The 56,387-nt window shown below is 67.2% G+C and carries 51 protein-coding genes (2 of these 51 running past the window's edge); 27 read left to right on the top strand and 24 right to left on the bottom strand.

What is annotated here, in order from left to right:
* On the top strand, positions 1 to 63 hold the final stretch of the coding sequence (locus tag NNJEOMEG_RS16320) for a chromate transporter (protein ID WP_173086366.1). Its footprint begins 1,041 nt before the window's first position; only the last 63 of its 1,104 coding nucleotides appear in the window; its start codon lies off the left edge, out of view; its stop codon occupies positions 61 to 63.
* A gap of 88 nt (positions 64 to 151) precedes the next feature.
* On the opposite strand, the gene metK is transcribed toward NNJEOMEG_RS16320, so the two are convergent.
* From metK to NNJEOMEG_RS16290, 6 genes are all read right to left on the bottom strand, one after another.
* Positions 152 to 1,324, bottom strand: a complete 1,173-nt coding sequence (gene metK, locus NNJEOMEG_RS16315) for a methionine adenosyltransferase (RefSeq protein WP_173086364.1) — start codon at positions 1,322 to 1,324, stop codon at positions 152 to 154.
* Positions 1,325 to 1,464: 140 nt separating this feature from the next.
* Positions 1,465 to 2,328 (bottom strand): pantoate--beta-alanine ligase, encoded by an 864-nt coding sequence (gene panC / locus NNJEOMEG_RS16310; RefSeq protein ID WP_173086362.1) that lies wholly within the window; start codon positions 2,326 to 2,328, stop codon positions 1,465 to 1,467.
* A gap of 98 nt (positions 2,329 to 2,426) precedes the next feature.
* Complete coding sequence (locus NNJEOMEG_RS16305) at positions 2,427 to 3,257, bottom strand: ABC transporter ATP-binding protein (protein ID WP_173086360.1); 831 nt, start codon at positions 3,255 to 3,257, stop codon at positions 2,427 to 2,429.
* Positions 3,254 to 4,093 carry an ABC transporter permease gene (locus NNJEOMEG_RS16300; RefSeq protein ID WP_173086358.1) on the bottom strand — a complete coding sequence of 280 codons (840 nt, stop codon included), beginning with the start codon at positions 4,091 to 4,093 and terminating at the stop codon, positions 3,254 to 3,256. The genes NNJEOMEG_RS16305 and NNJEOMEG_RS16300 overlap by 4 nt, the downstream gene beginning before the upstream one ends.
* A gap of 12 nt (positions 4,094 to 4,105) precedes the next feature.
* Positions 4,106 to 5,071: an ABC transporter substrate-binding protein gene (locus tag NNJEOMEG_RS16295; RefSeq protein ID WP_217270591.1), complete on the bottom strand. Its 966-nt coding sequence runs from the start codon at positions 5,069 to 5,071 to the stop codon at positions 4,106 to 4,108.
* A gap of 233 nt (positions 5,072 to 5,304) precedes the next feature.
* Positions 5,305 to 6,858, bottom strand: coding sequence for a sensor domain-containing diguanylate cyclase (locus NNJEOMEG_RS16290; protein ID WP_173086356.1), 1,554 nt, complete (start codon positions 6,856 to 6,858; stop codon positions 5,305 to 5,307).
* Positions 6,859 to 7,102: 244 nt separating this feature from the next.
* Between NNJEOMEG_RS16290 and NNJEOMEG_RS16285 the strand changes: the two genes are divergently transcribed.
* From NNJEOMEG_RS16285 to NNJEOMEG_RS16260, 6 genes are all read left to right on the top strand, one after another.
* A complete protein-coding gene (locus tag NNJEOMEG_RS16285; protein WP_173086354.1) occupies positions 7,103 to 8,125 on the top strand; it encodes a sensor domain-containing diguanylate cyclase in 1,023 nt (340 codons plus the stop codon).
* Positions 8,126 to 8,138: 13 nt separating this feature from the next.
* Entirely contained in the window at positions 8,139 to 9,230 is a 1,092-nt protein-coding gene (locus NNJEOMEG_RS16280; RefSeq protein ID WP_173086352.1) for a glycerol dehydrogenase, read from the top strand.
* Between the two features lie 244 nt (positions 9,231 to 9,474).
* Positions 9,475 to 10,884, top strand: a complete 1,410-nt coding sequence (gene guaD / locus NNJEOMEG_RS16275) for a guanine deaminase (RefSeq protein ID WP_173086350.1) — start codon at positions 9,475 to 9,477, stop codon at positions 10,882 to 10,884.
* 20 nt (positions 10,885 to 10,904) lie between these two features.
* Positions 10,905 to 11,531 (top strand): putative antibiotic biosynthesis monooxygenase, encoded by a 627-nt coding sequence (locus NNJEOMEG_RS16270; protein WP_173086348.1) that lies wholly within the window; start codon positions 10,905 to 10,907, stop codon positions 11,529 to 11,531.
* Between the two features lie 96 nt (positions 11,532 to 11,627).
* Positions 11,628 to 12,482 carry a response regulator gene (locus NNJEOMEG_RS21040; protein ID WP_173086346.1) on the top strand — a complete coding sequence of 285 codons (855 nt, stop codon included), beginning with the start codon at positions 11,628 to 11,630 and terminating at the stop codon, positions 12,480 to 12,482.
* A gap of 375 nt (positions 12,483 to 12,857) precedes the next feature.
* The gene (locus NNJEOMEG_RS16260) at positions 12,858 to 13,193 is read left to right on the top strand and encodes a hypothetical protein (protein WP_173086344.1); all 336 of its coding nucleotides are present in this window, start codon (positions 12,858 to 12,860) and stop codon (positions 13,191 to 13,193) included.
* A 290-nt stretch (positions 13,194 to 13,483) separates the two neighbouring features.
* Here the strand turns inward: NNJEOMEG_RS16260 and NNJEOMEG_RS16255 are convergent, their stop codons facing one another.
* Positions 13,484 to 13,732, bottom strand: a complete 249-nt coding sequence (locus tag NNJEOMEG_RS16255) for a hypothetical protein (protein WP_173086342.1) — start codon at positions 13,730 to 13,732, stop codon at positions 13,484 to 13,486.
* Between the two features lie 701 nt (positions 13,733 to 14,433).
* Between NNJEOMEG_RS16255 and NNJEOMEG_RS16250 the strand changes: the two genes are divergently transcribed.
* Together NNJEOMEG_RS16250 and NNJEOMEG_RS16245 are read left to right on the top strand one after the other, a co-directional pair.
* The gene (locus NNJEOMEG_RS16250; RefSeq protein ID WP_173086340.1) at positions 14,434 to 17,121 is read left to right on the top strand and encodes a cation-transporting P-type ATPase; all 2,688 of its coding nucleotides are present in this window, start codon (positions 14,434 to 14,436) and stop codon (positions 17,119 to 17,121) included.
* Between the two features lie 158 nt (positions 17,122 to 17,279).
* Positions 17,280 to 18,704 carry a ferredoxin reductase family protein gene (locus NNJEOMEG_RS16245; protein ID WP_173086338.1) on the top strand — a complete coding sequence of 475 codons (1,425 nt, stop codon included), beginning with the start codon at positions 17,280 to 17,282 and terminating at the stop codon, positions 18,702 to 18,704.
* A gap of 206 nt (positions 18,705 to 18,910) precedes the next feature.
* Here NNJEOMEG_RS16245 and NNJEOMEG_RS16240 read toward each other — a convergent pair whose 3' ends face one another.
* The 7 genes from NNJEOMEG_RS16240 to NNJEOMEG_RS16210 all read right to left on the bottom strand — a co-directional run bounded on the left by NNJEOMEG_RS16240 (position 18,911) and on the right by NNJEOMEG_RS16210 (position 26,667).
* Entirely contained in the window at positions 18,911 to 20,662 is a 1,752-nt protein-coding gene (locus NNJEOMEG_RS16240) for a M99 family carboxypeptidase catalytic domain-containing protein (protein ID WP_173086336.1), read from the bottom strand.
* A complete protein-coding gene (locus NNJEOMEG_RS16235) occupies positions 20,646 to 21,461 on the bottom strand; it encodes a hypothetical protein (protein WP_173086334.1) in 816 nt (271 codons plus the stop codon). The genes NNJEOMEG_RS16240 and NNJEOMEG_RS16235 overlap by 17 nt, the downstream gene beginning before the upstream one ends.
* A gap of 1 nt (position 21,462) precedes the next feature.
* On the bottom strand, positions 21,463 to 22,785 hold the full coding sequence (locus NNJEOMEG_RS16230) for a L,D-transpeptidase family protein (protein WP_173086332.1): 1,323 nt from the start codon (positions 22,783 to 22,785) through the stop codon (positions 21,463 to 21,465).
* 89 nt (positions 22,786 to 22,874) lie between these two features.
* Complete coding sequence (gene pyrE / locus NNJEOMEG_RS16225) at positions 22,875 to 23,426, bottom strand: orotate phosphoribosyltransferase (RefSeq protein WP_173086330.1); 552 nt, start codon at positions 23,424 to 23,426, stop codon at positions 22,875 to 22,877.
* Positions 23,423 to 24,721 (bottom strand): adenylosuccinate lyase, encoded by a 1,299-nt coding sequence (purB, locus tag NNJEOMEG_RS16220; protein WP_173086328.1) that lies wholly within the window; start codon positions 24,719 to 24,721, stop codon positions 23,423 to 23,425. Before purB ends, pyrE begins: the two co-directional genes overlap by 4 nt.
* Positions 24,722 to 24,794: 73 nt before the next feature.
* The gene (locus tag NNJEOMEG_RS16215) at positions 24,795 to 25,082 is read right to left on the bottom strand and encodes an FmdB family zinc ribbon protein (RefSeq protein ID WP_173086325.1); all 288 of its coding nucleotides are present in this window, start codon (positions 25,080 to 25,082) and stop codon (positions 24,795 to 24,797) included.
* Between the two features lie 421 nt (positions 25,083 to 25,503).
* Entirely contained in the window at positions 25,504 to 26,667 is a 1,164-nt protein-coding gene (locus NNJEOMEG_RS16210; protein ID WP_173086323.1) for a homocysteine biosynthesis protein, read from the bottom strand.
* Between the two features lie 148 nt (positions 26,668 to 26,815).
* On the opposite strand from NNJEOMEG_RS16210, the gene NNJEOMEG_RS16205 reads away from it, so the two are divergent.
* The 4 genes from NNJEOMEG_RS16205 to gyrA all read left to right on the top strand — a co-directional run bounded on the left by NNJEOMEG_RS16205 (position 26,816) and on the right by gyrA (position 34,958).
* Positions 26,816 to 28,126, top strand: a complete 1,311-nt coding sequence (locus NNJEOMEG_RS16205) for a helix-turn-helix domain-containing protein (RefSeq protein WP_173086321.1) — start codon at positions 26,816 to 26,818, stop codon at positions 28,124 to 28,126.
* A gap of 566 nt (positions 28,127 to 28,692) precedes the next feature.
* On the top strand, positions 28,693 to 29,850 hold the full coding sequence (gene dnaN / locus NNJEOMEG_RS16200) for a DNA polymerase III subunit beta (protein WP_173086319.1): 1,158 nt from the start codon (positions 28,693 to 28,695) through the stop codon (positions 29,848 to 29,850).
* The gene (gene gyrB / locus NNJEOMEG_RS16195; RefSeq protein ID WP_173086317.1) at positions 29,847 to 32,291 is read left to right on the top strand and encodes a DNA topoisomerase (ATP-hydrolyzing) subunit B; all 2,445 of its coding nucleotides are present in this window, start codon (positions 29,847 to 29,849) and stop codon (positions 32,289 to 32,291) included. The genes dnaN and gyrB overlap by 4 nt, the downstream gene beginning before the upstream one ends.
* 225 nt (positions 32,292 to 32,516) lie before the next feature.
* The gene (gyrA, locus tag NNJEOMEG_RS16190; protein WP_173086315.1) at positions 32,517 to 34,958 is read left to right on the top strand and encodes a DNA gyrase subunit A; all 2,442 of its coding nucleotides are present in this window, start codon (positions 32,517 to 32,519) and stop codon (positions 34,956 to 34,958) included.
* Positions 34,959 to 35,041: 83 nt separating this feature from the next.
* On the opposite strand, the gene NNJEOMEG_RS16185 is transcribed toward gyrA, so the two are convergent.
* Complete coding sequence (locus NNJEOMEG_RS16185) at positions 35,042 to 35,356, bottom strand: SemiSWEET family sugar transporter (protein WP_173086313.1); 315 nt, start codon at positions 35,354 to 35,356, stop codon at positions 35,042 to 35,044.
* A gap of 51 nt (positions 35,357 to 35,407) precedes the next feature.
* Here NNJEOMEG_RS16185 and coaBC point away from each other — a divergent pair, with 51 nt between their 5' ends.
* From coaBC to NNJEOMEG_RS16165, 4 genes are all read left to right on the top strand, one after another.
* Positions 35,408 to 36,631: a bifunctional phosphopantothenoylcysteine decarboxylase/phosphopantothenate--cysteine ligase CoaBC gene (gene coaBC / locus NNJEOMEG_RS16180; RefSeq protein ID WP_371865509.1), complete on the top strand. Its 1,224-nt coding sequence runs from the start codon at positions 35,408 to 35,410 to the stop codon at positions 36,629 to 36,631.
* 735 nt (positions 36,632 to 37,366) lie between these two features.
* A complete protein-coding gene (locus NNJEOMEG_RS16175; protein ID WP_173086309.1) occupies positions 37,367 to 38,374 on the top strand; it encodes an NAD-dependent epimerase in 1,008 nt (335 codons plus the stop codon).
* A gap of 79 nt (positions 38,375 to 38,453) precedes the next feature.
* Complete coding sequence (locus NNJEOMEG_RS16170; RefSeq protein ID WP_173086307.1) at positions 38,454 to 38,744, top strand: GAK system XXXCH domain-containing protein; 291 nt, start codon at positions 38,454 to 38,456, stop codon at positions 38,742 to 38,744.
* A gap of 39 nt (positions 38,745 to 38,783) precedes the next feature.
* The gene (locus NNJEOMEG_RS16165; RefSeq protein ID WP_173086305.1) at positions 38,784 to 39,551 is read left to right on the top strand and encodes a ParA family protein; all 768 of its coding nucleotides are present in this window, start codon (positions 38,784 to 38,786) and stop codon (positions 39,549 to 39,551) included.
* Between the two features lie 465 nt (positions 39,552 to 40,016).
* Here the strand turns inward: NNJEOMEG_RS16165 and NNJEOMEG_RS16160 are convergent, their stop codons facing one another.
* Positions 40,017 to 40,436: a hypothetical protein gene (locus NNJEOMEG_RS16160; protein ID WP_173086303.1), complete on the bottom strand. Its 420-nt coding sequence runs from the start codon at positions 40,434 to 40,436 to the stop codon at positions 40,017 to 40,019.
* A 107-nt stretch (positions 40,437 to 40,543) separates the two neighbouring features.
* Between NNJEOMEG_RS16160 and NNJEOMEG_RS16155 the strand changes: the two genes are divergently transcribed.
* The 10 genes from NNJEOMEG_RS16155 to NNJEOMEG_RS16110 are packed head-to-tail and all read left to right on the top strand — an operon-like array spanning position 40,544 to position 46,852.
* Positions 40,544 to 41,449 (top strand): ParB/RepB/Spo0J family partition protein, encoded by a 906-nt coding sequence (locus tag NNJEOMEG_RS16155; protein WP_173086301.1) that lies wholly within the window; start codon positions 40,544 to 40,546, stop codon positions 41,447 to 41,449.
* Complete coding sequence (locus tag NNJEOMEG_RS16150) at positions 41,436 to 42,473, top strand: bifunctional heptose 7-phosphate kinase/heptose 1-phosphate adenyltransferase (RefSeq protein WP_173086299.1); 1,038 nt, start codon at positions 41,436 to 41,438, stop codon at positions 42,471 to 42,473. Before NNJEOMEG_RS16155 ends, NNJEOMEG_RS16150 begins: the two co-directional genes overlap by 14 nt.
* Positions 42,474 to 42,486: 13 nt before the next feature.
* Positions 42,487 to 42,804 (top strand): STAS domain-containing protein, encoded by a 318-nt coding sequence (locus NNJEOMEG_RS16145; protein WP_173086297.1) that lies wholly within the window; start codon positions 42,487 to 42,489, stop codon positions 42,802 to 42,804.
* 6 nt (positions 42,805 to 42,810) lie between these two features.
* Positions 42,811 to 43,560, top strand: a complete 750-nt coding sequence (locus NNJEOMEG_RS16140) for an MlaE family ABC transporter permease (protein ID WP_173086295.1) — start codon at positions 42,811 to 42,813, stop codon at positions 43,558 to 43,560.
* Between the two features lies 1 nt (position 43,561).
* On the top strand, positions 43,562 to 44,356 hold the full coding sequence (locus NNJEOMEG_RS16135; RefSeq protein ID WP_173086293.1) for an ABC transporter ATP-binding protein: 795 nt from the start codon (positions 43,562 to 43,564) through the stop codon (positions 44,354 to 44,356).
* A 26-nt stretch (positions 44,357 to 44,382) separates the two neighbouring features.
* Positions 44,383 to 45,294: an MlaD family protein gene (locus tag NNJEOMEG_RS16130; RefSeq protein ID WP_173086291.1), complete on the top strand. Its 912-nt coding sequence runs from the start codon at positions 44,383 to 44,385 to the stop codon at positions 45,292 to 45,294.
* Between the two features lie 14 nt (positions 45,295 to 45,308).
* A complete protein-coding gene (locus NNJEOMEG_RS16125; RefSeq protein WP_173086289.1) occupies positions 45,309 to 45,884 on the top strand; it encodes an ABC-type transport auxiliary lipoprotein family protein in 576 nt (191 codons plus the stop codon).
* Positions 45,881 to 46,273 (top strand): DnaJ family domain-containing protein, encoded by a 393-nt coding sequence (locus NNJEOMEG_RS16120; RefSeq protein ID WP_173086287.1) that lies wholly within the window; start codon positions 45,881 to 45,883, stop codon positions 46,271 to 46,273. The genes NNJEOMEG_RS16125 and NNJEOMEG_RS16120 overlap by 4 nt, the downstream gene beginning before the upstream one ends.
* Positions 46,270 to 46,488 carry a hypothetical protein gene (locus NNJEOMEG_RS16115; protein WP_173086285.1) on the top strand — a complete coding sequence of 73 codons (219 nt, stop codon included), beginning with the start codon at positions 46,270 to 46,272 and terminating at the stop codon, positions 46,486 to 46,488. The genes NNJEOMEG_RS16120 and NNJEOMEG_RS16115 overlap by 4 nt, the downstream gene beginning before the upstream one ends.
* Before the next feature lie 4 nt (positions 46,489 to 46,492).
* Positions 46,493 to 46,852 carry a lysozyme inhibitor LprI family protein gene (locus NNJEOMEG_RS16110; protein ID WP_173086283.1) on the top strand — a complete coding sequence of 120 codons (360 nt, stop codon included), beginning with the start codon at positions 46,493 to 46,495 and terminating at the stop codon, positions 46,850 to 46,852.
* 38 nt (positions 46,853 to 46,890) lie between these two features.
* Here the strand turns inward: NNJEOMEG_RS16110 and NNJEOMEG_RS16105 are convergent, their stop codons facing one another.
* The 8 genes from NNJEOMEG_RS16105 to NNJEOMEG_RS16070 all read right to left on the bottom strand — a co-directional run.
* Entirely contained in the window at positions 46,891 to 48,192 is a 1,302-nt protein-coding gene (locus tag NNJEOMEG_RS16105; RefSeq protein WP_173086281.1) for a transcription antitermination factor NusB, read from the bottom strand.
* A 377-nt stretch (positions 48,193 to 48,569) separates the two neighbouring features.
* Complete coding sequence (locus NNJEOMEG_RS16100; protein WP_173086279.1) at positions 48,570 to 49,388, bottom strand: DUF116 domain-containing protein; 819 nt, start codon at positions 49,386 to 49,388, stop codon at positions 48,570 to 48,572.
* Between the two features lie 73 nt (positions 49,389 to 49,461).
* Positions 49,462 to 50,472, bottom strand: a complete 1,011-nt coding sequence (fmt, locus tag NNJEOMEG_RS16095; protein ID WP_235957007.1) for a methionyl-tRNA formyltransferase — start codon at positions 50,470 to 50,472, stop codon at positions 49,462 to 49,464.
* On the bottom strand, positions 50,445 to 50,957 hold the full coding sequence (gene def, locus NNJEOMEG_RS16090) for a peptide deformylase (protein WP_173086277.1): 513 nt from the start codon (positions 50,955 to 50,957) through the stop codon (positions 50,445 to 50,447). The genes fmt and def overlap by 28 nt, the downstream gene beginning before the upstream one ends.
* 4 nt (positions 50,958 to 50,961) lie before the next feature.
* Entirely contained in the window at positions 50,962 to 52,788 is a 1,827-nt protein-coding gene (gene aspS, locus NNJEOMEG_RS16085; protein WP_173086275.1) for an aspartate--tRNA ligase, read from the bottom strand.
* A 27-nt stretch (positions 52,789 to 52,815) separates the two neighbouring features.
* On the bottom strand, positions 52,816 to 54,060 hold the full coding sequence (hisS, locus tag NNJEOMEG_RS16080) for a histidine--tRNA ligase (RefSeq protein ID WP_173086273.1): 1,245 nt from the start codon (positions 54,058 to 54,060) through the stop codon (positions 52,816 to 52,818).
* 82 nt (positions 54,061 to 54,142) lie between these two features.
* Positions 54,143 to 54,859, bottom strand: a complete 717-nt coding sequence (locus NNJEOMEG_RS16075) for a class I SAM-dependent methyltransferase (RefSeq protein ID WP_173086271.1) — start codon at positions 54,857 to 54,859, stop codon at positions 54,143 to 54,145.
* A gap of 6 nt (positions 54,860 to 54,865) precedes the next feature.
* A protein-coding gene (locus NNJEOMEG_RS16070) for a glutamine--tRNA ligase/YqeY domain fusion protein (RefSeq protein WP_173086269.1) crosses the window boundary here: on the bottom strand, positions 54,866 to 56,387 show its 3' portion. It continues 170 nt past the right edge of the window; 1,522 of the gene's 1,692 nt are visible here — the last part of the coding sequence; its start codon lies off the right edge, out of view; its stop codon occupies positions 54,866 to 54,868.

Raw genomic sequence — 56,387 nt, 5'->3', positions numbered from 1 at the left:
GGCGCGGGGCGCGTGTGGGTGGCGCTGGCGGCGGCCCTGGCGGGGGTGGCGCTTTACGGATGAGCCCGCCGCGAGGTTCCTGGCCGGGCACGAAAAAGGGCCGGAAGGACGCACGTCCTCCCGGCCCCGGAATGGCTTCCGCCTGGCGGGACTAGATCTTCATGGCGGTCTTGAGGTCCGCCACGGCGTCGGTCTTTTCCCAGGTGAACTCGGGCAGCTCGCGGCCGAAGTGGCCGTAGCAGGAGCTCTTCAGGTAGATGGGGCGCTTGAGGTCCAGGCGCTTGGTGATGAAGTAGGGGCGCATGTCGAAGACTTCGCGCACGGCCTTGGTGAGGGCCTCGTCGGAGAACTCGCTGTTGCCGCCGGAGCTGACCAGCACGGAGACGGGCTCGGCCACGCCGATGGCGTAGGCGATCTGCACTTCGCAGCGGTGGGCCAGGCCGGCGGCCACCACGTTCTTGGCCACGTAGCGGGCGAAGTAGGCCGCAGAGCGGTCCACCTTGGAGGGGTCCTTGCCGGAGAAGGCGCCGCCGCCGTGGTGACCCATGCCGCCGTAGGTGTCCTGGATGATCTTGCGTCCGGTGAGGCCGCAGTCGCCCAGGGGGCCGCCGATCACGAAACGTCCGGTGGGGTTGATGTAGATCTTGGTGCCCTTGTCCACCAGGTTCTCGGGCAGGGCCTTGAGGATCACCTCGTGCTTGATGGCGTCCACCAGGTCTTCGTAGCTGACGTTCTCGTCGTGCTGGGAAGAGACGACGATGTTGTCGATGCGCACGGGCTTGCCGTCCTGGTATTCCACGCAGACCTGGGTCTTGCCGTCGGGGCGCAGGAAGTCGAGGATCTTCTCCTTGCGCACGTAGGCCAGACGGCGCGAGAGCTTGTGGGCGTAGTAGATGGGGGCGGGCATGAGGGTGTCGGTCTCGTTGACGGCGAAGCCGAACATCATGCCCTGGTCGCCGGCGCCCTGCTCCTCGGGCTTGGTGCGGTCGACGCCCTGGGCGATGTCCGCGGACTGCTTGTCGATGGAGGAGATGACGGCGCAGGTCTCCCAGTCGAAGCCCATCTGGGAGCTGTTGTAGCCCACGTTCTTCACGGTCTCGCGCACGATGCCCGCGAAATCGGCGAAGGCGGAGGTGGTGATCTCGCCCGCGATGAACGCGACGCCGGTGGTCACCAGGGTTTCGCAGGCCACGCGGGCCTCGGGGTCCTGGCTGAAGATGGTGTCGAGAACGGCGTCGGAGATCTGGTCCGCGACCTTGTCCGGATGGCCTTCGGTCACGGATTCGGAAGTGAAAAGATACTTGCCCTTGGAAGCGGCGACCATGAATGTTCCTCCCGCGGAAGATGATTCGCCGGTTTCGGCGATGGAAAAGGCGAAGGATGGCGGCCGGTGAAGGCCGCTAGGCCATGTGTCACAAGACCGGAAGGGTTGTCAAATGTCTGGAGCGATTTTCTTGTGGTCGCTCACGATTGGTCCTCTTCTCCGGCGAGCAGGGCGTTGTCGATGAGCCGCGCGCCAGGGAACTTTACGGCCACGGCCAGCAGCGCCGGGCCGGAGGCGTCGCCCACGGGCTGGATGGTCTCCGGGTGGACGCACTCCACGTAGTCGGTGCGGGCCAGGGGCATGGCGGAGCGGTAGTAGTCCTCCACGGCCCCGACCACCTTGCGCGGCGAGCGCTCCCCGGCCGCGACCATCTCGTGCGCCAGGAGCAGGCCCTTGCGCACGTGGGGGGCCTGGGCGCGCTCCTCGGGCGGGAGCAGGGCGTTGCGCGAGCTCATGGCCAGGCCGTCGGGTTCGCGGAAGATGGGGCGTCCCTCGATGGCCACGGGCAGGTCCAGGTCGGCCGCGAGGCGGCGGATCACGGCCAGCTGCTGCCAGTCCTTGCGGCCGAACACGGCCACGTCGGGCAGGGCCTGCACCAGGAGCTTGGTCACCACGGTGGCCACGCCGTCGAAGTGCCCGGGGCGCGAGCGGCCGCAGAGCCCGGAGGTGAGACCGGCCACGCTCACGGTGGTGGCGAAGCCCTGGGGATACATGTCGCGGGCCTGGGGCATGTAGAGGAGGTCCACCCCGGCCTGGCGGGCCTTGGCGGCGTCGCCCTCGGGGTCGCGCGGGTAGCGGTCGAGGTCTTCCCCGGGGCCGAACTGGGTGGGGTTGACGAAGATGGTGGCGGCCACCTTGGCGGCGTTTGCCCTGGCCCAGGTGAAGAGCGAGAGGTGCCCGGCGTGGAGGTAGCCCATGGTGGGGGCCAGGGCCAGGGTGTGCCCCTGGGCGCGCCAGGCGCGGCAGACGGACGAAAATTCCTTGGGCGACGTGACGATCTGCATGGAAGGCCTCGCAGGGTAGGCGTGGGATGAGGGCGCAACGGGCGACGCCACCCAGGGCTAGCACGTCCGGCGGCCCCCGCCAAGGCCCGGCCTGGCCGCTAGTCCGGGCCGTCCCCCGCCGCGCGCTCGGCCTGTTCGTGGCGCATCTGCTCTTCCATCACCAGCCCGGAGAGCTCCCGGGCCAGCTCCGCGAAGCGCGGCGAGGCCGGGTCGCGCGGATAGGGCATCTCCACGGGGACCACGCGCTTGATGGTTCCCGGCCGGTAGGTCATCACCACCACGCGGTTGGCCAGCACGATGGACTCCTCGATGCTGTGGGTGACGAAGAGCACCGTCTTGCCGCACTCCATCCAGATGCGCAGGAGTTCGTCCTGGAGGTTGCGCCGGGTGAGGGCGTCCAGCGCGCCGAAGGGCTCGTCCATGAGGAGCATGGGCGAATCCAGGGCCAGCACGCGGGCGATGGCCACGCGCTGGCGCATGCCGCCCGAGAGGTGCTTGGGGAAGCGGTCGCGGAAGTCCTGGAGTTGGAACTTGCGCAGCAGGGCGTCCACGCGGGCCTCGATCTCCGTCCGGGGCAGCCCCTTGATCTTCAGGCCGAAGGCCACGTTCTGGGCCACCGTCATCCAGGGGAAGATGGCGTACTCCTGGAAGACCATGGCCCGGTCCGGTCCTGGGCGAACGACGGGTACGCCGTTGGCGGTGATGGCGCCGTCGTAGGGCAGGGCGAACCCCGCGATGGCGTTGAGCAGCGTGGACTTGCCGCAGCCCGATGGACCCAGGATGCACAGGAACTCGCCGTGGCGCACGTCCAGGTCGATGCCCGTGAGGGCCAGCACCTCGCCGTCCCTGCCGGGAAAGCGCTTGCCCACGCCGCGCAGGACCACGTCGAGCGGCGCGCCGGGGGCCGTGTTCGTCACCAGGGCGCTCATCGGCCCCCGGCCCCCCTGTGCCAGCGCAGGAGATGGGCGTTGAGGCGGTCCATGCACGTGTCGATGGCCAGGCCCATGAGCCCGATGGTGAGCATGCCCGCGATGATCTTGTCCGACCAGAAGAACTCCCGCGCCTCCAGAATGCGGAAGCCCAGGCCGTCGTTGACGGCGATCATTTCCGCCACGATCACGCAGATGAAGGCCACGCCCACGCCCACGCGCATGCCCGTGAGGATGAGCGGCGTGGCCGCGGGCAGGATGATGCGCGTGAACATGGTGGCCGACCCGGCCCCCAGGTTGCGCCCCGCGCGGATGTAGATGCGGTCCACCTGGCGGACCCCGGCGATGGTGTTCATGAGCACGGGGAAGAAGGCCCCCAGGCTGATGAGGAAGTAGGCGGGCGGGTTGCCCAGGCCGAACCAGAGGATGGCCAGGGGGATGTAGGCGATGGGCGGGATGGGCCGCAGCACCTGGAGCAGCGGGTTGAGCAGGTTGTACACCCGGTCGAAGGAGCCCATGGCCAGTCCCAGCGGCAGGGCCAGACCGGCCCCGATAGCGAAGCCCACGGCCACGCGCACGGCGGTGGCCAGGGCGTCGTGTGGCAACTCGCCGGAGAAGGCCCAGGCCAGGGGGTTCATGCCCTGGGCCAGGGGCTCGGTGGGGCTGGCGTAGGCCGCCCAGCGCCGGAGCACCTGCCACGGCGAGGGCAGGATGTGCGGGTTCACCAGCCCGGAGACGGCCGCCAGCTGCCACAGCGCCAGGAGCGCCACCGGCACGGCCAGGGCGCGCGCCAGGCGCGCGGCCAGGCCCGGCGCGTCGAGGTCCGCCTTGCCCATGCGCCCGGAGTCCTACTGGATGCCCAGGTCTTTCCTGGCCTTGGCCAGGAGGTCCAGCTTCACGAAGTCGGCGGCCTTGGGCGGGTTGGCCAGCTTGCCGATGCCGTACTTGACCATCATGTCGATGGTGGTCTGCACGTGGTCCGCGGTGACGTCGTAGCTGAAGGGCGAGTTCTCGAGGGCCTGCCGGTAGTCTTCATCGGAGAGCTGTCCCTTGAACATCTTCTCGCGAACATAGGCCTGGGCCTTGTCGGGGTTGTCGATGAAGAACTTGGTGGCCGCCACGAAGCACTTGAGGAAGCGCTCCGCCACGTCCTTGTTGGCGTAGAGTTTCTCGGTGATCACCAGGGTGCGCACCGGCTCGCCCAGGGGGGTGTCGTAGGGCTTGATGATCTCCACGCCGAAGCCCTGGCTCAAGGCCTGGGAGGACTGCGGCTCGGACTGGCACATGGCGTCGATGTTCCTGGAAAGCAGGGCCTGGTTGATGTCGGCGTAGGCCATGTAGACCAGGTGCACGTCCTTGTCGCCCTTGTCGGAGAAGCTGAGGCCGTGCTTGTCCAGCTCGGCCAGGAGCACCAGCTCCTGCGCTCCGCCCCGGGCCACGCCCACCTTCTTGCCCTTGAGGTCGGCCACGGAGGACCACTTCATGTCCCCGCGGCCCACGATGCGCGCCCCGCCCTTGGCGAACCCGGCCACCACCAGCACGGGCACGCCCGTGGCCCGGGCTGCCACGGCCCCGTCGGCCGCGCTGGCCGCCGCGTCGATCTCCCCGGCGATGATGGCAGGGATGATGTCGATTCCCTTGGGGAACACGCGCTCCTGGATCTCCAGGCCGTATTGCGGCGCGATCTCCTTCATATAGGCGATGGCCCCGTAGTGGGCGAACTTCAGGTTGCCCAGGCGCACCACGTCGGCGGCCAAGGCGCTGGAGAAGGGGACGCAGAGCAGGACCAGCAGGGCGGCGAGGGTGCGCGGCACGGTGATTCCTCCCGTTTCGGACGGTTTGAACGGACCCGGGCTTAACAAATCTGTCGAAATACAGGGAGACTGAGGATTTCCCTTTCATACACGGCGGGCGCCTGCGCGTCAAACGCGGGGCGCGCCGCACGCCGAGGCGACGGAGCGCCGGGTACGCCGGGAGCGCCTCCGGCGGCGGCTCGGTCCGGGCGAGGCCTGGAACTCCCGGAGCGGCCGTGAGCGGCCGGAGCGGATCAGGCTTCGGGCTCGCGCGGCCCCTGACCCTCGATGCGGTTTCTGCCCCCGGCCTTGGCCTTGTAGAGCAGGCGGTCGATGCGGCGCAGCAGCTCGCGGGGCTCGCAGTCCGGCCCGGGATGGTCCGTGAGCACGCCCAGGCTGGCCGTGACGCCCCCCGGCGCGCCGGGAATTTCCAGGGCCTCGATGCCCCGGCGGATGGCCCGGGCCACTTCGAGCGCCCCCTCGTACGGCGTGGCGGGAAGGATGCAGACGAACTCCTCCCCGCCGTAGCGCGCGGCCAGGTCGCCGCCTCGGGAGGCGCTCGCCCCGAGAAGCGCCCCCACGCGGCGCAGGCACTCGTCGCCCGCCACGTGGCCGTGGGCGTCGTTGAAGCGCTTGAAGTGGTCCAGGTCCAGCAGGATGAGGGAAAGGGGCGCTCCGGTGCGGGCGTGCCGGGAGCACTCCTCCGCCAGGGCCTGGTCGAAGCGGCGGCGGTTGGCGATGCCGGTGAGCCCGTCCGTGACCGAAAGGGCCTCCAGCTTGCGGTGGTATTCCTCCAGGTCCTGCCGCGCCTGGCGGCTCTCCGTGATGTCGGTGAACATGGCGAAGGAGCCCGTGAGCGTGCCCGAGGCGTCGCGAACGGTCCTGGCGGAGACGGACATCCAGCGGGGCTCCTTGTCCCCGCGCAGCAGAAGGGCCTCGCTCGCGCCGTCGGGCGGTCCGCCCGGCGAGGCCTCCGCCCCCGGGGCCAGGAGGTCGGCGTAGCGCAGCCCCGGGAGATCCCCGGGGTGGCAGCCCAGCAACTGGGCCATGCGCCCGTTGGCGAAGACCACCACGCCCTCGCGGTCCATGGAGAGCACGCCCTCGTTGGCCGTGTCCACGATGAGCCGGTACTGCTCCTCCTTCAGGGAAATGGAGCGCTGGGCGTCGCTCAGGGCCTCGTCGGCCTTCTCCTTTGCCAGGAGCAGCATGGCGAAGCCGCTCACCAGGAGCATGCAGTAGGTGGCCAGGGGGACGGCCCGGTACGTGACGGACAGGAACTCGCGAGACGCGGCCAGGGGCGAGGCGGCCAGCCAGAAGGCGTGGGAGGCGAAGAGCAGCGCCATGAGCAGGAAGCAGCCGCCCAGCAGGGCGCGCAGGGCGCGGCGCTCGCCGGTGGCGGCCAGGAGCGGCCAGGCGGGCAGGCCGTAGAGCGCGGCGTGCAGGGCGAACACCACGGTGGAACGATCCCCCGGCCCCAGGAGCGCGCTCAGCGCGCACAAAGCGCAAACGGCCAGGGCCACGGCGCGTCGCACCTCGGGCGAGACCGTGCGCCCGATGAGATGGAGCACGGCCCAGGCCTCGCCCGCGCAGCCCAGCAGAAGCGGCAGGTTGGCCGCCAGCACGACGGCGGGATCGGGCGAGGGGCCGAAATGCCAAAGGCCCAGGGAACCGCTTCCCTGAAGGAACTTGGCCGCGGTCCAGTACGGGATGCGCCGCGCGTGGGGCATCCCGGCCTGAAAGGCCAGCAGGATCGCCCAGACGACAAACGAGCCGAGCGCGAGCAGCAGAAGAACGGTACGCGTATCCATGAGCCACCACAAAAAGGACGATGACCGGCGTCTTCCATAGGGGAGACGCATCGGACTGTCAAAGCATCGGAACGGCCGAACGCTTGCCCTCGGGAAACCTCGCGGATAGTGTCGCGGGGTCGGGCGAGACGCGCCCGTCGCAGCTTGATGACAAACCCCGAAACGGGGTTTGCGGGAGCCGCTTACGGGCGGCAAAGCCGCCCTGCTCCAGGCTGCGCTTCGCAGCATTCGACAGGGGGACCCGATGCGTGATGCGGACCACCGTGCCGACCTTTCCCAGGACGTGCTCTATTCCATCATCGAAACCCAGACCGAGGTCGCCCGCCTGGGGCTGGACCTTGGGGCCATCATGGAGCTGGTGGCCGGACGGGTCCAGAACCTCGCCGGAGCGGCGGGGGCCATCGTGGAGCTGGCCGAGGGCGAGGAGATGGTCTACCGCGCCGCAACGGGCCTGGCCGCCGGGCAGCTGGGCCTGCGCCTGCGGCGCGAATCCAGCCTTTCGGGCCTCTGCGTGGCCGGAGGCAAGGCGCTCGCCTGCGACGACTCCGAGGACGACCCGCGCGTGGACCGCGAGGCCTGCCGCAAGGTGGGCCTGCGCTCCATGGTGGTCGCCCCCCTGGTGCACGGCGAGACGCCCGTGGGCGTGCTCAAGATCGTCTCGCCCGAGCCGCGCGTGTTCCACGCGGAGCACCTGCGCATCCTGGAGCTGATGTCCGGGCTCATCGGCGCGGCCATGTACTTCTCGGCCAAGTACGAGGTGCGGGAGCTCTACCGCCTGGCCACCCGGGACAGCCTCACGGGGCTGGCCAACCGCGCCCTGTTCTACGACCGCCTGCGCCTGTGTCTGGCCCAGGCCGGGCGCAACGAAAAACCCGTGGGCGTGCTCAACTTCGACCTGGACGGCCTCAAGGCCATCAACGACACGCACGGCCACCGCGCCGGGGACGCCGCCATCCGCGAGGCCGGGCAGCGCGCCCGGAGCGCCACCCGCGACGCCGACACCGTGGCGCGGCTGGGCGGGGACGAATTCGGGGTGATCCTGGCCGAGGCGCCAGACCGCCAGAGCGCCCAACAGGCCGCCGCGCGCATCGCCCGGGAGATCCGCAAACCCTTCCTTTTCGAGGATGCCCGCCTGGCCCTGGACGCCAGCATCGGCCTGGCGCTCTTCCCCGAGGACGCCCGCGACCTGGAAAACCTCCTCGAAAAGGCCGACCGCGCCATGTACCGCGAAAAGCGCGGCCGCAAGGCCTCCAACGCACCGAGATGACAGGAGCCACCGCATGATCACCACCACGCTCTTCCCCGGCCGCTACGTGCAGGGGGCCGACGCCCTGGAACGCCTGGGCGACGAACTGGCCCGCCTGGGCGACCGCCACCTCCTGGTGGCCTCCCCGAGTCCCCTGGAGCGCCTGGTCCCCGGCCTGCTGCCCGGCCTCGCCCGGGCCGGGGCCGTGCGCGCCGAACGCTTCGGCGGCGAGTGCACCGACGCCGAGATCGACCGTCTGGCCGCCCTGGCCCGCGATTTCGGCGCGCAGAGCGTCTGCGCCCTGGGCGGGGGCAAAACCCTGGACGCGGCCAAGGCCGCCGCCGCGCGCCTGGGCCTGCGCGCGGCCGCCGTGCCCACCATCGCCTCCACCGACGCGCCGTGCAGCTCGGTCTGCGTGGTCTATTCCGAAGCCGGGGAGTTCCGGCGCGCCGACGTGCTGCCCCGCAACCCGGACCTGGTGCTCGTGGACACGGCCGTGATCGCCCGGGCCCCGGCGCGCTTCCTGGCCTCGGGCATGGGCGACGCCCTGGCCACCTGGTTCGAGGCCGACTCCTGCCGGGCGGGGCGCGGCCGCAACATCCCCGGGGGCACGGGCTCCATGACGGCCCACGCCCTCTCCCGCCTCTGCTACGAGACCGTGCGCGACTGGGGTCCCCAGGCCCTCACGGCCTGCGAGGCCGGGGTGGTCACGCCCGCCCTGGAGCGCGTGGTGGAGGCCAACACCCTGCTGAGCGGCCTGGGCTTCGAGAGTGGCGGCCTGGGCGCGGCCCACTCCATCCACAACGGCCTGACGGCCCTGCCCGCCGCCCGCGCGCGTCACCACGGCGAGAAGGTGGCCTTCGGCGTGCTGGCCTCGCTCTTCCTCACGGACAAGCCAGCGGCCCTCATGGAGGAGGTCTACGCCCTGTGCGCCGCCCTGGGCCTGCCCACCACCTTCGAGGCCCTGGGCCTGCCCGGAGTCACCCGGGAGGAACTGGAGCGCGTGGCCCGCAAGGCCTGCGAGCCCGGGGAATCCATCCACAACGAGCCCGTGGAGATCTCGCCCGGCGCGGTGCTCAACGCCCTGCTCGCCGCCGACGCCCTGGGCCGCGCACGCAAAGCGTAGCCGGATGTGGGCGACGCCATCCGCGACATCCAGCGCCCTGGGCCGCGCGCGCCGGGCGTAGCCCGCCCGGAGATCGCCAAGTTGGCGGGCCTTTCCACGGAAAAGGCCGCGCCCACTTGGCGAGCCCCCCTGGACGTGTTATCTCTTTGAGAATAGCTCTCAACCGTTCGAGAATCCCTCTCCCGGCCGCATCCCCCCAACCGCCACGCCGGGGCGCCCCGGCAGTCCCATACGGAGGCTCACCATGAACGGCGCGACCCAAGCCATCCGAGGCATCTTCTTCGACCTCATCGACGACCCATGGAAGCATTCCGGCCACGAAAGCCGCGCCGCAAGGTTCCTCCCCGACGGCCTGCTGGTGGTCAAGGACGGGATCATCGCGGACTTCGGGCCTTTCGACGAGGTGTCCCCCCGCCATCCCGGCATCGCCGTGACCCACATCCCGGACCGGCTCATCCTGCCCGGGTTCATCGACGGCCACATCCACTTCCCGCAGGTTCGCGTGCTGGGGGCCTACGGCAACCAGCTGCTGGACTGGCTCCAGAAGTGGATTTTCCCCGAGGAGCTGAAGTACGCCGACCGCGAGTACGCCCGCGAGGCCGCCGGGCGCTTCTTCGACGCCCTCCTGGCCGGGGGCACCACCACCTGCCAGGCCTTCACTACCTCGAGCCCCGTCTCCACCGAGGAGTTCTTCGCCGAGGCCGCCCGGCGCAACATGCGCGTGATCGCCGGGCTCACCGGCATCGACCGCTTCGCCCCCGAGGACTTCCTCATCACCCCGGAGGCCTTTTACGCGGAGTCCAAGCGGCTCATCGGGGAATACCACCGCAAGGGGCGCAACCTCTACGCCATCACCCCGCGCTTCGCCGTGGGCTGCACGACCGAGATGATGGAGGCCTGCTCCCGGCTCAAGAAGGAATACCCCGACTGCTGGATCAACACCCACATCTCTGAGAACCCTTCGGAGATACGCACCGCGCGCCAGGAATACCCCGACTGCACCGACTACACCCAGGTGCACGAGAAGCACGGCCTGCTCGGCCCCAAGTTCACGGCCGGGCACGGCGTGTGGCTCTCCGACGACGAGATGCGCCGCTTCTCCCGGGCCGGCGCGGCCGTGAGCTTCTGCCCGCTCTCCAACCTCTTCCTGGGCAGCGGCCTCTTCCGCCTGGGCCGCGCCAAGGACCCCGCCAACCCCGTGCGCCTGAGCCTGGGCACCGACATGGGCGGCGGCAACTCCTTCAGCCTCATCCGGGCGATGGAGGAGGCCTACAAGGTGGGCATGTGCAACAACACCATGCTCGACGGCTCCGTGAACCCCCGCGAACAGGACCTGGCCGAGGCCGAGCGCAACAAGCTCTCGCCCTACCGCGCCTTCTACCTGGGCACACTGGGCGGGGCGCACTCGCTCTACCTGGACGACGTGCTGGGCAACTTCGACAAGGGCAAGGAGGCCGACTTCGTGGTCCTGGACTGGAACGCGGGCCAGCTGGCCATGGCCTGGAGGCAGTCCCTGGCCGTGCCCGGCGGCGCGCCCGCCAACGTGGACGAGGCGGCCCAGCTCCTCTTCGGCATCATGGCCGTGGGCGACGACCGCAACGTGGACGAAACCTGGATCGCCGGGGCGCGCGCCCACAAGCGCACGCCTTCCTAGAGAGTGTAAGGAGCGGTTTCATGGACATGCGCGTCTCCAAGGCCACGGCGGTGGTGGTGCAGCACGTCACGGAACGGGACGTGCCCTGGTTCATGGAATGGCAGCGGGAAGTCTCCGAGGCCTCCGGGGCCTTCCCCGGCTCTGTGGGCACGGAGGTCTACCCGCCTCCGGGAGGCCGCGCGGGCGACTGGGTGGCCGTGGTCACCTTCGAGGACGAGCCCTCCCTGCGCGCCTGGCTGGACTCCCCGGAGCGGGCCCGCCTGGTGGAACGCCTGCGGGCCGCCGTGGGGCGCTTCACCCTCAAACTGGCCCCGGGCGGTTTCGGGGCCTGGTTCGCGGGGTGCGTGGGCGCCCAGGCCCCTCCGGGCTGGAAGACGGCCCTTGTGGTGCTCCTGGGGCTCTACCCCACGGTGATGCTCCTGTCCTTCTTCCCCGGGCGGCTTCTGACGCCCATGGGCTTCGCCCTCTCCATGCTGGTGGGCAACGCGCTCAGCGTGATCCTGTTGCAGTGGTGCGTGATGCCCGCGCTCAACAAGGTGTTCGGGCCGTGGCTCACGGCCGATCCGGTCCGGCAGCGGGCGCTGCACCTGGGCGGCCTGGCGGCGGTGCTGCTTCTGCTGGCCGGACTGGCGACGCTCTTCCGGTGAATAGAAATCCGATGATTCGTGTTGACACCATCCATACGGTCGATAGCATGGGGATGCTCGGCGAACTGCCGGACAACGCAGGAGACGCGCAGGCCCATGAAGACCGACCACCGCATCGCGCTCATCGAGCCCTCGGAACGCATCCGCGAGGCCCTGGCCCGCAGGTTGCGGGAGTCGGGCCACACGCGCGTGGCAGAGGCCGGGTCGCCCGAGGCCTACGCCAGCCAGGCGGGCGGGGGACACGGGGGCGAGCCGGTGGACCTGGCCGTGGTGGACGTTGACCACGGCGGCATTCCCGACCTGTCCGTGCTGGAGGCCCTGCGCCGCCAGGAGGCCTTCCGGGAGGCCCGGTTCCTGGCGCTCGCCGGACGCCAGGGCCTCGCAGCCGTGGACACGGCCCTGCACGGGGTGTCCGCCGTGCTGGCCAAGCCCTTTTGCGCCCAGCTCTTCATCGACACCGTGGACGAGCTGCTGGGCGTGGTCCGCGGCGCGCCGCACACGGCGACGATCGCCTGCGGCCCCGTCATCGACCATGAACTCTTCACCGAGGCCCACCCGGCGCACGAGCCCGGCAGGGCATCCGTCACCGTTCTCGTGGTGGACGATTCCGTCAGCATGCGCCACGTGGTGAAGCAGCACCTGGCGCACATGGGCTTCACCCAGGTCGAATGCGCCGCCAACGTCACCGAGGCTCTGGCCATGCTGCAATCGCGCCCCGTGGGGCTCATCATCTCCGACCTGAGAATGCCCGGGCGCTCCGGCCTGGATTTCCTGGACACGGTGCGGGCCGACCCGAAGCTGGCGCACACCCCCTTCGTGCTGGTTTCCAGCGAAAGCACGCTGGAGAACGTCTTCCAGGCCGGACGCCACAGTGCGTCGGCCTTCCTGCCCAAGCCTTTCACCCCCGCCGCGCTGGAACGCGTCCTGGCCAGCGCCCTGAAGAAGTCCTGACGCGGGCAAGGGTCCGCTCCGCGACAGCCCCCGTCAAGCCCCCGCGCCCACGGGGCCGCCGCCCCGGCCGGAAGCCTGAACGGGCCGCTTTGCGCCTTCGCGCCCGCCCACCGGGCCATCCCGCCCCGCCCTGGCCGAAAGACTGAACGGGCCGTTCTGCGCGTTTGCGCACCAGCCGACCCCGCCCCGGCCGGAAGCGAAGCGTCGGAAACTTCCATGACCGTGCTCCTTGCCGACATGTTTCGCAACCCGTGCGCCATATGATTCCGTGTCTTCAACGGCAAATGCCGGACGCAGTTTTATCTTTTTGCTTGACCGGCGACAAACAAACGATACGATCATGTTGAGCAAACAAAATCACCCGGAGGATTGCATATGCCCGCTGTGAAAGGCCAGAAAATCGAAGCCAAGTACGACGGTGAAAAGCTTTACACGCTGATCAAGGAAGGAAGGAACGAAAAGGAAATCATGCTCGAACTCGGCATTCAGTCCAAGCCGACGCTGAAGAATCACCTTTTCAAGCTCATCCAGGAAAAAAAGGAATACCTCGCCATTGCCGGCGCTTCCACCCGCACCAGAAACACCTCCCCGGTCTTCCGTGGCGGCAGGATCGTGATCACCGCCAACATGCTGGCCGGGATCGACTTCCAGGAGGGCCAGAAGTTCAAGCTCGAAAAGAACGAAGCCGGGCTGACGCTTATCAAGCTGTAGCGCGCGCCCCTTGCCGTCCAGGGGCCGGGGGCGTCGTTCCTCGGCCCTTTCGCATTCCTGGGCCTGATGCCGGGTCCTGGCATCCTCCGGCGCGCCATGGCGCCGTGTCTCGCGTCCTATGCCGCCGCAACGCCCGGGGGTTCCTTGCGGGGAGTCCCCCCGCTGCCCGCGTTCCCGGATACGCCCAGCCGAAGCGGTGGTTGCACGGCCGTCGATCCTGGGGTTAGTCTTCGGGAGGACGCAACCCGCCCTGCGGCCTGGCCGATTTCTCCGGCCTGCGCGCCCCGCTCTCAGCCTCCCGAAGGATGCCGCATGAAGATCCTGCACGTGATCAGCCAGCGGCCCGACAGGCCCTCGGGGAGGCTCTCCTTAACAAGGCTCGTGGCCCCGTCGGAAACGCCCAAAAGCCTGCCTTCCCGCAGGAGCACGTCCTCGTTGCGGACTCCGCTCCCTTTTTCCAGGAGAGTCTCCACCTGGAAGGGGGGCTGTGATTCCACGGCCGGGCCGGAAAGGGATTCCTGGTCACGTGAGAGAAGCATTGTGCTGCTTCCGGAAGAAGATTTTGGGGGTTTATTTATCCCCGGTTCATGGCAAGAACAAATCGTTTGGCCTGGCGGCCGCCAGGCGCCCTGAAATAGGCATCATCCATAAGAAGTCGCCAAAACCGGCTATGTCGCCAGGGGACCCCTGGCCAACGCCTGCCTGGCAGACCGGACGCGAGCAATGGGACGCCTCCGTGCGGCATTCGCCAGGGGCGCGAGCTTCACACTCCCGGGGCCTCGCCGGTGAGGAAAACGGAGCATGGGCAATGGCCGGAAGCGTGACCGGCGTCCACAGGGTGTGGCGGCTGGACAACGCGCTGGTCTGCCTGACCGGGCCGCTCTTCGTGGGCGTCGGCCTTTCTCCGGGATCACCGCGCCGAACTGGAGATGGCGCTGCACGGCCTCTGCCACGAATGCCGACGCGGAGGGCGCATGGAGCGCACCGAGTACCACGGCCATCTTTGCAACATGCGACAGAGCCGCCCGCCCCTGCACGAGGGGCTCACCCGGGAGCGCGGTGTGGGGCTTCTGGAGCGGGGCACGTCCCCCGTGGACTGGAGCCTGCCGTTGCGACGGCCGCCCGTTCGTCGTGGATCTCCGCGCACTCACGCCCCACGCCCGCTCGAACATGACAAAAAACACCCGCCGGTGTATTATCCCGCTTAGATGGCCTCCGGCCATTGGAGCGAGGTGACATCATGGACTCCTTGAACGAGAAGAACTGGCATACATTGGAAGCCCCCCAGGCGGTGGAGCTCCTCGCCTCCGATCCGGACAAAGGTCTGGAGCCCCAGGAAGCCCAGCGCCGCCTCCTGCGGTTCGGCCCCAACGCCATCGCGCCCCGCAAGGGGAAGACACCGCTCAGGCGCTTCCTGCTGCAGTTCCACCAGCCGCTGATCTACATCCTCCTCGGCGCCGGCTTCGTCACGGCCGCGCTGGGCGAGCCGGTGGACTCCCTGGTGATCCTCGGCGTGGTGCTCATCAACGCCGTGGTGGGCTACCTGCAGGAGGCCAAGGCCGCCGGGGCGCTCGAAGCGCTGGCGAAGTCCATGGTCACCGAAGCCACCGTGCTCCGCTCGGGGACCATGCAGCGCCTCCCGGCCGAAGCCCTGACCCCGGGCGACATCGTGCTCCTGCGCTCCGGGGACAAGGTCCCGGCGGACCTCCGCCTGCTCGCCGCCCGGAACCTCCAGGCCGACGAGTCCGCTCTCACGGGCGAATCCCTCCCCGTGGAGAAGGACACGTCCCCCCTGCCCGAGGCCACGGTGCTGGCAGACCGGCGCAACATGGCCTACGCCTCCACCCTGGTCACCTACGGGCAGGCCACGGGCATCGTGGTCTCCACCGGCCTGGACACCGAGATCGGCAGGATCTCGCACCTGGTGGCCCAGGCCGACGATCTGGCCACGCCCCTGACGCGCAAGATCGAAGCCTTCAGCAACTTCCTGCTCTGGGCCATCCTGGCCCTGGCCGCCCTGACCTTCCTGGCGGGCGTGCTCCGTGGCGAACCTGCCGCCGACATGTTCATGGCCGCCGTGGCCCTGGCCGTGGGGGCCATCCCCGAGGGGCTGCCCGCCGCCGTGACCGTGATCCTGGCCATCGGCGTCTCGCGCATGGCCGCACGGGGCGCGATCATCCGCAAGCTGCCCGCCGTGGAGACCCTGGGCGGGGCCACGGTGATCTGCTCGGACAAGACCGGCACCCTGACGCAGAACCAGATGACCGTCACCGCGCTCTACGCCGGGCGGGAGGCCTACGCCGTCAGCGGTTCGGGCTACGACCCGCAGGGACGCATCGAGGGGGGTGACCTCTCCAGCGAGGCGCTGTCCGAGACGCTCCTGGCCGGAGCGCTCTGCAACGACACGCGCATCGACGAGGCCGGGGGCGAGCGCACGGTGGTGGGCGACCCTACCGAGGCCGCGCTCCTGGTCGCGGCCCGCAAGGCCGGGATCGACGCCAGCGAGGCCGCCCTGCGCCTGCCGCGCCTGGACACCCTGGCCTTCGAGTCGCAGCACCAGTACATGGCCACGCTGCACGGCCGGGAGGGGCTGGAGCCGGTGGCCTACGTCAAGGGGGCCGTGGAGCCGGTGCTGGCGCGCTCCGCGACCCGGCTCCTCGCGGACGGCGCTCCCGCCCCCCTCGACGCGGCCGCCGTGCACGCGCAGGCGGAACGGATGGCCTCCCGGGGCCTGCGCGTGCTGGCCATGGCCCGCAAGCGCCTGCCCCCCGGGAGCGCGACCGTGGACCACCGGGACATCTCCTCCGGCCTGGAATTCCTCGGCCTGCAAGGCATGATCGACCCGCCCCGGCCCGAGGCCCTGGCCGCCGTCTCCTCCTTCAGGGCGGCGGGCGTGCGCGTGAAGATGATCACCGGCGACCACGCCCTGACCGCGGCCGCCATCGGCGGCAAGTTGGGCCTGGGCGGCAGGTCCTGCGCGACCCCCGCCTCCTGCGACGTGCTGACCGGGGCGCGCATGGCCGGGATGCCCGACGACGAACTGACCGCCGCCGCCGCGAACACCGACATCTTCGCGCGCGTGGACCCCGACCAGAAGCTTCGGCTCGTCTCGGCCCTGCAGCGCAGGGGCGAGGTGGTGGCCATGACCGGGGACGGCGTCAACGACGCCCCGGCCCTCCGGCAGGCCGACATCGGCGTGGCCATGGGGCGCGGCGGGACGGAAGCCGCCAAGGAAGCCTCGGACATGATCCTCACCGACGACAACTTCGCCACCATCGAGGCCGCCGTGGAGGAAGGCCGGGGCGTCTACGACAACCTGCTCAAGTTCATCGTCTGGACCCTGCCCACCAACCTGGGCGAAGGGCTCGTCATCCTGGTGGCCGTGCTGCTGGGCGCGGCGCTGCCCATCCTTCCCGTGCAGATCCTCTGGATCAACATGACCACCGCCGTGGTCCTGGGGCTCACCCTGGCCTTCGAGCCCAAGGAACCCGGGCTGATGGAGCGCTCGCCCCGCCGCACCGACCACCCCATTCTCGACAGGCAGCTCGTGGCGCGCATTGTGCTCGTGGGCGCGATCCTGCTGCTTGCCTCCTTCGGCTTCTTCCAGTGGGAGCTGGCCTCCTCCGGCAGCGAGGCCCAGGCAAGGACGGTGGCCGTGAACGTGTTCGTGCTGGTGGAGGCGTTCTACCTCTTCAACAGCCGCTCCTTCACCCGCTCGGCCTTCGAGCTCGGCTTCTGGACCAACAGGTGGCTGCTGGGCGGCTTCGTGCTGATGATGGTCCTGCAGGTGCTGTTCACGTATCTCCCGTTCATGAACGCCATGTTCCACTCGGCCCCCGTGGGCGGCCTGAGCTGGATCAAGGCCGCGTTCGCGGGGGTGGCGGGCTATTTCGCGGTGGAGTTCGAGAAGCGGCTCCGGCGCGGCTAGCGTCGCGGCGGCGGGAACGGGGACTGGAGTTTCGACAAGGCTTGCGGGTTCCGGCTTCCCGCGCCGACCGGACGCGGGGTTCGGCTGCCGGGACACGGCGCGGTCAAAGCCGCCACGGGGCGACGCCGCGCCACGCCCGGCGGATGGCGGAGGATTCCATGCTGACGACGTCGCGGTTTCACCTGAGGTTCTGGCCCGTGTGGGTCTCCGTCGGCGCGGTCCTGGGCCTGTGGATCGCCTGCAAATGGTTCCACCAGGACTGGTTCGACGACGGCTTCAAGTACGTGGCCAAGGCCTCCTCCCTGAGCGCCACCACGCTCATGTGCTGGTGCCTGGTGCTCTCGGCGCGCTTCCGGGCCCTGGAGGACCTTTTCGGCGGCCTGGACAAGGTCTACCAGGTGCACAAACGGCTGGGTAAGCTGCTTTGCCTGGTCCTGGCCCCGCACCCCCTCTTCCTCGCCGCCCACAGGCTGCCGGACGTGTCCGCGTACCTGGGCTACTTCGCCCCCGCCGCGACCCTCCAGGACCGCTACGCCCTCGGCAAGGACCTGGGCCTCGCGGCCCTGATCGCGCTGTGCGCCCTGGTGGCCCTCTCCCTGCGGCTCATCATGCGCTACGAGGCGTGGAAGCGCCTGCACGGATGGCTCGGGCCCGTCTTCCTGCTGGTGATGGTCCACGTGCACCTGGTGGACGCGGACGTGGCCCGCTACGCCCCCCTGCGCGTCGCGTTCTGGGGCATGCTCCTGGCGGGCGCCGCCTCCTGGGTGTACATCCGCCTGCTCTACGAGCGCTTCGGCCCCCGCCACGCTTACGCGGTGGAGTCCATCGAGACCGTGGGGGGCGCGCGGGAGATCACGCTGCGGCCCCTGGGCAGACCCCTTGACTTCAAGGCCAGCCAGTTTGTCTACCTGGTGATCCGCACCCCGCCCATCCCCCCCGAGCCCCATCCCTACTCCATCGCGTCCGGCTACTCGCCCGACGGCCGCTTCAAGCTGGGCATCAAGGAGGTGGGCGACCACACGAGATCGCTCGCCCACCTCGCCCCCGGCGACAGGACCGACGTCTACGGGCCGTACGGGCGGTTCAGCGAGCCGTTCTTCAACCGGGGCAGGGATTGCGTGTTCATCGGGGGCGGCATCGGCATCACCCCGTTCATCGGCATGTGGCACGTGGCCCTGCACTCCGAGGAGCGCCTGCGCCCCGACGGCATGGACAGCCAGCTCAAGGCCAGGCATCCGGAGCTCTCCAGCGACTGGACGGCCCCCCGGATCGCCCTGTTCTACGTCTGCCGGACCAGGGAGGAGGCGAGCTTCGACGACGACATTCGCGCCCAGGCGGAGCAAAGCCCTCTGGGCGGGCTGGAGCAGGCCCGCCAGGCGGGATTCGACTACGTGCTCCACGAGAGCCAGACCCACGGGCGCTTCGGTATTCCCCACATGCGGGACGTCCTGGGAGACCGCTTCCCCGGCAGGCTCTTCTTTTTGTGCGGCCCGACCCCCATGATGGAGGCCCTCGCCGCCCGGCTGCTCGACGAGGGCGTATCCCCCCTGGACATCCTCATCGAGGACTTCAACCTGGTGTGACGGAAAGAATTCGCGGGTACCGGCGCGGGGAGGCAAGCAAGCCAAGCCCAGGCGCCTCGCTGTGCAGGCCGGCAGGCGGCCCGGGTCTCGGACCGGCCGCGATTGTTGCGGCCTCAAATTACGTCCCTACGGAATGTCAGGACAACTCGCTAAAACCATGAATTTTCATTTTGAAAAACACCTTCATGTTTTTCAAAATCGCGACACTAGTAGCCCAGCGCCCGTCCCGCTTCCGAGACCACGGAGTTCACGGGCATCTTGCCGATCTCGGCGAAGGTGGTGGCCTGGCGCAGCACGATCTCGTCGGAGGGGGCCACGATGAAAGCCTGGCCCACGCCCACGGGCCGCCTGCCCGCGAAGAACTGCACCATGCCCGCCGGTCCGTTGCCGCGCAACTCCTCCAGCACGTAGCGTCCGGGCGGCAGCGCCAGGGCCTTGCCGGGCCGCCATTCCAGGGTGATGGCCCTGCCCTGCTGGTCGCGCACCGTGAGCTCCGTGACCACCCGGGGCTTCACCCGCAGGAAGAAATGCGCCTGGGGCTCCTTGGGCGTCTCGCGCACCACTTCATAGAGCAGGTCGCCGTTCTCCAGGTGCTTCACGAACTTGGGGATGAAGCTGTTGGGGTCCAGGATGATCTCCTGCCCCGCATCCTGGCCGTCGTTCTTGCCCACGCGGCTCACATAGCCCTTGAGGTTGAGCACCTCGTCCCTGCGGCTGCCCCACACGCCCTCCAGCACCAGCTGGTCGCCCTGCACGGCATCCAGTTCGCCGTCGGCGGGCACCACCCTCAGCTCGCCCCCCAGCCAGCAGACGAAGCGGGGCTTGCCCGCGGCCTCCGCTGCGGGCCACGCGCCCTTCCACTCCAGGGCGGCCCGGGCCAGCACCACGCCGTCGGCGCGCACGTCGATGCCCTGGAAGGGGGCCAGGGGCAGGCGCGGCCCCTTGGCCAGGTTGAAGCCCGGCCGGTCGGAGGCGAAGACGGCCGTCACGGGGCTCATGGCCGCGCCTTCGGGCAGGTTCTCGAAGCGCACGTCCAGGGGCTTGCCCGGGTCCAGGCGGATGGTGCGCGTCTGGGCCGTGAGGGGGCTGCCGTTCACGAGCACGCGCAGCTCCCGGGAGGGGTAGGCCTTGAGGTCTTCGGGGCCCAGGCGCGGCGGCTCCAGCTCGATGCCGAACTGACGCAGGAAAAGCGCGGTGACCTTGAGCTGCTGGGTCACCTTCCAGGAGAGGTCGGGGATGTTCTTGCTCACCTCCACGGCAAGGGCCGGGATGCCCACGCGGGAGAGGGCGTAGTAGGTGAGCGACTTGCGCTGCTCCAGGTAGCGGGAGCGGTCGTTGAAGGTGTCCATGTTGAAGAGCTGGAAGGCCCAGTCCTTGGGCGTGACGCCCTCGTTGACCTTGGCCAGCACCTGGCGCACGGCCCGCTCCAGCTGGGGGGCGCGCCTGGGGTCGGCGGAGTCCACGATCACGGACTGGCCGTAGCGCTGGGGCCCGCGCAGGTCGGAGCGTCGCACGGTGTCGTAGAAGCCGGAGCCCTCGTGCAGGTGGATGAGGGCCTGGCTCTGGGAGACCAGGAAGCGGATCACGCGGGCCAGGCGGTCTTCGTAGAATTCGTTGTAATCCTGGTCGAAGCGGCGGTTCAGGTCCACGTTGATGGCGCGCTTGCGCTCGTGGATGGAGGGCGGATTGGCCCGGGGCACCACGATCACGGTGCCCTTGGCCACCTTGGCGCGGCTGAGCAGCTGGGCCGTGAGGAACCCTGCCGCCTCGTCGCCCTGGATGCCGCCCTGGACCATCACGGTGGGTCCGGGCTTCTCTCCGCGCAGGAAGTGCACCTCCAGGGCGTACTGGGTGCCCGGGAAGAACGTGACGGACTCCGCCAGCGCCCCCGAACAAGGGGCGAACACGGCGAGCGCCAGCAGCAGGAGCCCCGGCAGGAGCTTACTGGGCCTGGGCAAGGGGGAACGTCTCGCTGAAGATGGTCTTGCCCGAGGCGTTGCCGAGAACGAGCCTGAAGCCGTAGAGGGCCGAAGGCTCCACGCCCTGGGGCAGGGGGGCCTGGGCCGACACCTGCTTGAAGCGCTGGATGGAGAAGGCGAGGTCGTCCTTGCCGGTCTGCACGGGGGTCAGGGTCCCTTCGCGGGACACGGCGAAGAGCTGGCCGCTTCCTGCCAGGGACTGGGGCATCAGGTTGGCCAGGTCGAAGGAGTACTGGATGCTCTTGGCGTCCAGGCGCACGCGGAAGTTCTCCACGCCCACCTGGTTCAGGTCCACCTTGCCCACCACGGCGGCCAGGTCGAACCCTCCGGGGCGTTCGGCCGGGGGAGCCTGGGGCGGTGCGGCGTTCTGGGCGGGGGGCTGGGCCTTGGAATCCTTGGCGTCTTTGGCGTCCTTGCCGGACTTGGCCTGGGGCGCGGGCTGGGGCTGGGCCTTGACGGAGGGGTCAACGCCCATGCCGGCCAGGAGCTGGGCCAGTTCCTGGGCGTCGGAGGTCTGGATGAGCTTTTCGATGTTCTGCAGGCGCTCCAGGCGGATGAGCGTCTCGGAGAGGCGTTTCTCCAGGTCGCGGCGTTCGGTCTGGCCGTCCTGGGCGCGCCGCCAGAACTGGTAGGAGGCGAAGACGCCCCCCGCGGCGGTGATGAGCATCAGCACCAGCAGGTAGGTGGCCGCGCGAATCCAGCCCGGGCGCAGACGCAGCCTGCGGGCGCTCTCCTGGTCGCGGAACCAGATGAGGTTGAGCTTCCCCTTGTCGGACACTTTAGAGCTTGCTCCAGTCTTCGTCCATGATGAGCCAGCCGTCTCCGGAGGGCCCCAGCACGAGCTTCTTGCGGCCCTTGTCGGCCACGCCGTCCCTGCTGGCGTATTCCTGGACGAATTCCACGAGAACGCCGTCCTGGGCCAGGGAGAACTTCATGTCGCGCGCGGCCACCTTCTTGGGGGCCTTGGCCCCGGTCCAGAGCTGCTGCTTGTGATCGCGGATGGCGGCCCTGCCCTTGCGGTCGCCCTGGGTGGCGTTGTCGGCGTAGAACTGCACGTAGTCGGCAACCTTGCCCTTTTCCCACGCCTGCCGCCAGGCCTCCACCACCTTGAGCACCTCGGGGCGCACGCGCTCCACGTATTTGGTCTCCAGACCCAGGGTGGTTTCGTCGTAGTCCATGCCCACGATGACCATGCGGCCCTCGGCGTTGCGCTGCCAGTAGAGGCGCTTGATGCCCTCGCTGGAGAGGGTGGGCGAGCGGTAGAGCTGGCCGAAGTAGGTGACCCAGTAGTCCGGCCCCTGCACGGCGCGCACATCGTCGATGAGCACGTGGATCCAGGGCAGTTTGGCGAAGAGCTGGCGCTTGTGGCCCCGGAAGTTCTCGAAGGGCTCGCCCGTGGAAACCGAGAACTTTTGGGCGTCGTGGAAGGCGAAGAAGGCCTCGGATTTGCGCGACCAGGCCTTGGCCCACTCCAGGGTGGCGGCCACCACTTCCTGGCCCTCCTTGGAGACGACGGGGTCGTCCTTGGACCAGTGCACCTCGTTGGCGATCACCACGGGGAGCACGCGCTTGGTGAGCTGCGGGTCCAGCTCCTTGATGTCGGGGTTGTTCAGGGCCACGCAGCCCCGGCTCTCGTTGGGCGTGATGGGCTTGCCCCGGCCGTGGATCCAGATGCCCGAGCCCTTGCGGCCGTTGATCACGTCGATGGGGTTGGGATAGTTGAGCGTGAAGGCCAGGTCGCCGTAGAGGCTGAAATCGAGCCCGCCGTTGATGCGCTGCTTGATGAAGTAGACGCCCTCGGGGGTTTTGAGGTCGCCCTCCTTCCACTTGGTGCCGGGCTCCTGCCCGGTGGTGCAGGGCAGCTGCTTCACGGGCGAGAGGGGGCTTTTCTGCTCGAAGATCCAGAAGGTCTGGGAAGACTTGTCCACGGCCAGGAAGCGTTGGGGTCCGTAGGCGTCGGCCTTGAGGTTCACGGCCCAGCCTTCGCCCGCCCTGGCTTGTCCGGCCAGGAGCAGGGACAGGGTCGCCAGGGCGGCCAGAAGGAAAGAGGTCCGCGCGCGGCGGCGGGCCTTGGCGGATGAGGCGTCGTGGGGTGCGGCCACGGTCAAGCTCCTCCTTGAGTCGACGGTGGTCAGGAAGGCGTCGCGGCGGACGCCGTTCCAGGTTCCGGCCGATGCGGCCGGAACGGTCATCACCTCGCCTTGGCCGCTACAAGGTCGGCCCGGGTGAAGATGGGGGAGAGTTCGTAGCCAGCCTGGGCCAAATTCTCCCGGCCGCCTTCCTGGCGGTCCAGCACGGCGAGCACGGCAACGATCTCCAGGCCCGCGTCGCGCACGCGCTCGCAGGCCTTGAGGAGCGTGCCGCCAGTGGTCACCACGTCTTCGAGCATGGCCACCTTGTCGCCGGGGCGGAAGTTGCCCAGGCCCTCCAGGAACTGGTTGGTGCCGTAGCCCTTGGACTGCTTGCGCACGATGAAGCCCGGCAGCGGCCGCTTCTCCAGCCAGGAGACCACGGTGACGGAGCTCACCAGGGGGTCCGCCCCCAGGGTCATGCCGCCCACGCCCTGCACGTCACGCCCCGCGAGCATGTCCAGGAAGAGTCGTCCGATGAGGTAGGAGCCCTCGGGCGAGAGCGCCGTGGGCTTGCAGTCGAAGTAGTAGTCGCTCTTGCGGCCCGATGAGAGGGTGAAATCGCCCTCGCGGTAGGACTTTTCCAGCAGCAGTTGGGCGAGCCTGTTTTTCACGCCTTGAAAACCCTCTGATAGATTGCGTCTTCGTATTGCAGGAAGCGCGCGGGATTGAAGATTTCGTCGAGCTTATCGGCCCCCAGCGCGTCCGCGATGGCCGTATCACGCCGCACTTCGTCCGGAAAGAGCTTTTTTTCCGTCCAGCAGCGCATGGCCACGGCCTGCACGAGCTCGTAGGCCTTCTGGCGGTCCATGCCCTTTTCGTCGATGAGCGACAGAAGCACCGCCTGGGAGAAGAATAGCCCGAAGGAGCCCCAGAGGTTGCGCTCCATGTTCTCGCCGATCACGCGCAGCCCCGAGAGCAGGTTGGCCAGGCGGTGGAGCATGTAGTCGGCCAGGATGGTGGAGTCGGGCATGATCACGCGCTCCACCGAGGAGTGGGAGATGTCGCGCTCGTGCCAGAGGGCCATGTTCTCCATGGCCGCCACGGCGTTGGAGCGCAGAAGCCGGGAGAGCCCGGCCAGGTTCTCGGCCGAGATGGGGTTCTTCTTGTGAGGCATGGCCGAGGAGCCCTTCTGGCCCTTGCCGAAGCCCTCCTCCACCTCCAGCACCTCGGTGCGCTGCAGGTGGCGAAGCTCCACGCAGAGGCGCTCGATGCCCCCGCCCAGCAGGGCCAGGGCCGTGAAGAACTCGGCGTGGCGGTCGCGCTGCACGATCTGGGTGGAGATGGGGTCGGGCGTGAGGCCCAGGATGGCGCAGGTCTTCTCCTCGAGCTCGGGCGAGAGGTAGGCGTAGGTGCCCACGGCCCCGCTGATCTTGCCCACGGCGGCCTGGGCCACGGCGCGCTCCAGGCGGTCGCGGTGTCGCGCGAACTCGGCGTGGAACCCCGCGAGCTTGAGCCCGAAGCTGGTGGGCTCGGCGTGGATGCCGTGGGTGCGGCCCATGCAGAGCCGGCCCTTGTTGGCCAGGGCCATGTCCTTGAGCACGCCCAGCAGGCGGTCCACGCCCGCGAGCACCATCTGCCCCGAGCGCTTGAGGAGCACGCCGTTGGCGGTGTCCACGATGTCGGAGCTGGTGCAGCCCAGGTGGATGAACCGGGCCGAGGGGCCCACGAACTCCTCCACGCAGGTGAGGAAGGCGATGACGTCGTGGCGGGTGCGCTCCTCGATCTCCAGGATGCGCTCCACGTTCAGGTCCGCCTTTTCGCGGATGACCAGCATGTCCGCCTCGGGGATGCGCCCGAGCTGATGCCAGGCCTCGCAGACGGCCAGTTCCACTTCCAGCCAGACCCGGAAACGGTTTTCCAGGCTCCAGAGCTTGCCCATTTCCGGGCGCGTGTAGCGGTCGATCATGTGCTTGTTTGCCGATTGGCCGCGTGGGGCCATGAAACGAGCAAGGCAGCCGAGGCTGCCTTGCGGGGTTCGATCAGTTGGAGGCGGCCCCGGAGGCGCTGGTGCTCGCGCTCGCGGTTGCCGCTTCGGCCTTGGGCGCCGGCGACGGGGAGGAGCTTTGCGACCCCCCCGAGGAACCGGCCGGTTTGGAATAAAGGTCGGAATACCAGCCGCCGCCCTTGAGGACGAAGGCCGTGTTGGAAATGAGCCGCTCGGATTTGCCTCCGCAGACGGGGCAGGGGACAGGGCGCTCGGCGAAGTCCTTCTGCCACTCCTCGAACGTCTGCTGGCATTCCTGGCAGCGGTATTCGTAGATGGGCATGGCGTACTCCTTCACGATCCCGTGAAATAGACAACAGGTTCGTAACTAAGACGCGTGAGCGTCAAAGTCAAACCCGTGCTAGGACTTCTTGACGGATTTGGCCTGACGCACGCGCTCTTTCAGGCGTTCGGCACGGCGCTTGCGGCGGCGATCCAGCTCTTTCTTGCGTTCGATTTTCTTGTGGGCCATTGGTGTTTCCTCCTGGCGCGATGCGCTCGAAAAAACGTCGTTTATTCATTTTCCGTCGCGCTGTCCAGGTGTTTTTTGCTCGAAAAGGTCAGCTTGCCTCCACGACTTCACGCCGGACCACCCGGAGCGTCCCGGGACTTCCTTCCGCCACGCCTCATCGTGTCCGCCCGCGTCAAACTTAACGGGCCGGAGGATCGCTCCCCCGGCCCGTGATTTTCGCGCGCTACGGGCGCTATTTGGACGGAATGCGGTCCTGCGCTTCGGTGAGCAGGAATTCGCCCTTTTCGATCTTGGCCTTCAATTCCTGGGCGATCTCCAGGGACAGGGCGTAGCTCGTCAGGGGCACGGTGCGCACCTTCTGGCCGTTCACGGCGATCTCGCCGCTCTTGAGCTCCTCGAAGGTGGGCTGGGCCAGCACGTTGTTCACCCCGTTGGGGTAGTCGTGGCCGTAATCGCGCACGGGCATGGTGATGTCGGCGTCGGAGACGCCGGTGAACCAGGCCATCTCCTCGTCCAGGATGGGGATGGGGATGCCCACGCCCACGCTGAGCGAGCAGCCGTAGCCCAGGATGGACACGCCGCGCACCCATTTGGCGCTCATGCCCTTCATGTCGCCCTTGAGCATGAGCGTGCCCGAGGCCGTGAGGGGGATGCCGCGCTCGTTGCGCTGGGGCTTGGGGTTGTGCTGCGTGCCCGCGCCGATCACCCAGCCCGTGCCGCCGCCGAGCCAGATTTTGGTGCCCATTCCGATGGTGCGCAGGAACGGATCGTTGAAGAGGGGCGAGAGCTGCCCGGCGGTGGCGTAGTTGGCGTTGCGCATGCCGGGCTTGAGCGGCCCCATGTAGGTGTAGATCACCCGCGAGCCGGTGTTCACGGCCACGTTGTAGCTCTGGTAGCAGTTGCGCGGGTTCAGGAGCTCCGCGGACTTGAGGTCCGCCAGGGTCACGGACTTGTCCAGCTCGCGCCGGGGGTAGCAGTCCGTGCCGTAGGCCTGGCACTTCAGGCGCACGGCCTTGCCGCGCAGCAGGTCCTCGATCACGTGGCCGCCGCCGTAGAGGAAGCGGCCCGGGTGGACCTTGTTGAGCGGGTCGTCCTCGCTGGGCTCGGTGCAGCCCAGGTAGGCGTCCACGGCGGCCAGGCCCGCATGGCAGGGCACGTTGCCCAGCCAGACCTTTGAGGCCTTGATCAGCGGCGGCTCCTGGCCGAAGTTGAAAAGCATGCCCGAGGAGCACATAGGCGAGAACGTGCCCGTGGTGACCACGTCCACTTCCCTGGCGGCGGCGCTCTTGCCCTTGGCGCGCACCACGTCCACCATTTCCTCCGCCGTAAGGATGACGGCCGTGCCTTTCCTGATCCGCTCGTTGATTTCCTGGATGGTCTTGGTCGCTTGCGACATGGCGTGAAAGCCTCCTGATGGGAAAACGGGCGCATAATGCCCGCAAAGCCGCGCCTTGGCAATCCCGCGCCCGGGCGCGCCGCATTGAACCCCCCGGCGCTTTGGGCTAGGTTCGCTCAAAACGCCCACGCCATCCCTGGACCGCCACGTGCTCAAGAAACAGCTCCGCGCCCACCTGGCCCAGTTCGTGCCCGAGCAGGACCTGGCCCGCTGGTACGACCCCCTGGAACTCACCCCGCTGCCGGACTCCCTGGACATCGTGGTGGAATTCCCCCACGCCTATTTCGCCCAGTGGTTCGTGGCCCACGCGCGCGACGAGTTCGAGAAGCACGCCGCCCTCTATTTCGGCCCGGGCCACGTGCTGCGCTACCGCACGCCCCACGGCGGCCAGGGCTCCGCCCAGGGCGCGGTCCCCGAGTTCGTGGCCTCCAGCATCGACTTTCCCTTCGGCCACGAGCACACCTTCGAGCAGTTCCTCACCAACCAGAAGAACGTCTTCCCTCTCACCACCGCGCGCGACCTGGCCAAGAGCCGCGAGGTGCGCTTCAACCCCCTGGTGGTGCAGGGCGAGCCCGGCACGGGCAAGACCCACCTGCTGCGCTGCATGGCCAACGAACTCTCCAAACACCTGGACCGCAACACGCTCTTCCTGGGCACCCTGGACGAGCTGGACGCCCTGGCCGCGCAGACCGCCCAGACCGGTCCCGGCCCCCTGCGCCGCTACTTCGCGGGCCTTTCGGCCGTCCTCCTGGACGACCTGCACCGCCTGGACGAATTTCCCCACCTGACCACGCACCTGCTCTCCATGTTCAACGCCCTGCACGCCGGGCAACGGCTCATGGTCTTCAGCACGCTCACGCCCCTGGCCTCCTGCGAGGCCGTGCCCGAAACGCTGCGGGCGCGCCTTCTGAGCGGCATCATGGTCCAGCTCTCCAAGCCGGACCTGGACGTGCGCCTGAGGTTCGTCACCTCCCATTGCCAGCGCAAGAAGATCCCCCTGAACAAGGCGCAGATGCTCACCCTTGCCCAGCGCCACCTGGATTTCCGCACCCTGCACGGCCTGCTCAACAAGTTCCAGGCGTTCCGGGAGCTTCTGAAGAAGGACATCTCCGAGGACATCTTCGAGAACATCCTGGGGCGCGGCCAGGACGAGCGCACGGCGCGCACCACGCCCCAGATCATTCTGGAGCAGGTGGCCAAGCGCTTTCGCGTGGACGTGAAGGCCCTCACCGGGCCGCGGCGCACCAAGGAGATCTCCCAGGCCCGGCAGGTGGCCATGCTCCTGTGCCGCGAGGAGCTTGGCCTCTCCTACCCGGCCCTGGGCAGGCTCTTTGGCGGCAAGGACCACTCCACGGTGCTCTACGCCGTGAACAAAATCAAAGAAATCCAAAAGGATGATAAAGTTATGAAAGAATTGGTGACGGAATTGCGCGAAGCCTGCCGCCAAGGTGGTTCGTAAACCGTCTTTTCCGGAGAGCCTCTCCAGGAACAGCACCGGCCCGTTCGTTGCGCATCCCAACCACCGCCTTAACTCTCCACATGTTTTCAGCGGTTTGCAGACGATAGGAACAAGCGCACCGCCCCTATAATAACTTCAACCTTTTCTAAACTCTTTTGGATTCGTTTCCTTTCCTGAAAGCGTCGTCGGTTCCGGGCATTCCGAAGGGTCGGTTCCTGGTACGGCCCACCCTCTCCCGCGGGACGCCCTTGCGGCACCCTTCCAGTCTGCCCTGGCCGTCGGTTCCACGGGGTTGCATCCTCCGCTTCACAGGCGTCCCCCGGACCTCGCGTCCACACAGGCCGGACTCGCGGCGTCGTGATCCGCCGTACACGCGGACTTTCCCTCACCCTTTGTCCGTGGTGACCACGGGTAGGCGGCGCACGTGGCCACGATGTCCGGGAAGCCGCGCCAGTGCTCGCTCAGAGGGCGCTTGCCATGGGCGTTTTTTTCCGTATAGTCCCGGGGTCCCGGCTGCCGAACACCCATCTTTCCAGCCCCACGCCACACTTCAAGGAGACGACCACATGTTCGTGAAGGTCACCCGGAACGATATCATCGAAGGCCTGCAGAAGTCGGCCAATATCATACCCGCCAAGACCGGAGCCGCCTTTCTGAGGACCATCTGGCTCTCCGCCGAGACAGGCGCGCTGCGCATTCTTTCCACCGACTCCTCCCTGGAGTTCGTGGGCAAATACCGCGCCGAGGTGATCGAGCCCGGCCTGTGCGGCGTGCAGGGCCGCTCCTTCTTCGACCTGGTGCGCAAGCTGCCCCCGGGCGAAATCCAGCTCAAGCTCGACGCCTCGGGCCAGACCCTCGAGGTCACCCAGTCGGGGCGTCGCTACAAGCTGCCCACCAGCGAGAAGAGCTGGTTCCAGCCTTTCGCCGAGTTCCCCCAGGGCGAGCACGTCATGTGGAGCGGCGATTTTCTTCAGGAACTCATCGACCGCGTCTTCTTCTGCGTCTCCGACGAGGACACCATGGAGGCCATGGCCTGCATGTACCTTCGCCCCATGCAGGAGAAGATCGAGGTCTGCGGCCTCAACGGCCACCAGTTCGCCATGGCGGGGTTCCTCAACGACGACGTGCTGGGCCTTCTGCCCCCCGAGGGCGTGCTCATCCAGAAGAAGTACGTGCTGGAGCTCAAGAAGTGGCTCACCACAGACGAGATCGAGCTGGCCATCAGCCAGAAGCGCCTCTTCTTCCGCACCCAGGACCAGCGCGAGTCCTTCAGTTTGCCCCTTTCCTACTACCAGTATCCCGACTACAAAAACTTCGTGGGCAAGCTGGCCACCCCCGGCGTCTCTGAGCTTACGGCCGACAAGTCCGAGCTCTCCGAGGCCCTGGACCGCATCTCCATCTTCAACACCGACTCCAACCGCTGCACCTATTTCCAGCTGGAGCAACCCGGGCAGCTCACGCTCCAGTCCCAGGGCAACGACACCGGCGCGGCCACCGAGTCCATGGAGTCCCAATTCGCGGGCGACCTGAAGAAGATCGCCTTCCCCACCCGCGACCTCCTGGAAATCCTCGGCCATTTCCACTCCGCCAAGGTGCGCTTCACCCTCACCGGCTCGGAAGGCCCCTGCGGCATCACCGGGGAGGACGATTCCGACTACCTGGTGATCATCATGCCCATGAAGATCGTCGAAGAGACGTACTACAGCGAGGAAGCCTCCGCATGACCCAAACGCCCCAGTCCTACACCGCGGACTCCATCACCGTCCTGGAGGGCCTCTCGGCCGTGCGCAAGCGCCCGGCCATGTACATCGGCTCCACGGACATCCGCGGCCTGCACCACCTGGTCTACGAGGTGGTGGACAACTCCATCGACGAAGCCATGGCCGGCTTCTGCGACCGCATCCGGGTGATCATCCACCTGGACAACTCGGTGACCATCTCCGACAACGGGCGCGGCATCCCCGTGGACCTGCACCCCAAGGAGAACCGCCCGGCCGTGGAAGTGGTCATGACCGTGCTCCACGCGGGCGGCAAGTTCGACAACGACGCCTACAAGGTCTCCGGCGGCCTGCACGGCGTGGGCGTCTCCTGCGTGAATGCCCTCTCCGAATATCTGGAAGTGACCATCAAGCGCGACGGCAAGCGCTACCGCCAGCGCTACGAGCGCGGACGCCCCGTCACCGGCGTGGACCAGATCGGCGAGGCCGAAGGCACGGGCACCACGGTTCGTTTCCTTCCCGACGAGGAAATCTTCGAGACCGCCGACTTCAACCACGCCACCCTGGCCAAGCGCTTCGAGGAACTGGCCTACCTGAACTCCGGGCTCACCCTGGAATTCAAGGACGAGCGCTCCCAGGAGGAGACAACCTACCGCTTCGACGGGGGCATCCGTCGCTTCGTGCAGGATCTCAATTCCGGCGAGATGGGCATACACGAGATCGTCTCCGGCTCCGGGCAGATGGACGCCACCATCGTGGAGTTCGCGCTGCAGTACAACGCGGGCTACAAGGAGCAGATGCTCACATTCGTGAACAACATCCGCACCATGGAAGGCGGCACGCACCTGGCCGGGTTCAAGACGGCGCTCACCCGGGCCATCAACACCTACGTCGAGAAATCCGGGCTCATCAAGAAGCTCAAGCAGAAGCTTACCGGCGACGATGTGCGCGAAGGCCTCACGGCCGTGCTCTCCGTGAAGATTCCCCAGCCCCAGTTCGAGGGGCAGACCAAGACCAAGCTCGGCAACTCCGAGGTGGCCGGCCAGGTGGCCAAGGTCTGCGGCGACGTGCTGGGCACCTTCTTCGAGGAGAACCCCAAGGACGCCAAGCTCATCGTGGACAAGTCCGTGGACGCCGCACGCGCCCGCGAGGCCGCGCGCAAGGCCAAGGACCTGGTGCGGCGCAAGGGCGCCCTCTCCGACAACGCCCTGCCCGGCAAGCTGGCCGACTGCCAGTCCAAGAGCCCCGACGACTCGGAACTGTTCATCGTGGAGGGCGATTCGGCAGGCGGCTCGGCCAAGCAGGGGCGCGACCCCAAGTTCCAGGCCATCCTGCCCCTGCGCGGCAAGATCCTCAACGTGGAGAAGACGCGCTTCGACAAGATGCTCGGCAACAAGGAAATCCGCGCCCTGATCACGGCCATGGGGCCGGGCATCGGCGAGGGCGAGGTGGACCTGGCCAAGCTGCGCTACCACAAGATCGTGATCATGACCGACGCCGACGTGGACGGCGCGCACATCCGCACGCTGCTGCTCACGTTCTTCTACCGCCAGTACCAGGAGCTAATCGAGAAGGGCTACCTCTACATCGCCCAGCCGCCCCTATACCGCGTCCACAAGGGCGATTGGGAACGCTTCATCAAGGACGAGAAGGAGCTCTCCGAGTTCCTGCTCTCGCGCGTCACCGAGGACCTCTCCGTTGCCGGTCCCAACGGCAAGTCCTACGACAACGCGCCCTTGCGCGAAATGCTCGTGAAGATCCAGACCCTTCAGTCGCGCTTCGCGGAGGCTCAGAACTACGGCATCCCTGAAACGCTCCTCTGGGTGTTCCTGGACGCCCCGGCACGCATCGCCCCCACCGATTTCGAGGGTGAACCCCTCGAAGCCCTCAGCGCCTACATGGCCTCCCGGGAATACAACCTCCTGGTGGACATTGAGGAGGACGAGGTGGAGCGACGTGCCTACGCCGTGTTCACGAACCGCAACGGCGTGCGCACCCGGCTTGGCCTGGAGTTCTTCGCCTCCCGCGTGCACCGGCAGTGCCGGACCATCCTGGACGAACTGCGCCTGGCCTTTTGCGGGGAGTTCGCCTCCTCGGAGAACCTTGAGCAGGATTCAACTGGGCTGTTCATCTCCACCGACGCCTTCACCGTGCGCCGCAAGGAGACCGAAACCCAGGTGACCGGCTTCTTCGAGCTGCTCAAGGCCGTGCTGGACGAGGCCCACAAGGGCATCAACATCCAGCGCTACAAGGGCCTGGGCGAAATGAACCCCGTGCAGCTCTGGGACACCACCATGAACCCCCAGAACCGCACGTTCCTGCGCGTCTCCATCGACGACGCGGCCGACGCCGACGACATCTTCACCGACCTCATGGGCGACAAGGTGGAGCCCAGGCGCGAATTCATCGAACGCTACGCCCTGAGCGTGCGGGAACTGGACATCTGATGCGGAAATGCGCCTCCGGCGGCCAGAGAGGGTTCCACCCTCTCTGGACTCTCCCCCCAAAGGGACACTGTCCCTTTGGCATCCCCAGTTGGGGACCGTACCCTTGGGGCGCAGGCAGGAACGATTGATTAACCGCGACACCTAAGAAGGGAGTCCAGAGGGCGCAGCCCTTTGGCCGCCGGAGGCTTTCATCCTGCCGGCGCACCCATACACGACGAGGCCAACGTGCTCGACCAGATTTCCATCGAAGAAGAACTCAAGAAGTCCTACCTTGAATATTCCCTCTCCGTCATCGTGGGCCGGGCCATTCCCGACGTGCGCGACGGCCTCAAGCCCGTGCACCGGCGCATTCTCTTCGCCATGCACGAGCTTTCCAACTCGTACAACCGGCCCTACAAGAAGAGCGCGCGCATCGTCGGCGACGTGATCGGTAAATACCACCCGCACGGCGACTCGGCGGTCTACGACGCCCTGGTGCGCATGGCCCAGGACTTCTCCATGCGCGACCCGCTCGTGGACGGCCAGGGCAACTTCGGCTCCATCGACGGCGACGCCGCAGCGGCCATGCGTTACACTGAAGTGCGCATGTCGCGGCTGACGAGCGAGTTTCTGGGCGACATCGACAAGGAAACCGTCGATTTCCGCCCCAACTACGACAACTCCCTCCACGAGCCCTCGGTGCTCCCCACCAAGGTGCCCAACCTGCTGCTCAACGGCAGCGCGGGCATCGCCGTGGGCATGGCCACCAACATTCCGCCCCACAACCTGAGCGAACTCTGCGACGCCCTGCTGCTGATCATCGACTCCCCCGACTGCTCCGTGGACGAGGTGATCCGCCGCGTTCCTGGACCCGACTTCCCCACCGGAGCGGCCATCTACGGCGGACAGGGCCTGCTCGACGCCTACAGGACCGGGCGAGGCTCCATCAAGATCCGCGGCAAGGCCGAGGTGGAGCAGCAGAAGAAAGGCCACGAACTCGTGGTGATCCGCGAGATCCCCTTCGCGCTCAACAAGTCGAGCCTCGTGGAGAAGATCGCCCAGCTTATCGGCGAAAAGAAGATCGACGGCGTCTCCGACCTGCGGGACGAGTCCGACCGCAAGGGCATCCGCATCGTGTTGGAACTCAAGCGCGGCGTCATCCCGGACATCGTCATCAACAGCCTCTACAAGTTCACGCCCCTCGAGACGAGCTTCGGCATCAACATGCTCGTGGTGGCAGGCAACCGTCCGGCGCTGTGCAACCTCAAGCAGGTGCTCGAATACTTCCTGGACCACCGCAAGGAAGTGATCCTGCGTCGCTCCCGCCACGACCTGCGCAAGAGCGAGGAGCGAGCCCACATCCTGGAAGGCCTGCGCATCGCCCTGGACAACATCGACGAGGTGGTGCGCATCATCCGGGCCTCCAAGACGCCCCTTGAAGCGCGCCAGAACCTCATGGATCGCTTCGAGCTCTCCGAGCGCCAGTCCCAGGCCATCCTGGACATGCGCCTGCAGCGCCTCACCAACCTGGAGCGCGAAAAGCTCCTGGAGGAATACGCGGAGCTGCTCAAGCTCATCGAATACCTGCGCTCCATCCTGGAGAACGAGGAAGTGCTGCGGGGCGTCATCCGCGACGAGGTGCGCGAGATCAAAGACAAGTACTCCACCCCCCGGCGCACCGAGATTCTGCCCAGCCTCGAAGGCATCGACATCGAAGACCTCATCCCCGACGAGAACGTGGTCATCACCCTCTCGCGCCGGGGCTACATCAAGCGCACGCCGCTGGACACTTACCAGCAGCAGCGCAGAGGCGGAAAGGGCATCGCTGGCGTGCACACCTCGGCGGAAGACTTCATCCAAAGCTTCTGCACCACCACCAACCATCAGTACCTGCTGCTTTTCACCAACCTGGGCAAGATGCACCAACTGAAGGTCCACCAGGTGCCCGAGGGCTCCCGCACGGCCAAGGGCATGCACATCGCCAACCTGCTGCCCATGGACAAGGAGGAGTTCATCGCCACGGCGCTGACCATCCGCGAGTTCACGCCGGACCGCTACTTCCTCTTCGTCACCCGCAAGGGCATGGTGAAGCGCACCGAGATCGACCTCTACAAGAACGTGCGCACCGGCGGCATCCGCGCCGTGAACCTCAACGACGGCGACGAACTGCTGGACGTGAAGGAAGTGCCCGCCAACGCCGAAATCCTTTTGGCCACCGAGCTTGGCATGGGCATCCGCTTCAGCGTGGGCGACGTGCGCCCCATGGGCCGCTCTGCAGCCGGTGTTAAGGGCATCGCCCTGGACGGCAAGGACCGCGTGGCCTCGGGCGTGGTGTTCGGAGACCCCGAGCGCAACCAGGTGCTCACCGTCTCGGCCAACGGCTTCGGCAAGCGCACGGACGTCGATCTCTACCGTCTGCAGAGCCGCAGCGGCAAGGGCGTGATCAACATGAAGGTCACCCACAAGACCGGCCACGTCATCGGCGCCACCAGCGTGTGCGACACCGACGACATCCTGCTGCTCACTTCGGCCAACAAGATCATCCGCACCTCGGTCGGCTCGGTGCGCAACGTGGGCCGCGCCGCCCAGGGAGTGACCCTGGTGGCCATGGACGACGGCACCCAGGTGATCGGCTTCGACGTGGCGGACGGATCCAACGGAGAAAACGCCTCCGAGAACGCTTCCTGATCGAGAAATCGACCCGACGCCCGTCGGAAACGGCGGAAGCGATCCTGGGCCCGTCTGGCGCGAAAAGCGCCGGGCGGGCCTTTTCAGTTGGATTTGTCGACGCCGCAGCAGGGGCACTGGCCCGATCGGGCCGCCTGGCGCGAGAAGACCACCTTCATGACCAGGATGGAGACCGTGAGCATCAGGCTCACGGCGTTGGCGACGATCACGGAGAACGATGCGATCATCACGCCGTAGACAACCCAAAGGGCGATGCCCGTGCTCATGAGCAGGTACATCCGCAGGGAGATGTCTCGCACGGAGCGCGAACGGAAGGTCCTCACCACCTGGGGCGCGAAGGACGCCGTGGTCAGCGTCCCGGCCGTCACGCCCACTGCTTCGGCCAGCGGAAAATCCATAAACGCTCTCCCTTTGACAGCGGGCCGCCCCTCACGCATGATGGACTCATGTTGCCCGAACACCTCCGTTTCAGCGTGCACAACGGCGAACGGGTCCACCTGGGGATAACCGGAAGCGTGGCCGCCTACAAGGCCGTGGAGTTGCTGCGCATGCTCCAGGAGCTGGAGCTTCAGGTTTCCGTGACCCTCACCGAGGCAGCCGCCCGCTTCGTGACCCCCCTCACGTTCCAGGCACTGGATGCCTCCCCCGTCTACCATGGCATGTGGGACGGCGCGGAGAGCGCCTTCGGCCATCTGGAACCGGCACAGGAAGCCCGCTGCCTCCTTGTGGCCCCGGCCACGGCCAACACCCTGGCCAAGATGGCCCACGGCATCGCGGACGATCTTCTTTCCACCCAGGCCCTCGCCTTTACGGGCCCCGTGGTGGTGGCGCCTGCCATGAACCCCAGGCTCTGGGACGCCCCTGCAACACAGGAAAACCTGGCCACGTTGCGCGGCAGGGGCGTTCGCGTACTGGAACCCTGCTCCGGGCGCATGGCCTGCGGCGAAAAGGGAAAGGGCCGCCTCACGGACCTGAGGGACATTGTGGCCCACTGCCTGAAGGCCCTTACCGTGCAGGACATGGCCGGAACGCAGGTGCTGGTCAGCCTTGGACCCACTCGGGAGTTTTTCGACCCGGCGCGTTATTGGTCCAACCCCTCCACGGGCATCATGGGCGGCGCGCTGGCCATGGCGGCCTGGATGCGCGGCGCGCAGGTGAGCGTGGTGCACGGCCCCGTGGATATCTGGCTGCCCCCGGCAGTCTCGTACACGGCCGTGAACACGGCGCGCGAGATGTTCACCGCCTGTACGGACCTCTGGCCCGCGCAGGACGTGGGCATCATGACGGCCGCCGTCTCGGACTTTTCACCCGTTCCCCACGGCCCGGAGAAGTTCAAGAAGCGCAGCCTGAACTCCGGGGAGTTCACCGTGCCTTTCGCCGTGAATCCCGACATTCTGCGCACCCTGGGGCACACCAAGACGACCGGACAGAAACTCATTGGCTTCTGCGCCGAAACCCGCGATCTCGCGGGTTACGCGGCCTTCAAGCTCAAGGAGAAGCGCTGCGACCTCATGGTGGCCAACTCCATCGCGTCGCCAGGCAGCGGCTTCGGTTCGCCCACCAACGCGGTCACGGTCCTGGACGCACACAACCGCCTCGAGGAATGGCCGGTGCTGCCCAAAGCCGAGGTGGCCTGGCGGCTGCTCGAATGGCTTGTGCACATTCTGCGATGAACGAGTCCCTCCACGTCCTGCGTTTGGCAGGTATCCGGCACATTCTGGACGGTCCTTCCGGCTCCCCTGAACCTGTCCACGCCCCGGAACATGCCGGTGCCCCGGACGATCCTCATGGCACGGCTGGAGCCGCCCTCGTCCGGCCCCCGTCGGTTTCGAAGCACTCCGGTTTCGCTTCGGGGATGTCCTCGGCAACGCTCCTGGAAACGCCCCCCTGGCCGGCCATCCTGGCCAAGGTCCCTGCCTCGGCGCGCTGCGTTTTCACCTACGCCGACCTGGGGCAGGACCTTACCGGTTCGCCCAGCCGTGAGCGTGGTCAACTCTGGCGTCGGCTCATCGGGCTTTTGGGCATGCCCCCCGGATCCGTGGCCTTCCTGCCATACAGACTGCCGGGAAGTGACGATCCGCGCACGGCGCAAACCGCGTTCACGCATGCCCTGCGCAGAATCGCCCCCGCCAGCGTGCTCGCCTTTACGAGCAGCGACTCTGGGCTCCTGCAAGAACTTCTTAGCAGGGCAGGGCAGGGCGACAGCCGTTCCATGCGCCTCTTCACGGCGCCAGACCCGCATGTGCTGCTCACCAGCTCCGATGATTCCCTGCTCTCCAATGTCCCCCCCTCGGCGAAACTTCTCCGGTTCCAGGAATGAGCCCGCTTGACAAACGCGAGCGTAGCCCAGTAGGCCCTACGGCAATCCGCAACCACATCATCCATCACTTCCTTCACCTGAGGAATTCATGAAATTTCTCGTCACCGGTGCAGCTGGCTTCATCGGTTACCATCTGGCACGACGGCTCCTTGATTTGGGCCACACAGTCGTAGGATTGGACAATCTCAACGACTACTACTCCGTGGCCCTGAAAAAAGACCGCCTGAAAATGCTTCAGGACTACGACCATTTCACGTTCATGAAGCTGGACCTTGTGGACAAAGACGCTCTCTTCACGCTCTTTTCCACGAACCACTTCACCCACGTGATCAACATGGCCGCCCAGGCCGGTGTTCGCTACAGCCTGGAGAATCCATCGGCCTACATCCAGTCCAACATCGTCGGTTTCGCCAACCTTCTGGAAGCCTGCCGCCACAACAAAGTGCAGCACCTGGTGTATGCATCGTCCAGTTCGGTGTACGGTTTGAACACGGACATGCCCTTCTCCGTGCAATCCAATGTGGACCATCCCATCAGCCTCTATGCCGCTTCCAAGAAATCCAACGAGTTGATGGCCCACACCTATTCCTACCTTTACGGACTGCCGTGCACGGGGCTTCGGTTCTTCACGGTCTATGGCCCCTGGGGCAGGCCGGATATGGCCATGTTTTTGTTCACAAAATCGATCCTTGAGGATCAGCCGATCCAGGTCTTCAACCACGGTCGCATGAAACGTGATTTCACCTTCATCGACGACATCGTGGAAGGCGTTGTGCGCACCACGCTGCGTCAACCCGAGGCAGACCCCGATTGGGACGGCGATCGCCCGTCCCCTGCATCGAGCGTCTGCCCCTACCGGCTCTACAACATCGGCAACAACACCTGCGTGGAACTGCTTGTCTACATTGAAGCCATCGAAAAGGCGCTGGGCAAGAAAGCGCGTATGAATTTTCTTCCTTTGCAGCCTGGAGATGTTCCTGCAACGTACGCCAATGTTGACGACTTGATGCGCGATGTCGGTTTCAAGCCGTCCACTCCGGTGGAAAAGGGTGTTGAGGCCTTTGTTTCTTGGTATAAGGACTATTACAACGTTTGACGAACTTGACAGCATCACGGCCCTTCCTTAGGAAGACCGTGAAGGTTCAAGCACTTTCAACATCAATAGGTAGACGGGGATGGATTTCCGCCAACTGAAAAGTTCTCTCGAGCAGACTTTCCAAAAGATTCTGGACAAGGTGCAGGACGGTCAACTTCCCAACGAGCAGGACGTGGCGCATTTTGCCCGCTTGACCACCCAGCTTCACGTTCAAGCGGACGAAGACTGGGCTGGTGAAGCTGAAGACTTTTCCCACCTGGCGAACCAGCTTCTCCAGACTGTCAAGAAAGGGAAACGCGAGGATGCCATCCGTCTGGTCGATTCGCTCCAGGATGCGCAGGATTTCTGCCATCGCACATACAAATCCTAGACTGTTTCACGTGAAACAGTCTGGTCCGTGGGGGCTCCAATGGCCAGATGTATCGTGATCGCCAACCAGAAAGGCGGCGTGGGCAAGACCACAACGGCCGTCAATCTGGCAGCTGCCCTTGCGGTGATGGAGAAAAAGACTCTCCTGGTGGATTGCGATCCTCAGGCCAATGCCTCCAGCGGGGTGGGCATCTACCCCGAACAGGTGCGCGAGAACCTCTATTCCGTGCTCTACGAGCCTGACAAGGCCCGGGAAGCGGTCTACGAGACCACGCTGCCATATCTCTACGTGCTGCCGGCCACGTCCGACCTGGTGGCCGCCGATATCGAGCTTGTCGACAAGCAGAATCGTGAGAATTTCCTGAAGAGCCTTCTCGCAACCTTGGATGAAGACTTCGATTTCATCCTCCTGGACTGTCCCCCCTCGCTGGGGCTGGTCACTCTCAACGCCCTTTGCGCCGCTTCGGAACTCCTGGTGCCGCTGCAGTGCGAATACTACGCCCTGGAGGGCGTGGCCCAGCTCCTGCGCACCTTCGAGTTGGTGCGCAAGCGCTTCAACACCGGGCTCAACCTCCTGGGCGTGGTGATGACCATGTACGACGGTCGCAATCGCCTGAACCGCCATGTGAAGCGCGAAATCCGCAAATGTTTCCCCAAGCACCACTTCGAGACCGTGGTGCCGCGCAACGTGCGCGTCTCCGAGGCTCCCAGCCATGGCATGTCCGTCATCACCTACGACGTGAAGTCCAAGGGCGCTGAAGCCTACCTGAGCCTGGCCAGGGAAGTGGTCTGCCGGACGGCGGGCTAATACGATTCCTGGCACGGATTTCCGGGGCCTACGCCCCATGCCCCTTTTGATCAAGACGCTTTGCGGTCTGCACCGCGCCATCGCGCCCCCTGCGAACGGATGCCTGGAGCTCTGCCGCCCCATGTGGAGGCACGCGACTGGATTACCGAGGTTATGCTGGAAGCAGCCAGGGGGAGTAAAGCCCCAGGGGCTGCGGAAGTAATCGGCTTCGCGGCTTTATCGGCAGCCTCGCGCGAAGCGCAGCCTGGAGCAGGACGGCTTTGCCGCCCGTAAGCGGCACCCACTAACCCCGTTTCGGGTTTTGTCATCAAGCTGAGGGGCCGTGAGGCCCCTGATGTGCTTGGAATGGACGCTTTGGGGGTCTGTGGCCCGTCTGGTCGGGCAGGGGAGGGAAGCGCCTGTCGGGATGTCCCGGTTTGGCGCTCGGAGGGATCGAAGAAGGCGAGAGCGAACTGGCCCTGACGGTCATTTCGCCACGAAGGGCCTGCACTCCACGTCCACGTGTTTCTTGAAGTGTCGCTTGAGGATGCGGGCGCGGCAGTCCTGGCATTCAAAGTTCACCAGGCCACCCAGTGTGGCGGACTTCAAGCGGAACTTGCGAGGTTCGTCGGCCTTCCAGTCGCCGGTGCTGCTGCCGCAGTTCTCGCAGGCCACATCGGTGGGCATGGGGTACTGGAAATCCCAGTACTGGGCCAGAAGTTCCCAGTCCTTCATGGGTTCGGGGGCAGGCAGGGGGGCCGAGGCGGGGTCCAGCTGTGCGAGCAGGTCGTCGATGACCGGCGAAAGGCGGTTCTCGCCCTTCATCCACAGTTCGGGGCTCAGGAGCACGCCAACAAGGTTGCGGTTCTCGTCGAAAAGGGGCTGGAAATGCTTGGGGGCGGGCACAGTGTCCTCCTGATGGTGGTGATTCCGTTTGCGTTAAGCGTTGGCTTGAGGGTAAGGAGTTCCCAAGTGAAGTCAAGTTTCGCGCCGTGTTGGCGGGAGGTGTGTTGATGGCCAAGGCAATGGGACTCGGCAGGGGGTTGGACGTGCTCCTCAAGGGCATGGCTGTGGATCGGGAGCATCCCGAGGTGATGCTCGTCAAGCTGGAGGACATCCGTCCTAACCCGCGCCAGCCCCGCTTCGAATTCGACGAGGAATCCCTGCAGGACCTGGCCAGCTCCATTCGTGAGCAGGGCGTGCTCCAGCCCGTGCTCATCCGTCCCGCTCAGTCCGGGGCGCACGGCTACGAGCTGGTGGCAGGCGAGCGCAGGCTGCGGGCCAGCAAGCTGGCTGGCAAGGAGACCATCCCGGCGCTCCTGCGCGAGGTCACCGACGAACAGAGCCTCGCCCTTGCGCTCATTGAAAACCTTCAGCGCGAGAACCTGAACGCCCTGGAAGAGGCAAAGGGCCTGGACCAGCTGCTCAATTCCTTCGAGCTGAGCCAGGAGGCCCTGGCCCAGAAGGTGGGTAAAAGCCGCTCGGCCGTGGCCAACAGCCTGCGTCTGCTCCAGTTGCCCCTGCCCATCCAGGAGAGCCTTTCCAAGGACGGCATCACAGCCGGGCACGCCAGGGCCCTGCTGGCCATCACGGACGAAGCGCTGCGCGAACAGCTCTGGCGGCGCGTGCTGGACCGGGGGCTCTCGGTGCGCGAAACCGAGGACCAGGCCGGGTACTGGCGCGTTCACGAAGCACTGCCGGAGGATTCCGGGGCGCCGGCCAAGCCAAAGGCCGAACGCCGCCAACGCACCAGGACTCCAGCCGGACTCGCGGAACTGGGCGGCGCCCTGCGTGACCGCTTCCGGGTGAACGTGAAGGTGGGCGGCGACGAGGCCAAGGGGCGCATAACCTTCTCCTACAACAGCGCCGAGGAGCTCAAGGCCCTTCTGGACGCCTGGGGAGTGGATGACGCCCGCTGAGCCGCTTTCATCCGCCGGGCTGGCCGCCCTGGCGGGCAGGCTGCGCGGCGCGCGCGTGCTGGTGGTGGGCGACGTGATGCTCGACCACTATCTCGTTGGCGACGCCGCGCGCATCAGCCCTGAAGCGCCCGTCCCCGTAGTGCGCGTGGCCCGCGAGCGCCGCGCACTGGGCGGCGCGGGCAACGTGGCGCGCAACCTTTCGGCCCTGGACGCCTCGGTGACGCTCTTGGGCGTGACCGGCGAGGACGACCCGGGCCGCGCCGTGCACGAACTCATGGCCCGGGAATCCCTGCCTGGGTTCATGATCGTTGAGAAAGGCCGTCTGACCACCATCAAAACGCGCATCCTCGCGGGGGGGCAGCAGATGCTGCGCGTTGACCGCGAGGAAACCGGCGAGCTCAGGCCCGCGACCAGGGCCGGACTGGTGGAGGCCCTTCGGAACGAGTGCGCCCTTCACGACGTGGTGATCGTCTCCGACTACGGCAAAGGCGTGGTCTGCCGCGAGATCATGGAAGCTCTGGCCCAGGCGCGCGCGGAAAGGGCAGGGGGCCTGCGCGTGCTGGTGGACCCCAAGGTGGTCAACGCCGGGCTCTACACGGGCGTGGACCTGCTCACGCCCAACGCCAAGGAGGCCGGGGAGCTGGGCGGCGTGGACGCCGCCGGGCGCGAGGGCGTCATCCGGGCCGGTCTGGCCATTTTTCGCCGACTGCGCTGCCGCCAACTGTGCATCACGCTGGGCGCGCAGGGCATGGCGGTGTTCGAGGCCCCGGGCAAGGTGCTCCACGTGCCCACGGTGGCCCGCACGGTGTTCGATGTGACCGGCGCGGGCGATACGGTCATCGCGGTGCTGGCCATGGCCCTGGGCTCGGGGATAGGGTTGGCGCAGGCCTCGTTGCTGGCCAACTGTGCCGCGGGCGTGGTGGTGGCGCAGGTGGGCGCGGCGGTGACGAACCTGGAGGAGCTGGGCCGCGCGCTGGCCGGTACGCCTCCCCCGGTCCTGGAACAGTGGCTGGATCTAGACTGAGAGGTGCTCCGGGATGTCCAACGAGAAATCAACCGCCTGGGAAGCCCACGGCGACGAGCGCACGGCCAGGGCGCGCATCGTCGGGGACATAGATTTCACCAATTCCCAGGAAGTGCGCGACTGGCTCAGGGATTTCTGCGGCAAAACCCAGGGCGAGCTGCTTCTCGACCTCAAAGACCTTGCCTATGTGGACAGCTCGGGACTGGCAGTGCTCATCGAAACGCGAAAGTTACTGAAATCGAAGCAGCGGACCATCCGCATCGAATCCGTTTCGCCCCAGGTCCAGAAGCTCTTCTCCCTCACCCAGATCGGGGATCTGTTCGGCATCTGAGGACCCGTGGGACAAGAGCGCGATCAATTCTTCTGGCTGGTCAACCGTCTCCTGGAGTGCCTGCGCAGCCCTTTCTCCACAAAGAAATACATGCGCTGGCAGAACTGGCGTCATTTCGCGTGGGTGGGGGCCGATTCACTGCCCATCGTCACGCTGATCGCCGCCTGCACCGGCATCATTCTGGCGCTCCAGGCCGCCGCGCAACTGGAAAAGGTGGGTGCTCTCTCCTACGTGGCCAACCTCGTTGGCGTGACCATCGTGGCGGAACTCGGCCCGCTGCTCACGGCGCTCATCCTCTCTGGGCGCGCGGGTGCGGCCTTCACGGCCGAAATCGCCACCATGAAGATTTCCGAGGAGATCGACGCCCTTGAAGTGATGGGCCTGGACAGCGTGCGCTACCTCGTGTGGCCCAAGTGCCTGGCCATGGCGCTCATGGCCCCGCTGCTCACGGTCTGGGCGGATTTCGCGGGCGTGCTCTCGGGCGGGGTGTTTTCCGTCACCGTGCTCGGCCTCTCGGCCAAGGGTTACTACGACCAGACGTCGAATTTCCTCAGCCTGCGCCTGCTCTTCTCGGGCCTGGTGAAGAGCGTGGCCTTCGGGCTGACCATTACGCTCATCAGCTGCTGGCAGGGATTTCTGGCACGCGAAGGGGCCCTGGACGTGGGCAACCGCACGACGCGCTCGGTGGTGCAATCCATCTTGATGATCGTGCTGCTGGACCTCTTTTTCACGGCCCTTACCTACATCTCCCGCTGACATGGACACCGACTGGACCACCACCCACGCAGCCCCGGACATCGTCCTGGACGCCATCCGCGTGGGTTACCAGGAGCGGGAGATCCTCAAGGGCATCTCGGCCGTGCTGCCCCGGGGGCGCATTTCCGTGATCCTCGGAGGGTCCGGCGGGGGGAAATCCACGCTGCTCAAGGCGATTCTCGGCCTTCTGCCGCCCACCAGCGGGCGCGTGCTCCTGGGCGGCTACGACCTCTACGCCCTTCAGGCGGACCAGCTGCGCGAAATCCGCAAACGGCTGGGCGTGCTCTTCCAGGACGGCGCGCTCCTGGGCTCGCTGCCCCTGGGCGAGAACATCGCCTTGCCCATCCGCGAACACACCAACCTCGATGAAGACCTCATCGAGACCATGGTGCGCATGAAGCTCTCCCTGGTGGGCTTGGACGCCTTCATGGATTTCTTCCCCAACCAGCTCTCGGGCGGCATGCGCAAGCGCGCGGGGCTGGCGCGCGCCCTGGCGCTGGACCCGAAGGTCCTCCTGTGCGACGAACCAACCTCCGGGCTGGACCCCATCACGGCGGCAGACCTGGACAGGCTCATCCTGGACCTCAAGGAAGCCTTCGGCATGACCATCGTGGTGGTTTCCCACGACCTGGAGAGCGTGTACACCATTGCGGACCACGTGGTGGTGCTCAACAAGGGCGCCATGGTCTTCCAAGGCGACCCCGCGCACCTGCGCCAAAGCGAGGACCCCTTCCTGGTGCAGTTCCTCAATCGCCTGCCCAACCGGGAGCGGCACAGGCCGCAGGCCGTGGGATAGGCGCAACGTCTACAAGCGAGCAGCCGGTGTTCACGAAAAACGCGAAATCCAAGGACACGCTCAAGGCCAGCCTGGCCATCGCGGCCTGCCTGGCCGTGCTGGGCACGTTCGTGGTCATCCTGGGCGGCTACCGCTTCTGGGAGCGCCAGGAGCTCTATTCGGCGCTCTTCCGCAGCGTGAAGGACCTCTCGGCGGGCCGTCCGGTCAAATACGGCGGCCTGGACGTGGGCCGCGTGCTCTCCGTGGGCGTGGACCAGGACGACGCCCGCCTCATCCGGGTGACGTTGGGGCTCGCGCCGGACGCGCCCATCCGGCAGGGCGTGGTGGCGCGCATCGCCCAGAAAGGATTGGTGGGCGATTACTACGTCTTCCTGGAGCCAGTGGGCGAACTGGGAGCCCGGCTGCCCCAAGGGTCAACGATCCCCACGGTGGAGTCCGTGGACATGACCCAGTTGGCCAACCTGGCGGGAGAGTTGATCGCCGACCTGCGTCCGCGCCTGGACCGCATCGCTGGTAGCCTGGAAACCATCTTCGGAGGCGAAAACGCGGCGCGCATCTCGGAATTGCTCTCGAAAAGCCCCGCGCTCATCGACGAACTGAACGGTACCGTGAAACAAATTCGCAAAGATTTCCAGCAGTTGACTGCTGGCGGCAAAACAGCGGCGGAAAATGTCTCACGCTTGGCAGGCTCGTTGGAGCAGGCCGTCAACAGCCTGAAGACGGAGTTGGAAAAGACCCTCGCCGACATCCGAATCGAGGTGAAGAGCGTGGGAGATACGGCGGGGACACTGAACAAGGCCGTACGGCACGACCAGGAGCGCCTGGAAGACATCCTTGCCAATGTGGACCGCATCAGCGAAGACTTGAAACAGCTTTCCTCCCGGCTGCGCGAGCGGCCCTGGGAGCTTATCCAGAGACCCACGGAGCGCAAGCCATGAAGTGGATGTCGGCGATGCTTTGCCTCCTCCTGCTGTCCGGCTGTCTGGGCAAGCCGGGGCCATCGGAGGAATACCTGCGCCTGGGCCAGGCCGGACCTTGCCAGGACGCCCAGCCCGGCGAACGCCACGGCGTCGCCCTGCGCAAGCTGCGCGTGGTGGAGGCTCTGGACCGCCAGTCCGTGCAGCTGTCCGAGGGGCGCATCCTGCTCCCCAGTCAGCGCTATTACTGGGAGTCCGCGCCCGGGCGTATGGCCGAATCCGCCGTGGCCGCGGCGCTCGAATGCTCAAAGAGCCTGACCCCCGTGTGGCCCGTGCGCTACGACAGCGCCTACGCCATGGGTGTCACGGGCGTGGTGGAGCGCTTCGAGGTGCAAACCCGCGAGATGGCCTTCGTGGCGCAGGCGGTCTTCCAGGCCTGGGATGCATCGGGCGGGCGGCTGCTGGGCTCACGCTCGGTATTCGTCTCGGTGCCACTGGGCTCGCTGGACGCCCAGGCCATAGCCACGGCTGGAGCGCAGGGCCTGGAACGCCTCGGCGCTGAAGTGCGCGCCTGGCTGGAAGGGCTTCCTCCCCAAGGCAAGGGCAAATGATCGGGGCCATCGCCGCCGTGGCCGAGGAGCGCATCCGTCAGGCCATGGAACGCGGGGAGTTCGAGGATCTCCCCGGCCGAGGCATGCCCCTCGACGTAGACGACGCGGCCCACGTGCCGCCCGAGTTGCGCATGGCCTGGAGGCTTTTGAAGAACGGCGGCTATCTGGAGGAGGAGGCGTCCCGAGACCCGGACCGCTGCGCCAGCCTGGACGGCCTGATGGGCTCAAACGGCGCGGAACGCGCCACCCTGCGACAGATGCTCAAGCTCCAGGTGGTGGAGGCTCGCTGCCGCGATGCGGGACGCCCCTTGCGCCTGGAGGCTGCCGAAGGGTACCACGGGCGCGTGGTGGAACGCGTGAGCGTGCGCTGCATAGAGGAGAAGCCATGAGCGACGGGAAGCAAACCGGGCCTGCGTGCGTCTGCGAGTCACACTGCGAGCGTTTCGACTACGTGCGGCGCGGCCCGGACGGGGAGTACATCATCCCCCGGGACAAGATCGACCACTTCGTGCACACCTACCTGGAACTCCTGGACTCCGCGGAGCACATGGAGCGGCTGAAGCTGTATCGCGGGAGCGCCGCGCGTGACGCCGGGAGCGATTAGACCCTTGCGAGCCTTCCCGGCCCTGCTCCTCCTGCTGGCCCTCTTTTCCGGCCCCACGTTGGCCCAGGACTGCGACAAGGCCAGCAGCGTGCCCGACATGACCGAATGCGCCAGACTGCGCCTGAGGGCCGCCGAGCGCGAACTGGGAGCGGTGTACGGCGATCTGCTCGACAGCGAGGACAAGGATCTCGCCCAGGCCGTGCGCGCCGCCCAGGAGGCCTGGATGCGCTGGCGCGAGGCCGAGGGAAAGCTCGCGGCGTCGGGCGTGACGGACCCTGGCGTGGCCCAGCTGGAACGCACCCGTCAGGAGGCGCGCATGACCGAAGAGCGCCTCATGGACCTCAAGGCGCTGCGAGGACGATGAGCTGACGGATCTGATGTCTGACTGAATGGCGATTCGTATTACGATTTCTCCCACGCCCCGCCCCAGAAGAACTCCCGCAGACCGGCGTCGAAGGCCGTGCCGGACTTGTCGCGCCGCCTGAATCCCAGGGATTCCAGGTGGGCGGCCTGCTGTTCGTTTTCCTGAAGCGTCAGGGTGCAGGTGATGTAGGCGAGGAGCCCGCCGGGTTTGAGCAGCCGTGCCGCGTTGCCGACGATGCGCCGTTGCAGGGCGACCATGCGGCCGATGTCCGCGAAGGTGCGCTTCCATTTGGCGTCTGGCCTGCGCGAAAGCACGCCCAGCCCTGTGCAGGGGGCGTCCACCAGGATCACGGCTGGCGAGGCTTTCAGGGGCGGCCGCGTCGCATCGGCGAAGAAGAGGGCGGGGCACTCCAGGCCAAGACGCCAAGCGTCCTGGCGATGGCCGCGCAGGCGCGGGGCGCTCACGTCCGAGGCCCAGAGGGGGCGCACGCCGCTCTCCGCCAGGGCAAGGGACTTGCCGCCGCGCCCGGCGCAGGCGTCCCAGACGGGGCCCGGCCAGCGCTCGAATCCGAGTCTCTGGAGCATGTCCCCGGCTGCGAAGGACTGGCGGGAGGCCAGGCCGTCGCGGCAGGCGTCTTCCAGGCCGGGGGGCACGGAGTGGGGCTCGAAGGCGATCCAGGGGAAGGCCGCGCGCGCGGGGGCGGAGCGGGTCAGCTCGTTGAAGAGCGTCTGGGCGTCCGGCCGGGCCCGGTTCAGCCGAAAACCGGCCAGCGGCGAGGCCGTCTGGGACTCCAGGAGGTGCTGCGCCGTGTCCGGGTACTGGTCCAGCCAGATTTTGACGATCCAGGCGGGCATGGAATGCCAGACGCTCAGGAATTCAAGGCGGTTCTGAGCGCCGTGGCGGTAGAACTCGGGGTTGGACGCGTCGCGCCCGAGGGCCTGGATGCGGCGCAGCACGGCGTTGGCCAGCCTCGCGGGGCCTTCGCCGCAGCGGGCGCGCACGGCATCCACCGTCCACGAGAGCGTGGCGTGGGGCGGCACCTGGTCCAGGTGCACCAGTTCGTAGGCGCCCAGTGAGAGCAGGCGCAAAGCCATGGGCGGCGTGCCATCGGGCCGCGAAAGCTGTCGGCGCACCAGGTGGTCCATGCGGCCCTTCAGGCGCAACCAGCCGTAGACCAGCTCCGTGGCCAGGCCCCGGTCGCGCGGGTCCTCCAGGGGGCGCAGGGCGCGGTCCAGGGCCGCCTGGACGTCCAGGGCCGCGCGCTGGTCCAGCGGAAGGGTGTCGTCCAGCGCGGCCAGGGCGGCCGCGCGGGCGGGAGGCAGGGAGCGCGGACCGCCCATGCGGGCCGATCCGGCGGCGGGGCGCCCGGTCTCGGGCAACTGGCCAGGAGTGCCGGGCCGGGCCGCGCCTTGGGGCTGGGGCCTGCCTGAGGATTCGGGGGAAACGCCTTCACGGCGCGCAGAAGCGTTCACACGGGAGGAACCGGAGCCTCCCGCAGCGGATCGGCCGCCGTCGCCGTCGCGCTCCCACCTGCCGCCAGGACGGCCGGGGCCGTATCCCTTGCTCACGGAATCGTGGCCGCCAGGGCCTTTGCCGCCGTGGTCCTTCGTGCCTGCGCCAGTGCCGCCTGGGCCTCTCCTGCCCGAGCCGAAGCCACCCGATCCCTTGCCGCCGGGCCTTCCGCCGCCAGAGCCGGCGTTGCCGGAATCTCGCGCGCTCATTCGGGCAGGTCCATGGTGGGCGTAAGGCGGGGCAGGATCACCACAGGCTTGCGCTCCGCCTGGAGGAAGTGGCGCAGGGCCTGTTCCAGGCGCTCCAGGGGCACCACCGTGTCCAGGCAGGGGCCTTTGGGGCGCTCGTTGAGCACGCCGAAGACGGGCAGGGGGTAGGTGTCCTGGATGCCGCTGGCGAGGTCGCGCTCGCAGGCCACGGCCAGGATGAGCCGTGGGCGCTTCTGCACCACGATGCGCCGGGCGATGGTGCCCCCCGTTGCGATGGCCATGTGCACGCCGTAGGCCTCCGTGAGGGCCAGGAGCCCGGCCACGGGGCAGAGTCCGCAGCGTTTGCAGTTGAAGATGTCGTAGGTGAGGCGCACGCCGCAGGTGCTCGATTGCAGGCAGTGCGGCAGAAGCAGAAGGATCTCGTGGGGCTTGTAGTGTTTGCCTTCGCCCAAAACCAGCTCGTTGTTCACCTTGATGAAGGAGTTCCGCACGCGTTCCTTGGAGATGCCGAAGAGCCGCGCCAGGATGATCATCAGAGGCAGGAAGAGCTTGATGGTCACGCCGCGCAGGCGCTTGGTAAGGGGCAGCGTGCGCCCGGCCGCCACGGAGAGGGCCAGGCCCAGGCTCGCCCAGCCCACCAGAACGATGGCCAGGGCAACCACGCCTCCCCAGACCGCGCTGGCCCAGGGGTGGATGGTGTCCAACCCGATGGTGGGCACGATCCACAAAAGGGCCAGCACCGTGGTGACGGCCAGGGACGTGGCGGCGATGAGCCCGATGAACAGGCGCTTGCGGGACGATTCGACGATTTCCATTGGGGAAAACATAACCTCTTTGCCGAATGAATCAAGGCGGCCGCGCAAGGGGCGCGGTGCGGAGCTTCCGGGCTCAGGAGAGCAGGTCGTCGGGCGGGGGGCAGCTCAAGGGCAGCGTCGGGTCGATGCGGTTGAGGTAGCCGCAGGCAAAGGCCGCTGCGTCCATGCGTTTTTTCCCTGCGGGCGTCAATTGAGAAACGTGATAGACGCCATCGAAGCAAGCGATGGAAAGCCCCTCTCCTGAAAGCCCCAGGATGCGTCCTGGAGGGCTTCCCTGGGTGTCACCTTGCGAGAAGGCCCCAGGATGCGCCTGGAGGCGAATACAGCGATTTTCACCGGGAATGTCGATGTGGAAGTAGGCCCCGGGCTTCGGGGACATGGCACGGATGCGGTCGTGCACTTCGCGCACCGGGCGGTCCCAGCGGATGAGGGTGTCGTCCTTGGAGAGCTTGGCGGCGTGGGTGGCCAAAGCGTCGTCCTGGGGCTCGGGCGCGACGGGGCCGTTTTCAAGCAGTTTCAGGGCCTCCACGGCGAGTTCCGCGCCCATGCGGGCCAGACGGTCGTGCAGGCTGCCGCCGGTGTCCTCAAGAGTGATGGGCGTGGCGCGCTTGAGGAGCATGGGGCCGGTGTCGAGCCCGCGCTCCATGCGCATGATGGTGATGCCGGTTTCGGCGTCGCCCGCCAGGATGGAGCGTTGGATGGGAGCGGCCCCCCGGTGGCGGGGCAGCAGGGAGGCGTGCACGTTCCAGGGACCGAGGCGGGGGATGTCCAGCACATTCTGGGGCAGGATGAGCCCGTAGGCGGCCACCAGGAGGACGTCCGGCGCGAAAGCGGCCAGTTCGTCCACGGCAGCCTGCTCCTTGAAGTTGAGCGGCTGCATGACCGGCAGGCCGCGCTCCAACGCGAGTTGCTTCACGGGCGAAGGCAGGCACTTGTGGCCGCGGCCGCAAGGGCGGTCGGGCTGGGTGTACACGGCCTTGACGCGGGCCGCGCCGGAGTCGAGCACAGCCTGGAGCACCTCGGCCGCGAAGGCCGGGGTTCCCATGAAGACGGCGCTCAGGCCTGTTTGCCGCTCTTCTGCCACTTCTTGATCTTCCCGTCGTAGAGCGCGCGCTTCAGGCGGCTGATGTGGTCGATGAAGAGCACGCCGTCCAGGTGGTCGATTTCGTGCTGCAGGCAGACGGCCAGGATGCCGTCGGCGTCGACCTCCACTTCGTTGCCGTCCAGGTCCTTGGCTTTGACCTTCACCTTCTCGGCGCGGGTGACCTTGGCCCGGAAGTTCACCACGGAGAGGCAGCCCTCCTCGTCGGTGACCTGGCCTTCCTTGGAGACGATCACGGGGTTCACGAAGAATTTCAAGTCGGTGCGTTCGTCCGGGCCGGAAACATCCACGGCGATGAGGCGGCAGCACTCGCCCACCTGGGGCGCGGCCAGGCCTATGCCGCGCTTGGCGTACATGGCCTCGGCCATCTCCTCGGCCAGTTTGCGCAGCTCGGGGGTGATCTCTGTGATCTCCTTCGCGCGCTGGGCGAGGACGGGGTGGGGGTATTTGAGGATTTCGCGCGGCATGGGCCTAGTCTTCCTTGGTTTCCTTGGCCGACTCGCGCAGCTTCACGCCCAGTTCCCGCAGTTGCTTGGCCGCCACGACGCCGGGGGCCTCGGTCATGAGGCAGGTGGCCTTCTGGGTCTTGGGGAAGGCGATGACGTCGCGTATGGACTTGGCCCCGGACATGAGCATCACCAGGCGGTCCAGGCCGAAGGCGATGCCGCCGTGCGGGGGCGCGCCGTAGCGCAGGGCGCCCAGCAGGAAGCCGAACTTTTCCTCGGCCTCTTCGGCCCCGATGCCCAAGGCCTCGAACATGGCGGTCTGGCGGTCGAGGGTGTGGCTGCGGATGGAGCCGCCGCCGATCTCGTTGCCGTTGAGCACCAGGTCGTAGGCGCGGGCCAGGGCGTTGGCCGGGTCGGTCTTGAGCAGTTCCAGATGGCCGTCCTGGGGCGAGGTGAAGGGGTGGTGTTTGGCCACGTAGCGCTTCGCCTCGGGGTCGTGCTCCAGGAGCGGAAAGTCGGTGACCCAGAGGGGGCTGAAGACGCTCTCGTCGATGAGGCCCAGGCGCTCGCCCAGCTCTACGCGCAGCCAGCCCAGGGCGGTGTTCACCATGTCGGCCCCGCCGGCCTGGAAGAAGACGATGTCGCCCACTTCGAGGCCCAGGCGCTGGGCCAGGGCGTTCTTTTCGTCTTCGGAGAAGAACTTGGCGATGGGAGACTGCCATTCGTTCTCGCGGATCTTGATCCAGGCCAGGCCTTGCGCGCCGTAGATCTTCACGAACTCGGTGAGCTCGTCGATCTCCTTGCGGGTCATGGACTCGCCGCCGGGCACGCGCAGGCCCTTGACCAGCTCGGCCTTGGCGAACACGCGCAGCTCGCAGCCGCGCACGATGTCGGACACGTCGCACAGCTTGAGGCCGAAGCGCAGGTCGGGCTTGTCCAGGCCGTAGTCGCGGATGGCCTCGGCGTAGGGCATGCGCGGGAAGGGGTCGGGCAGCTCCCGGTTCAGGCACTCGCGGAAGAGGGTGCGCACCATGCCTTCGGCCATGTCCATCACCTGGGCCTCGTCCACGAAGCTCATTTCGATGTCGATCTGGGTGAATTCGGGCTGGCGGTCGGCGCGCAGGTCCTCGTCGCGGAAGCATTTGACGATCTGGAAGTAGCGCTCCATGCCCGCCACCATGAGCAGCTGCTTGAAGAGCTGCGGCGACTGGGGCAGGGCGAAGAAGCGGCCCTGGTTCACGCGGCTGGGCACCAGGAAGTCTCGCGCGCCCTCGGGCGTGGAGAGCGTGAGCATGGGCGTCTCGATCTCCAGGAAGTCGAGTGATTCGAGATAACGGCGCACGCTCTGGGCCGCCTTGGAGCGCAGGATGAAGTTCTGGGCCAGCTTGGGGCGGCGCAGGTCCAGGTAGCGGTACTTCAGGCGCAGGGCCTCGCCCGCGTCCACGCGGTCCTCGATGGCGAAGGGAGGGGTCTGGGAGGTGTTCAGGAGCTTCCAGTCCGAGACCACAACCTCGATCTCGCCCGTGACCATGTTGGGGTTGGTCATGCCCTCGGGACGCCGCCGCACGCGGCCCCGCACGGCCAGCACGTACTCGGAGCGCACCACGTGGGCGCGGGAGTGGGCCTCGGGGGCGTGGTCGGGGCTGAAGACCACCTGGGTGAGCCCGGCGCGGTCGCGCAGGTCCACGAAGATCAGGCCGCCGTGGTCGCGGCGGAACTGCACCCAGCCCATGAGGCAGACCTCCGCGCCGTCGTCGGCGCCGGTGAGCTGGCAGCAGGTGTGGGTGCGCCGCCAGTCTCCCAGGGGATCGGTGGCGCGGGGGGATTCGTCGTCGAGAAGTGTCTGGTCCATGGGGCTGGGGCTCCGAGGGGATCGTTGTTAGGGGCGAAGCGCCTGGGCGACGTCGTTGCGGGCCAGGGTGCGTTGTTCGCCTGTCTGCATGTCCTTCACCTGCACCTGGCCGGAGGCCGCCTCGGCCTCGCCCAGGATCAGGCAGAAACGGGCGCGGCTTTTGGCCGCCTGGCGCATCTGGGACTTCATGGAGCGCTCGGCCAGGGCGGATTCGCCCGAAAGGCCGGCGCCGCGCAGCTCCCTGGCCAGGAGCACGCCCTGGGCCACGGCGGCGGCGCCCATGGCCACCAGGTGGAAGTCCGGCGCAGGGGCATCCTGCGCGCCCATGAGCAGCGCCAGACGCTCCATGCCGCAGGCGAAGCCCACGCCGGGGAGGTCCGGCCCGCCAAGGTTGCGCACAAGGCCGTCGTAGCGGCCGCCGCCTGCCACGGCGGACTGCGCGCCGATCATGTCCGAGGTGACCTCGAAGGTGGTGCGCACGTAGTAGTCGAGCCCGCGCACGAGGCGGGGATTGAGCGTGTAGGGCAGCCCCCCGGCGTCCACCACTTCGAGCACGGCGTCGAAGTGGGCCTTGCAGGCCGGGCACTGGTGGTCCGCGATGGAGGGGGCGGTGCGCGTGAGCTCCTTGCAGCCCGGGACCTTGCAATCCAGGACGCGCAAGGGGTTGGTGAGCTTGCGGCGCATGCAGTCTTCGCAGAGCTGGCCCGCGTCGAAGCCGCGGAAATACTCGTTGAGGGCCTCGTTGTAGCCAGGGCGGCAATCCGGGCAGCCCAGGGAATTCAGCTCGAAGGAGAGGCCCGTGATGCCGATCTCGCCCAGGAAGTCCGCCAGCATGAAGAGCATTTCGGCGTCGAGCAGGGGCGAGGGCGATCCGAAGGCCTCCACGTCCAGCTGGTGGAACTGGCGCATGCGGCCCTTCTGGGGGCGTTCGTAGCGGAACATGGGGCCGTAGGTGTAGAGCTTGGTGAGCTCCTCCTGGGCGTGCAGGCCGTTCTCCAGGTAGGCGCGCACCATGCCCGCCGTGGCCTCGGGGCGCATGGTCAGGGAGCGGCCCTTGCGGTCCTGGAAGGTGTACATTTCCTTCTGGACCACGTCCGTCTCCTCGCCAATGGAGCGCGAGAAGAGCTCGGTGCGCTCCAGGATGGGCAGACGGGACTGGCGGTAGCCGTAACTGCCGAACACGCGGCGCGCGGCGTCCTCCAGGCGGTCGAACACCTGGGCGTCGGCGGGAAGCAGGTCCGCGAAGCCTTTGATTTTCTGAATTTTGTCCATGTGTGAACCTTGGGGCGGACGCCCTTGAAAAAAAGGACTGTTACTCTCAAGCGTTTGCGTTGTCAAAAGCTCAGGCGAGTCGTCAGGAGGGCTGGGCGAAGGCCCGGGCGGGCAGGCCCGTGAGGGGCGCGTCGAGGGTGAGGTCCAGCACCGCGCCGCAGTAGGCCCCCACGGGCAGGGGCAGGGCCATGCGGCCCAGGCCCCAGAGGGGGAAGCCTGGCCGCCAGGTCCACGGAGGGCCGGGGAGCACCGAGGCGTGGGCCGCAGGCGCGTGCCCCGTCACCTTGCGGGCCAGGGCGTGCATGCCCAGGGGGGTGAACCACTCGCCCCGGCGCACGATGGATCCCTTGCCCGCGCAGAGTCGGTAGAAGCTCCAGCGGTTCAGATAGCCCACGATCACGGCCGAGCGGGCCACGCGCACGGCCTCGCGCAGGGCGGCCTCGGGGTCTGGCACGAACTCCAGCACGGTGAGCAGGGCCGCCACGTCGAACTGGTTGTCCTCGTAGGGCAGGGCCTCGCAGTCGCCCAGGTTCACCTCGGCGCGGTGGCCCAGGCGCTTGCGCGCGGCGTGGGCCATCACCGGGGACTTGTCCAGGCCCGTCACGTCGTAGCCCGCGTGGTGGAAGAACTCCAGGAACACGCCCGGCCCGCAGCCGATCTCCAGAAGCGTGCGCCCCCTGCGCGGCCACGCGGAGATCAGGCTCTCCAGAAGACGGAACTCCTGGGCCAGGGCGTAAGCCCCCCTGCGCGAAGCGAGCCAGCGTTCGTAGCGGGCGAGGTCGTCCAGGTCCCAGGGCATGGGGGCCTACCCGGCCTTCTTCTCCTGCTTGGCCCAGGAATCGCGCAGCCCCACGCTGCGGTTGAACACCAGCCTGTCCGGTCCGTGTTCCCTTCTGTCGGCCACGAAGTAGCCCACGCGCTCGAACTGCACGAACTGCTCGGGCTTCATCCCGGTCAGGGCGGGCTCCACGGGCACGTTCCGCAGCACCTGGAGCGAATCGCGGTTCACGTTGTCCAGGAAGTCCTTGCCTTCCTCCACGTCCATGGGGTCGGCCTTGGTGAAGAGGCGGTCGTAGAGGCGCACTTCGGCCCAGGCGGCGTGGCGCGCGCTCACCCAGTGGATGGTGCCCTTCACCTTGCGCCCGTCCTGGGACCAGCCGCCCTTGGTGGCGGGATCGTACGCGCAGCGGATTTCCGTGACCTCGCCCGTGGCAGGGTCGGTCTCCACCGAGGTGCAGGTGACGTAGTAGGCGTGGCGCAGGCGCACTTCCTTGCCCGGCGAGAGGCGGTGGTAGCCCTTGGGGGGCTCCTGGCGGAAGTCGTCGCGGTCGATGTAGAGCTCGCGGCAGAAGGGCACGGCGCGCTCGCCCAGCTCCGTCTTCTCGGGGTGGTTGGGGCAGGTGAAGATTTCCTCCTGGCCCTCGGGGTAGTTCTCCACCACGAGCTTCACGGGGTTGAGCACGGCCATGGCGCGGGGGGCGCGGTCGTTCAGGTCCTCGCGCAGGCAGGCCTCGAGCATTTCGTATTCCACGGTGTTGGCCGCGCGGGCCACGCCGATGCGCTGGGCGAAGAGCCGGATGGCCTCGGGCGTGTAGCCCCGGCGGCGCAGGCCCTGCAGGGTGGGCATGCGCGGGTCGTCCCAGCCCGTTACATGGCCCTCCGTGACCAGCTGGATGAGGCGTCGCTTGCTCACCACCACGTAGGCCAGGTTGAGCCGGGCGAACTCGTACTGCCGGGGGCGCGAGGGCACGGGGAGGTTGTCGATCACCCAGTCGTAAAGCTCCCTGTTGTTCTCGAACTCCAGGGTGCAGATGGAGTGGGTGATGTGCTCCAGGGCGTCGGATAGGCAGTGGGTGAAGTCGTACATGGGGTAGATGCACCAGGCGTCCCCCGTACGGTGATGGTGGGCGTGGCGGATGCGGTAGAGCGTGGGGTCGCGCATGACCACGTTGGGCGAGGCCATGTCGATCTTGGCGCGCAGCACCCGGGAGCCGTCGGGGAACTCGCCCGCGCGCATGCGCCGGAAGAGGTCGAGGTTTTCGTCCGCGTGGCGGTCGCGCCAGGGGCTGTCCAGGCCGGGCTGGGTGAGGGTTCCCCGGTTCTCGCGGATCTGCTCGGCGGTCTGGTCGTCTACGTAGGCCAGGCCTTTCTTGATGAGCAGTTCCGCGAATTCGTAGAGCTTCTCGAAGTAGTCGGAGGCGAAGTAGAGCCTGTCGTCCCAGGAGAAGCCCAGCCACTGCACGTCGGCCTGGATGGCGTCGACGTATTCCTGCTCCTCCTTGGAGGGGTTGGTGTCGTCGAAGCGCAGGTTGCACGTGCCGCCGAAC

Origin of the sequence: Fundidesulfovibrio magnetotacticus (genome assembly GCF_013019105.1) — a bacterium.
Lineage (GTDB): Bacteria > Desulfobacterota > Desulfovibrionia > Desulfovibrionales > Desulfovibrionaceae > Fundidesulfovibrio > Fundidesulfovibrio magnetotacticus.
The sequence above is the reverse complement of the archived record's forward strand: the minus strand, read 5'-3'. Positions and strand labels throughout refer to the sequence as shown.

Bases quoted from the DNA above. Each gene is read 5' to 3' on its own strand.
- NNJEOMEG_RS16125 (WP_173086289.1), top strand. From the start codon at position 45,309: ATGCTTTGCCTCCTCCTGCTGTCCGGCTGTCTGGGCAAGCCGGGGCCA.
- NNJEOMEG_RS16145 (WP_173086297.1), top strand. From the start codon at position 42,487: ATGTCCAACGAGAAATCAACCGCCTGGGAAGCCCACGGCGACGAGCGC.
- NNJEOMEG_RS16105 (WP_173086281.1), bottom strand. From the start codon at position 48,192: ATGGGCGGTCCGCGCTCCCTGCCTCCCGCCCGCGCGGCCGCCCTGGCC.
- NNJEOMEG_RS16280 (WP_173086352.1), top strand. From the start codon at position 8,139: ATGATCACCACCACGCTCTTCCCCGGCCGCTACGTGCAGGGGGCCGAC.
- purB (WP_173086328.1), bottom strand. From the start codon at position 24,721: ATGATCGACCGCTACACGCGCCCGGAAATGGGCAAGCTCTGGAGCCTG.
- NNJEOMEG_RS16165 (WP_173086305.1), top strand. From the start codon at position 38,784: ATGGCCAGATGTATCGTGATCGCCAACCAGAAAGGCGGCGTGGGCAAG.
- metK (WP_173086364.1), bottom strand. From the start codon at position 1,324: ATGGTCGCCGCTTCCAAGGGCAAGTATCTTTTCACTTCCGAATCCGTG.
- gyrB (WP_173086317.1), top strand. From the start codon at position 29,847: ATGACCCAAACGCCCCAGTCCTACACCGCGGACTCCATCACCGTCCTG.
- aspS (WP_173086275.1), bottom strand. From the start codon at position 52,788: ATGGACCAGACACTTCTCGACGACGAATCCCCCCGCGCCACCGATCCC.
- NNJEOMEG_RS16210 (WP_173086323.1), bottom strand. From the start codon at position 26,667: ATGTCGCAAGCGACCAAGACCATCCAGGAAATCAACGAGCGGATCAGG.
- NNJEOMEG_RS16245 (WP_173086338.1), top strand. From the start codon at position 17,280: ATGCTGACGACGTCGCGGTTTCACCTGAGGTTCTGGCCCGTGTGGGTC.
- NNJEOMEG_RS16215 (WP_173086325.1), bottom strand. From the start codon at position 25,082: ATGCCCATCTACGAATACCGCTGCCAGGAATGCCAGCAGACGTTCGAG.
- NNJEOMEG_RS16155 (WP_173086301.1), top strand. From the start codon at position 40,544: ATGGCCAAGGCAATGGGACTCGGCAGGGGGTTGGACGTGCTCCTCAAG.
- NNJEOMEG_RS16120 (WP_173086287.1), top strand. From the start codon at position 45,881: ATGATCGGGGCCATCGCCGCCGTGGCCGAGGAGCGCATCCGTCAGGCC.
- NNJEOMEG_RS16170 (WP_173086307.1), top strand. From the start codon at position 38,454: ATGGATTTCCGCCAACTGAAAAGTTCTCTCGAGCAGACTTTCCAAAAG.
- guaD (WP_173086350.1), top strand. From the start codon at position 9,475: ATGAACGGCGCGACCCAAGCCATCCGAGGCATCTTCTTCGACCTCATC.
- NNJEOMEG_RS16290 (WP_173086356.1), bottom strand. From the start codon at position 6,858: ATGGATACGCGTACCGTTCTTCTGCTGCTCGCGCTCGGCTCGTTTGTC.
- def (WP_173086277.1), bottom strand. From the start codon at position 50,957: ATGCCGCGCGAAATCCTCAAATACCCCCACCCCGTCCTCGCCCAGCGC.
- NNJEOMEG_RS16075 (WP_173086271.1), bottom strand. From the start codon at position 54,859: ATGCCCTGGGACCTGGACGACCTCGCCCGCTACGAACGCTGGCTCGCT.
- NNJEOMEG_RS16150 (WP_173086299.1), top strand. From the start codon at position 41,436: ATGACGCCCGCTGAGCCGCTTTCATCCGCCGGGCTGGCCGCCCTGGCG.
- NNJEOMEG_RS16270 (WP_173086348.1), top strand. From the start codon at position 10,905: ATGGACATGCGCGTCTCCAAGGCCACGGCGGTGGTGGTGCAGCACGTC.
- NNJEOMEG_RS21040 (WP_173086346.1), top strand. From the start codon at position 11,628: ATGAAGACCGACCACCGCATCGCGCTCATCGAGCCCTCGGAACGCATC.
- NNJEOMEG_RS16260 (WP_173086344.1), top strand. From the start codon at position 12,858: ATGCCCGCTGTGAAAGGCCAGAAAATCGAAGCCAAGTACGACGGTGAA.
- NNJEOMEG_RS16305 (WP_173086360.1), bottom strand. From the start codon at position 3,257: ATGAGCGCCCTGGTGACGAACACGGCCCCCGGCGCGCCGCTCGACGTG.
- NNJEOMEG_RS16285 (WP_173086354.1), top strand. From the start codon at position 7,103: ATGCGTGATGCGGACCACCGTGCCGACCTTTCCCAGGACGTGCTCTAT.
- NNJEOMEG_RS16250 (WP_173086340.1), top strand. From the start codon at position 14,434: ATGGACTCCTTGAACGAGAAGAACTGGCATACATTGGAAGCCCCCCAG.
- NNJEOMEG_RS16185 (WP_173086313.1), bottom strand. From the start codon at position 35,356: ATGGATTTTCCGCTGGCCGAAGCAGTGGGCGTGACGGCCGGGACGCTG.
- NNJEOMEG_RS16100 (WP_173086279.1), bottom strand. From the start codon at position 49,388: ATGGAAATCGTCGAATCGTCCCGCAAGCGCCTGTTCATCGGGCTCATC.
- panC (WP_173086362.1), bottom strand. From the start codon at position 2,328: ATGCAGATCGTCACGTCGCCCAAGGAATTTTCGTCCGTCTGCCGCGCC.
- dnaN (WP_173086319.1), top strand. From the start codon at position 28,693: ATGTTCGTGAAGGTCACCCGGAACGATATCATCGAAGGCCTGCAGAAG.
- NNJEOMEG_RS16175 (WP_173086309.1), top strand. From the start codon at position 37,367: ATGAAATTTCTCGTCACCGGTGCAGCTGGCTTCATCGGTTACCATCTG.
- hisS (WP_173086273.1), bottom strand. From the start codon at position 54,060: ATGGACAAAATTCAGAAAATCAAAGGCTTCGCGGACCTGCTTCCCGCC.
- NNJEOMEG_RS16115 (WP_173086285.1), top strand. From the start codon at position 46,270: ATGAGCGACGGGAAGCAAACCGGGCCTGCGTGCGTCTGCGAGTCACAC.
- NNJEOMEG_RS16300 (WP_173086358.1), bottom strand. From the start codon at position 4,093: ATGGGCAAGGCGGACCTCGACGCGCCGGGCCTGGCCGCGCGCCTGGCG.
- NNJEOMEG_RS16255 (WP_173086342.1), bottom strand. From the start codon at position 13,732: ATGCTTCTCTCACGTGACCAGGAATCCCTTTCCGGCCCGGCCGTGGAA.
- NNJEOMEG_RS16135 (WP_173086293.1), top strand. From the start codon at position 43,562: ATGGACACCGACTGGACCACCACCCACGCAGCCCCGGACATCGTCCTG.